The 56,265-nt window shown below is 72.7% G+C and carries 53 protein-coding genes (2 of these 53 only partly in view); 12 read left to right on the top strand and 41 right to left on the bottom strand.

Features of this window, described 5'->3' with window-relative positions:
* A protein-coding gene (locus E0L36_RS13245) for a glycerophosphodiester phosphodiesterase (protein WP_180929222.1) crosses the window boundary here: on the top strand, positions 1-37 show its final stretch. The gene continues 641 nt to the left of window position 1, outside the view; only the last 37 of its 678 coding nucleotides appear in the window; its start codon lies beyond the left edge, outside the window; its stop codon occupies positions 35-37.
* A gap of 31 nt (positions 38-68) precedes the next feature.
* On the opposite strand, the gene E0L36_RS13240 is transcribed toward E0L36_RS13245, so the two are convergent.
* Positions 69-431, bottom strand: a complete 363-nt coding sequence (locus E0L36_RS13240; RefSeq protein ID WP_180929221.1) for a zinc-ribbon domain-containing protein — start codon at positions 429-431, stop codon at positions 69-71.
* Positions 432-718: 287 nt separating this feature from the next.
* Entirely contained in the window at positions 719-2,152 is a 1,434-nt protein-coding gene (locus E0L36_RS13235) for a gamma-aminobutyraldehyde dehydrogenase (protein ID WP_180929220.1), read from the bottom strand.
* A 416-nt stretch (positions 2,153-2,568) separates the two neighbouring features.
* Between E0L36_RS13235 and E0L36_RS13230 the strand changes: the two genes are divergently transcribed.
* Both E0L36_RS13230 and E0L36_RS13225 read left to right on the top strand, forming a co-directional pair.
* The gene (locus tag E0L36_RS13230) at positions 2,569-3,324 is read left to right on the top strand and encodes an ABC transporter ATP-binding protein (protein WP_180929219.1); all 756 of its coding nucleotides are present in this window, start codon (positions 2,569-2,571) and stop codon (positions 3,322-3,324) included.
* Positions 3,306-4,469, top strand: a complete 1,164-nt coding sequence (locus E0L36_RS13225) for a hypothetical protein (RefSeq protein ID WP_180929218.1) — start codon at positions 3,306-3,308, stop codon at positions 4,467-4,469. Before E0L36_RS13230 ends, E0L36_RS13225 begins: the two co-directional genes overlap by 19 nt.
* 26 nt (positions 4,470-4,495) lie before the next feature.
* Here E0L36_RS13225 and E0L36_RS13220 read toward each other — a convergent pair whose 3' ends face one another.
* The 9 genes from E0L36_RS13220 to rpsB all read right to left on the bottom strand — a co-directional run bounded on the left by E0L36_RS13220 (position 4,496) and on the right by rpsB (position 14,388).
* Positions 4,496-5,533, bottom strand: a complete 1,038-nt coding sequence (locus tag E0L36_RS13220) for an ABC transporter ATP-binding protein (RefSeq protein WP_180929217.1) — start codon at positions 5,531-5,533, stop codon at positions 4,496-4,498.
* Entirely contained in the window at positions 5,533-7,143 is a 1,611-nt protein-coding gene (locus E0L36_RS13215) for an iron ABC transporter permease (protein WP_180929979.1), read from the bottom strand. The genes E0L36_RS13220 and E0L36_RS13215 overlap by 1 nt, the downstream gene beginning before the upstream one ends.
* Before the next feature lie 53 nt (positions 7,144-7,196).
* Complete coding sequence (locus E0L36_RS13210; RefSeq protein ID WP_180929216.1) at positions 7,197-8,267, bottom strand: thiamine ABC transporter substrate binding subunit; 1,071 nt, start codon at positions 8,265-8,267, stop codon at positions 7,197-7,199.
* Between the two features lie 158 nt (positions 8,268-8,425).
* Entirely contained in the window at positions 8,426-9,538 is a 1,113-nt protein-coding gene (gene rlmN, locus E0L36_RS13205) for a 23S rRNA (adenine(2503)-C(2))-methyltransferase RlmN (RefSeq protein ID WP_180929215.1), read from the bottom strand.
* A gap of 153 nt (positions 9,539-9,691) precedes the next feature.
* Entirely contained in the window at positions 9,692-10,744 is a 1,053-nt protein-coding gene (locus E0L36_RS13200; protein ID WP_180929214.1) for a phosphatidate cytidylyltransferase, read from the bottom strand.
* A gap of 55 nt (positions 10,745-10,799) precedes the next feature.
* The gene (gene frr / locus E0L36_RS13195; protein ID WP_180929213.1) at positions 10,800-11,357 is read right to left on the bottom strand and encodes a ribosome recycling factor; all 558 of its coding nucleotides are present in this window, start codon (positions 11,355-11,357) and stop codon (positions 10,800-10,802) included.
* 176 nt (positions 11,358-11,533) lie between these two features.
* On the bottom strand, positions 11,534-12,292 hold the full coding sequence (gene pyrH, locus E0L36_RS13190) for a UMP kinase (protein ID WP_180929212.1): 759 nt from the start codon (positions 12,290-12,292) through the stop codon (positions 11,534-11,536).
* Positions 12,293-12,459: 167 nt separating this feature from the next.
* Entirely contained in the window at positions 12,460-13,296 is an 837-nt protein-coding gene (gene tsf / locus E0L36_RS13185) for a translation elongation factor Ts (protein ID WP_180929211.1), read from the bottom strand.
* Positions 13,297-13,491: 195 nt separating this feature from the next.
* Complete coding sequence (gene rpsB, locus E0L36_RS13180; RefSeq protein WP_180929210.1) at positions 13,492-14,388, bottom strand: 30S ribosomal protein S2; 897 nt, start codon at positions 14,386-14,388, stop codon at positions 13,492-13,494.
* A 368-nt stretch (positions 14,389-14,756) separates the two neighbouring features.
* On the opposite strand from rpsB, the gene E0L36_RS13175 reads away from it, so the two are divergent.
* The gene (locus tag E0L36_RS13175) at positions 14,757-15,431 is read left to right on the top strand and encodes a M23 family metallopeptidase (protein WP_180929209.1); all 675 of its coding nucleotides are present in this window, start codon (positions 14,757-14,759) and stop codon (positions 15,429-15,431) included.
* A gap of 570 nt (positions 15,432-16,001) precedes the next feature.
* On the opposite strand, the gene E0L36_RS13170 is transcribed toward E0L36_RS13175, so the two are convergent.
* From E0L36_RS13170 to E0L36_RS13095, 16 genes are all read right to left on the bottom strand, one after another.
* The gene (locus E0L36_RS13170; protein ID WP_180929978.1) at positions 16,002-16,574 is read right to left on the bottom strand and encodes a TetR/AcrR family transcriptional regulator; all 573 of its coding nucleotides are present in this window, start codon (positions 16,572-16,574) and stop codon (positions 16,002-16,004) included.
* A 98-nt stretch (positions 16,575-16,672) separates the two neighbouring features.
* Positions 16,673-17,515, bottom strand: a complete 843-nt coding sequence (gene whiG, locus E0L36_RS13165) for an RNA polymerase sigma factor WhiG (RefSeq protein WP_180929208.1) — start codon at positions 17,513-17,515, stop codon at positions 16,673-16,675.
* 267 nt (positions 17,516-17,782) lie between these two features.
* Positions 17,783-18,913, bottom strand: coding sequence for a DNA-processing protein DprA (dprA, locus tag E0L36_RS13160; RefSeq protein ID WP_180929207.1), 1,131 nt, complete (start codon positions 18,911-18,913; stop codon positions 17,783-17,785).
* Positions 18,910-20,526: a YifB family Mg chelatase-like AAA ATPase gene (locus E0L36_RS13155; protein ID WP_180929206.1), complete on the bottom strand. Its 1,617-nt coding sequence runs from the start codon at positions 20,524-20,526 to the stop codon at positions 18,910-18,912. Before E0L36_RS13155 ends, dprA begins: the two co-directional genes overlap by 4 nt.
* Positions 20,526-20,900, bottom strand: a complete 375-nt coding sequence (locus E0L36_RS13150) for a YraN family protein (protein WP_180929205.1) — start codon at positions 20,898-20,900, stop codon at positions 20,526-20,528. The genes E0L36_RS13155 and E0L36_RS13150 overlap by 1 nt, the downstream gene beginning before the upstream one ends.
* Positions 20,901-21,779: 879 nt before the next feature.
* Positions 21,780-22,103, bottom strand: a complete 324-nt coding sequence (locus E0L36_RS13145; RefSeq protein ID WP_180929204.1) for a DUF2469 domain-containing protein — start codon at positions 22,101-22,103, stop codon at positions 21,780-21,782.
* A gap of 56 nt (positions 22,104-22,159) precedes the next feature.
* A complete protein-coding gene (lepB, locus tag E0L36_RS13140; RefSeq protein WP_180929203.1) occupies positions 22,160-22,903 on the bottom strand; it encodes a signal peptidase I in 744 nt (247 codons plus the stop codon).
* A gap of 106 nt (positions 22,904-23,009) precedes the next feature.
* Entirely contained in the window at positions 23,010-23,918 is a 909-nt protein-coding gene (lepB, locus tag E0L36_RS13135; protein ID WP_180929202.1) for a signal peptidase I, read from the bottom strand.
* Complete coding sequence (gene lepB / locus E0L36_RS27645) at positions 23,866-24,939, bottom strand: signal peptidase I (RefSeq protein ID WP_180929977.1); 1,074 nt, start codon at positions 24,937-24,939, stop codon at positions 23,866-23,868. Before lepB (E0L36_RS27645) ends, lepB (E0L36_RS13135) begins: the two co-directional genes overlap by 53 nt.
* 484 nt (positions 24,940-25,423) lie before the next feature.
* Positions 25,424-26,140 (bottom strand): signal peptidase I, encoded by a 717-nt coding sequence (gene lepB, locus E0L36_RS13125; RefSeq protein ID WP_180929201.1) that lies wholly within the window; start codon positions 26,138-26,140, stop codon positions 25,424-25,426.
* A 47-nt stretch (positions 26,141-26,187) separates the two neighbouring features.
* Complete coding sequence (rplS, locus tag E0L36_RS13120; RefSeq protein WP_180929200.1) at positions 26,188-26,538, bottom strand: 50S ribosomal protein L19; 351 nt, start codon at positions 26,536-26,538, stop codon at positions 26,188-26,190.
* A gap of 127 nt (positions 26,539-26,665) precedes the next feature.
* The gene (gene trmD, locus E0L36_RS13115; protein WP_180929199.1) at positions 26,666-27,490 is read right to left on the bottom strand and encodes a tRNA (guanosine(37)-N1)-methyltransferase TrmD; all 825 of its coding nucleotides are present in this window, start codon (positions 27,488-27,490) and stop codon (positions 26,666-26,668) included.
* Between the two features lie 4 nt (positions 27,491-27,494).
* A complete protein-coding gene (rimM, locus tag E0L36_RS13110) occupies positions 27,495-28,007 on the bottom strand; it encodes a ribosome maturation factor RimM (RefSeq protein WP_180929198.1) in 513 nt (170 codons plus the stop codon).
* A 148-nt stretch (positions 28,008-28,155) separates the two neighbouring features.
* Entirely contained in the window at positions 28,156-28,395 is a 240-nt protein-coding gene (locus E0L36_RS13105; protein WP_180929197.1) for an RNA-binding protein, read from the bottom strand.
* A gap of 2 nt (positions 28,396-28,397) precedes the next feature.
* Positions 28,398-28,841, bottom strand: coding sequence for a 30S ribosomal protein S16 (rpsP, locus tag E0L36_RS13100; RefSeq protein WP_180929196.1), 444 nt, complete (start codon positions 28,839-28,841; stop codon positions 28,398-28,400).
* Between the two features lie 285 nt (positions 28,842-29,126).
* The gene (locus tag E0L36_RS13095) at positions 29,127-29,780 is read right to left on the bottom strand and encodes a hypothetical protein (RefSeq protein ID WP_180929195.1); all 654 of its coding nucleotides are present in this window, start codon (positions 29,778-29,780) and stop codon (positions 29,127-29,129) included.
* Between the two features lie 867 nt (positions 29,781-30,647).
* Between E0L36_RS13095 and E0L36_RS13090 the strand changes: the two genes are divergently transcribed.
* From E0L36_RS13090 to E0L36_RS13060, 6 genes are all read left to right on the top strand, one after another.
* A complete protein-coding gene (locus E0L36_RS13090) occupies positions 30,648-31,055 on the top strand; it encodes a PRD domain-containing protein (RefSeq protein ID WP_180929194.1) in 408 nt (135 codons plus the stop codon).
* A gap of 407 nt (positions 31,056-31,462) precedes the next feature.
* The gene (locus E0L36_RS13085) at positions 31,463-31,822 is read left to right on the top strand and encodes a DUF2620 family protein (RefSeq protein ID WP_180929193.1); all 360 of its coding nucleotides are present in this window, start codon (positions 31,463-31,465) and stop codon (positions 31,820-31,822) included.
* Positions 31,823-31,863: 41 nt separating this feature from the next.
* The gene (locus tag E0L36_RS26990; RefSeq protein WP_219636551.1) at positions 31,864-33,378 is read left to right on the top strand and encodes a YhfT family protein; all 1,515 of its coding nucleotides are present in this window, start codon (positions 31,864-31,866) and stop codon (positions 33,376-33,378) included.
* Positions 33,379-33,385: 7 nt separating this feature from the next.
* Positions 33,386-34,345: a phosphotriesterase gene (locus tag E0L36_RS13070; protein WP_180929192.1), complete on the top strand. Its 960-nt coding sequence runs from the start codon at positions 33,386-33,388 to the stop codon at positions 34,343-34,345.
* A 112-nt stretch (positions 34,346-34,457) separates the two neighbouring features.
* Entirely contained in the window at positions 34,458-35,588 is a 1,131-nt protein-coding gene (locus E0L36_RS13065) for an aminotransferase class V-fold PLP-dependent enzyme (RefSeq protein ID WP_180929976.1), read from the top strand.
* 1 nt (position 35,589) lies between these two features.
* Positions 35,590-36,756, top strand: a complete 1,167-nt coding sequence (locus E0L36_RS13060; protein WP_180929191.1) for an alanine racemase — start codon at positions 35,590-35,592, stop codon at positions 36,754-36,756.
* A gap of 91 nt (positions 36,757-36,847) precedes the next feature.
* On the opposite strand, the gene E0L36_RS13055 is transcribed toward E0L36_RS13060, so the two are convergent.
* From E0L36_RS13055 to E0L36_RS13040, 4 genes are all read right to left on the bottom strand, one after another.
* Positions 36,848-37,396, bottom strand: coding sequence for a GNAT family N-acetyltransferase (locus E0L36_RS13055; protein WP_180929190.1), 549 nt, complete (start codon positions 37,394-37,396; stop codon positions 36,848-36,850).
* A 32-nt stretch (positions 37,397-37,428) separates the two neighbouring features.
* Positions 37,429-38,988 (bottom strand): signal recognition particle protein, encoded by a 1,560-nt coding sequence (gene ffh / locus E0L36_RS13050; RefSeq protein ID WP_180929189.1) that lies wholly within the window; start codon positions 38,986-38,988, stop codon positions 37,429-37,431.
* A gap of 123 nt (positions 38,989-39,111) precedes the next feature.
* Entirely contained in the window at positions 39,112-40,344 is a 1,233-nt protein-coding gene (locus tag E0L36_RS13045; protein ID WP_374705544.1) for an ammonium transporter, read from the bottom strand.
* A 333-nt stretch (positions 40,345-40,677) separates the two neighbouring features.
* Positions 40,678-42,222 (bottom strand): hypothetical protein, encoded by a 1,545-nt coding sequence (locus E0L36_RS13040; RefSeq protein WP_180929187.1) that lies wholly within the window; start codon positions 42,220-42,222, stop codon positions 40,678-40,680.
* Positions 42,223-42,531: 309 nt separating this feature from the next.
* On the opposite strand from E0L36_RS13040, the gene E0L36_RS13035 reads away from it, so the two are divergent.
* Positions 42,532-43,248, top strand: coding sequence for a bifunctional DNA primase/polymerase (locus tag E0L36_RS13035; protein WP_180929186.1), 717 nt, complete (start codon positions 42,532-42,534; stop codon positions 43,246-43,248).
* Between the two features lie 134 nt (positions 43,249-43,382).
* Here E0L36_RS13035 and ftsY read toward each other — a convergent pair whose 3' ends face one another.
* The 4 genes from ftsY to E0L36_RS13015 all read right to left on the bottom strand — a co-directional run bounded on the left by ftsY (position 43,383) and on the right by E0L36_RS13015 (position 49,947).
* The gene (gene ftsY / locus E0L36_RS13030; protein WP_180929185.1) at positions 43,383-44,591 is read right to left on the bottom strand and encodes a signal recognition particle-docking protein FtsY; all 1,209 of its coding nucleotides are present in this window, start codon (positions 44,589-44,591) and stop codon (positions 43,383-43,385) included.
* 664 nt (positions 44,592-45,255) lie between these two features.
* Entirely contained in the window at positions 45,256-48,855 is a 3,600-nt protein-coding gene (smc, locus tag E0L36_RS13025; protein ID WP_180929184.1) for a chromosome segregation protein SMC, read from the bottom strand.
* Positions 48,856-49,115: 260 nt separating this feature from the next.
* On the bottom strand, positions 49,116-49,322 hold the full coding sequence (locus E0L36_RS13020) for a hypothetical protein (RefSeq protein WP_180929183.1): 207 nt from the start codon (positions 49,320-49,322) through the stop codon (positions 49,116-49,118).
* Between the two features lie 319 nt (positions 49,323-49,641).
* Entirely contained in the window at positions 49,642-49,947 is a 306-nt protein-coding gene (locus tag E0L36_RS13015; RefSeq protein WP_180929182.1) for an acylphosphatase, read from the bottom strand.
* A gap of 142 nt (positions 49,948-50,089) precedes the next feature.
* On the opposite strand from E0L36_RS13015, the gene E0L36_RS13010 reads away from it, so the two are divergent.
* The gene (locus E0L36_RS13010; protein ID WP_180929181.1) at positions 50,090-51,031 is read left to right on the top strand and encodes a CAP domain-containing protein; all 942 of its coding nucleotides are present in this window, start codon (positions 50,090-50,092) and stop codon (positions 51,029-51,031) included.
* Positions 51,032-51,337: 306 nt separating this feature from the next.
* Here E0L36_RS13010 and mutM read toward each other — a convergent pair whose 3' ends face one another.
* The 6 genes from mutM to coaD all read right to left on the bottom strand — a co-directional run.
* Positions 51,338-52,408, bottom strand: coding sequence for a bifunctional DNA-formamidopyrimidine glycosylase/DNA-(apurinic or apyrimidinic site) lyase (mutM, locus tag E0L36_RS13005; RefSeq protein ID WP_180929180.1), 1,071 nt, complete (start codon positions 52,406-52,408; stop codon positions 51,338-51,340).
* A gap of 447 nt (positions 52,409-52,855) precedes the next feature.
* Positions 52,856-53,692, bottom strand: coding sequence for a ribonuclease III (gene rnc, locus E0L36_RS13000; RefSeq protein ID WP_180929179.1), 837 nt, complete (start codon positions 53,690-53,692; stop codon positions 52,856-52,858).
* 19 nt (positions 53,693-53,711) lie between these two features.
* Positions 53,712-53,885, bottom strand: coding sequence for a 50S ribosomal protein L32 (gene rpmF, locus E0L36_RS12995; protein WP_180929178.1), 174 nt, complete (start codon positions 53,883-53,885; stop codon positions 53,712-53,714).
* 2 nt (positions 53,886-53,887) lie between these two features.
* On the bottom strand, positions 53,888-54,547 hold the full coding sequence (locus E0L36_RS12990) for a DUF177 domain-containing protein (RefSeq protein WP_258016155.1): 660 nt from the start codon (positions 54,545-54,547) through the stop codon (positions 53,888-53,890).
* A 289-nt stretch (positions 54,548-54,836) separates the two neighbouring features.
* Positions 54,837-56,045 carry a cell division initiation protein gene (locus tag E0L36_RS12985; RefSeq protein WP_180929177.1) on the bottom strand — a complete coding sequence of 403 codons (1,209 nt, stop codon included), beginning with the start codon at positions 56,043-56,045 and terminating at the stop codon, positions 54,837-54,839.
* 116 nt (positions 56,046-56,161) lie between these two features.
* Positions 56,162-56,265 carry the end of a pantetheine-phosphate adenylyltransferase gene (coaD, locus tag E0L36_RS12980; RefSeq protein ID WP_308416802.1) on the bottom strand. 376 nt of this gene lie beyond the right edge of the window, so 104 of the gene's 480 nt are visible here — the last part of the coding sequence; its start codon lies off the right edge, out of view; its stop codon occupies positions 56,162-56,164.

The following is a 56,265-nucleotide window of genomic DNA, read 5'->3' as shown; positions in this document are numbered from 1 at the left end:
CCGGGTCGCGGCGCTGCGCCGGACGCTGCCCGGCTGACCGGCGGCGCGGCGCGGCCCGGCCGGCCGCCTCACTGCCGGTAGGGGTTGCCCTGCGGGGGGACGCCGCCGTCCTGGCGGGGGATGCCGCCCTGCGGCTGCTGACCGCCGAACGGGTTGCCAGTCGCCGCTCCGGGGAAGCCGCCCTGCGGCTGTCCACCGGCCGACGCGAGCAGCTGCTCGGCGTTCTCCTTGGATATCTCGCTTTCCGCGCCGCAGAAAGTGCACTGGGTGGAGTGCTTCGCGGGCATGATCGGAAAGAGCGGGATGAAGAACAGCGTGAACTTGGTGACGCGTTTGCGCAGTCCGTGGGCGGCGGGGTTGCCGCAGAACCCACAGAGCAGATTCAGCATCGCCAGCTGAATCGTCTTGCCCGAGGTACCGAAGATAATCATTTCCGGGCTCCGTTCCCGACCGGATGACGTGTGAGGGTTCAGCCAACCACCGATGCCACCAGGGCCGTCAAGCAATTCCTGTAACGGCGGCGCCCCAGAAAGGCAACACCACCGCACGGTCAACTCCCCTACCCCTGGGGCCGGTTGAGTCTCCGGGCGGGTCGGCGCCCACCGCCCGCCGAGCCCGGTCACCGCTCCGCCGGGAGATACGGAGACGACGCGGGCCCCCGCACACGCGGTGCGGGGGCCCGGGGTCCGGAGGGGACCGGAGTGGCGTCGGAGCGGTGTCAGAGCGCGGTCATGACGTGCTTGACGCGCGTGTAGTCCTCCAGCCCGTACATCGACAGGTCCTTGCCGTACCCGGACTTCTTGAAGCCGCCGTGCGGCATTTCCGCGACCAGCGGGATATGCGTGTTGATCCACACACAGCCGAAGTCGAGCGCCTTCGACAGCCGCATCGCCCGCTGGTGGTCGGTCGTCCACACGGAGGAGGCCAGCGCGTACTCGACGCCGTTGGCGAAGCGCACGGCCTCGTCCTCGGTGCCGAACCGCTGCACGGTGATGACCGGGCCGAACACCTCGTTCTGGATGACCTCGTCGTCCTGCCGCAGTCCGGAGATGACGGTGGGCGCGTAGAAGTACCCCTTGCCGCCCACGCGTTCACCGCCCGCCTCGACCTTGGCGTGCGCCGGGAGCCGGTCGACGAACCCGGCGACCTTCGCCAGGTGGTCGGCGTTGTTCAGCGGGCCGTAGAAGCAGTCCGGGTCGGTGACGTCGCCCGTGCGCACCTCAGCGGCGGCCTTCGCCAGCGCCGTCACGAACCGCTCGTACACGCCGTCCTGGACGAGCACCCGGGTGGCCGCCGTGCAGTCCTGACCCGCGTTGAAGAAGCCGCCGTCCCGGATGCCCTCGACGGCCGCGGCGACGTCCGCGTCGTCGAACACCACGCAGGGGGCCTTGCCGCCCAGCTCCAGGTGCACCCGCTTGAGGTCCCGCGAGGCGCTGCCCGCGACCTCGATACCGGCGCGCACCGAACCGGTGATGGACGCCATCGCGGGCACCTGGTGCTCGACCATCAGCCGCCCGGTGTCCCGGTCCCCGCAGACCACGTTGAACACGCCCGCCGGCAGGATCTCCCCCATCACCTCGGCGAGGAACACAGCCGACGCGGGGGTGGTGTCGGACGGCTTCAGCACCACCGTGTTCCCCGCGGCGAGCGCCGGGGCGAACTTCCACACCGCCATCATCGCCGGGTAGTTCCACGGCGCGACCTGCGCGCACACCCCCACCGGCTCGCGGCGCGTGAAGGAGGTCAGCCCCGCCATGTACTCCCCGGCCGACCGGCCCTCCAGCACCCGGGCCGCTCCCGCGAAGAAGCGGATCTGGTCGAGCATCATCGGCAGCTCCTCCTGCCGGGTCAGCTCCAGCGGCTTGCCGCAGTTCTCGCACTCGACGGCGAGGAACTCGTCCGCCCGCGCCTCCAGCGCGTCCGCGATCCTGAGGAGGGCGGTCTGCCGGGTGCCCGGAGTGGCGTCCCGCCAGGCGGGGAAGGCGGCCTCCGCCGCGGCCATGGCCGCGTCGACGTCCGCCGTGCCGGAGAGCGGCGCGACCGCGTACACCTCCTCCGTCACCGGGTTGATCACCCCGGTGGTCCGGCCGTCGGCGGCGTCCCGGAACTCGCCGTCGATGTAGTTGCGCAGCCGACGCAGCTCGGTGGTCACGTGGCGCCCTCCCGCTCCGTTGTCCGATGGGTGAGACGACACCTTAACCAGGCCACCTGCGCTCGCGACATACCCCGCGGCACCGGACCCGGGGCACCAGCCGATCCCGCCACGGCGCCCGCCGGGCTCCGCGGTCCCCGAGCCGCCTCACCCGATCGAGTCCGCCCGGGGCGGCGCCGTTTCCGCTCCCCCCGGCCGCTCGTTGACCCGCCCGAGTGAGCGACCGGCCCCGCCGCCCCCCGGCGCCACGGGCCACTCACCACCGGCCCCGCGCCGCCCCGGCGGAAGCCCGGCGCGCGGCCCCCACCCCAACACGGGACGTACCCGCGGGTGCCGGTGACCGGTCGCGTCACGTGTTAGGTTCCCCCCGTCCTGGGGGGAATTGACCCGTTCCCGGCCGATCCGAGGTGTGTGCCATGGCAGCCCCACCGGACAACGACGTGCTCTGGGCACGCGGACTGCACCACAGCTATGACGGCTCCCCCGCCCTGCGAGGCGTCACCCTCGCCCTCCGCGAAGGGGAGATCGTCACCCTCACCGGAACCCGGGGCAGCGGGAAGACGACCCTCCTCGACCTCCTCTCCGGGCGGCGGCTACCGCAGCACGGCGAGGTCTGGTTCAACAGCGTCCCCGTCCACACCCTCGGCCGCCCGGCCCGCGAACGCCTCCGCCGGGAACGCTTCGGGTGGATCGGCGGCACCCCCCACCTCGTCCCCGAACTCACCGTCTGGGAGAACACCGCCCTCCCGCTGCTGCTGGCCGGCGCCCGCCCCCGCGCCGCCCGCGGCAGCGCCCGCGAGTGGCTCGACCGCCTCGACGCCGGGGACTGCGCCGACCTGCGGCCCGAGAAACTGCCACGGCACCTGCGGCAGCGCGTCGCCATCGCCCGCGCCCTGGTCCACACCCCCACCGTGCTGTTCGCCGACGAACCCACCGCGCCCCTGCACCAGGCCGACCGGGCCCACGTCCTGCGCACCCTCACCGCCGCCGCCCGCTCCCACGGCATCACCGTGCTCCTCGCCACCCACGACCCGGGGCCCGGACTGACCGGCCCCCGCGACCCGGCGGGCACCACGCTCGCCGACCGGAGCGTCACCCTCGTCGACGGGCGGAGCGGCGAACCCGCCCCACACCCGGAGGAAGGCAGAACCGAGTGCTCGCTCTCCGGCTAGCCCGCGGCTCCCGCGCCCCCGTCCTCCTCAGCCGCCTCCTCCTCGCGGCCGCGACAGCCGCCGCCGGGTTCCTGCTGCTGACCGCGCTCTGCCACGCCCTCGCTCACCCGGGGCGAACCGGCGAGTCCCTCCTCCGGCTGCTGTGGTGCCTGCCGCCCGCCGCCTCCGTCGTGCACCTCGCCGCGGCCCTCGCCAGCGGCCACCCCGAACCGGCCACCCGGGACGGGCTGGACGCGGCGGGCCTCGGACCGGCCCGCCTCCCCGTCGTCGCCGCCACCACCACCGCCATCGCCTGCCTGCTGGGCAGCGTCCTCGCCCTCCTCGTCTTCCTGCACCTCCGCGGCGACCTCACCGGGCTCCCCTTCGACGGCGCGGCGCGCGACCTGCTCGCCGCCGACCGCCCCCTGCCGCTGGCCGCCACCCTGACCCTGCTCGCCGCGACCCCCGTCGCCGCCGCCCTCGCCGCCGCCCTCACCCTCCGCGACCACGCCCCGGACGGCACACCCCCCGCGGGCGGCGGACCGGGAGCCAGCGCCCTGCCCTGGGGGGTCGCCCTCGTCGCCGCGGGCATCGCCCTGACCGCCCTCGCGGGCGGCGCCGCGCACGCCACCGGCGACGCGCCGCTCCACGCGGCGCCCGGCGTCGTCGGCGGCTGGCTGCTCGGCGCCACCGGCCTGGCCCTCGCCGGTCCCGGCCTCGTCCACCGCTGCGGGCGGCTGCTGTCCACCGGCCGACCCGGGGTGCTCCGGCTCCTCGCCGGACGCGGCCTCCAGGCCGAGGCTCCCGCACTCGGGCAGCCGCTCGGCGTGCTCTGCGCCGTCGGCGCGGGCACCCTCACCACCGCGCGGCTGCACGAGGCCCCGCCCTGGTCCGACGGCCCCGGAGCGCTCAGCCCCCTCGCCGCCCTCGGCTGCGCGGTCGTCCTGGGCTGCGCGCTCCTCGGCACCCTCACCGCCCTCACCCGCGCCACAACGCCCCGCGCCACAACCCGCGCGGTACTGCGCCGACTCGGCGCGCCCCGGCGGCTGCTGCGCGGGGCGCTCGCGCTGCGCGCCACCGCCCTGCTCCTCGGACTGGCCGCGCTCAGCTGGGCACTCGGCACCGCCGCCGCCCTGCCGCTGAGCCACCTCACCCCCGGCGGCTGACCCGCGCCGGACAGCGCCCGACCGGCTCAGGCGTCCGGCCCCGGCAGGCACACGGTCTCCTCCGCGTCGAACACCACCCCGACCACCTCGCCCTCCGCCGGAGCGTCCCGCACCGCGCACGTCGCCTCCAGCGGCGGCCCACTCTCCGGCCGCAGCAGCAACGTCATCGACGAGCCCACCCCGCCCCGGAAGGTACGGGCCTCGACGACACAGCGCAGCCCCGCCTCCGGACCGGTCAGCCGCACGCCCGTCGGCCGCACCAGCAGCCGGTACCGGCCCGGCGAACTCCCCCGCGGCACCGGGACCTTCCCCCACTCCGTGTCCGCCGACTCCCCCTCCACCACCGCCGGGACGATGTTCCCGAAGCCCAGGAACCGGGCGACGAACTCCGACACCGGACGCCGCCACACCTCCAGCGGCGCACCGCTCTGCGCGACGCGCCCCTCGTCCATCACCACCACCCGGTCGGCCAGCGCGAACGCCTCCGCCTGATCGTGCGTCACCGCCAGCACCGAGGTGCCCAGCCGCCGGAACAGGCCCCGCAACTCGACCACCAGCCGCTCCCGCAGCGCCCGGTCGAGCTGCCCCAGCGGCTCGTCCAGCATCAGCAGGCGCGGCCCCGGGGCCAGCGCCCGCGCCAGCGCCACCCGCTGCTGCTCCCCACCGGACAGCGTCGCCACGGCCCGCCCGCCCGCGCCCGGCAGACCCACCAGCTCCAGCAGCTCCGCCACCCGCTCCGCGGCCTCCCGCCGCCCCGCCCGGCGCATCCGCGGCCCGAACGCCACGTTCCCCGCCACGTCCCGCTGCGGGAACAGCTGGTGGTCCTGGAACATCAGGCCCACCTGCCGCCGGTGCGGAGGCACCCCCTCCTGGTCCCGGCCGGACAGGAACACCCGCCCCGCGTCCGGCCGGTGCAGCCCCGCCACCACCCGCAGCAGCGTCGACTTGCCGCTGCCGCTAGGCCCCAGCACGCACACCGTCTCGTGCTCACCGACCTCCAGCGTCACCCCGTCGAGCGCCGCACGGTCACCGAACCGTACGGTCACCTCCTCGGCACGCAGCATCAGAACTCCCCCGTACGGTCGGTGCGGACACGTTCCAGCGCGAGCAGCGTCCCCGCGCACACCAGCATCAGGATGGTGCTCAGCGCCATCGCCTGCCCGTAGTGGACCTCCCCGGCGCGCCCCAGGAACCGCGCGACGGCGACCGGCAGCGTCGGATGGTCCGGGCGGGCGATGAACACCGTCGCCCCGAACTCACCCAGCGACACGGCGAACGCGAACCCCGCCGCGACCAGCAGCGCCCGCCGCACCAGCGGCACCTCCACCTCCCACCAGGACCGCAGCGGCGACGCCCCCAGCACCGCCGCCGCCTCCCGAAGCCGCACGTCGACCGCCCGCAGCACCGGCAGCATCGTCCGCACCACGAACGGCACCCCCACCAGCGCCTGCGCCAGCGGCACCAGGATCCACGCGGCCCGCAGATCCAGCGGCGGCTCGTCCAGCGCCACCAGGAACCCGAACCCCACCGTCACCGCCGAGGTGCCCAGTGGCAGCATCAGCAGCGCGTCGAACCCGCGCACCAGCCGCCCGGCGCGGCGCGTCAGCGCCGCCGCGGCCAGCCCACCCACCAGCAGCGCGATCAGCGTCGCCACCCCCGCGTAGGCCAGCGAGTTCCCGATCGCCTCGGCGGGCGCCACCAGGAACGTGCCACTGTCCGACTGCGAGCCCAGCGCCCGGTAGAAGCCCAGCCCGTACCCGTCGGGGGTGTTCAGCGACCGTTCCACCAGCACCAGCAGCGGCAGCAGGACCAGCAGCCCGCTGCCGCCCAGCACCGCGCACAGCAGCGTCCACTCACCCCGTCCCCGCGGCCGCCGGTCCGCGCTGCCCGCCGGCACCAGGCTCAGCGCCGACTCCCGCCGCCGCACCGACCAGGCGTGCGCCGCCAGCAGCGCCGCCACCGCCGCGAACTGGAGCAGCGTCAGCACCGCCGCCACCGGCAGCTGCAACAGGTCAGCCGTCTGCCGGTAGATCTCCACCTCCAGCGTCGTCTGCCGCGGACCGCCCAGCACCTGGATCACCCCGAACGAGGTGAAGGTGAACAGGAACACGATGAGCGCCGCCGCGCCCACCGAGGGCGCCAGCGCCGGAAGCACCACCCGCCGCCACGCCGCGAACCGGCCCGCGCCCAGCACCCGCGCCGCGTCCTCCTGCCGTGGGTCCAGCTGCGACCAGAACCCGCCGACGGTCCGCACCACGACCGCGAAGTTCAGGAACACGTGCGCCAGCAGGATCGCCCACACCCCGTTGTCCAGCCGCAGCCCGAACCACTCGTCCAGCAGCCCACCGCGTCCCGCCAGCGCCAGGAACGCCGAGCCGACCACCACCGTGGGCAGCACGAACGGGACGGTCACCACCGCCCGCAGCAGCCGCTTCCCCGGAAACGCGAACCGGGCGAACACGTACGCGGCGGGCAGCGCCAGAGCCAGCGTCAGCGCCGTCGAGGCCGCCGCCTGCCAGCAGGTGAACCACAGGACCCCCAGCACCTCGGGGTCACCGAGTACCTCCCCCGCCCGGTCGAACCGCCACCGGCCGCCGTCCCGCAGCCCCCGCCCGACGATCGCCGCCACCGGATAGGCGAAGAACACCGCGAAGAACGCGCAGGGCACCACCATCAGCCCGACCCGCGCCAGCGTCCCCCTGGCCCGGCCGGAGCGCCGGACGCCGTTCACTTCACCACGAGCGAGGTCCACGTCTTGATCCACCGCTCCCGGTGCTCCGCGATCCGCTCCGGGGGCAGCGTCGCCGCGTCCCGGGGAGACGGCCCGTACTTCTCGAACACCTCGGGCCGCTTCGCGTCCTCACGCACCGGACTGACGAACATCTGGAGCGGCAGGTCCTCCTGGAACCGCTTGCTCAGCAGGAAGTCCAGCAGCCGCTTCCCGCCGCGCTCGTTGCCCGCGCCCTCCAGCAGCCCCGCGAACTCGATCTGCCGGAAACAGGTGCCCTCGGCCACCCCGGTCGGCGCCCGGTCCCGCCCGGGATCGTCCTCGCCCACCTCGGCGACCGGGCTGGAGGCGTACGAGACGACCAGCGGCCGGTCCCCCTTGCCCTTGCCGCCCCGGGAGCCCGAGAACCGGTCGTTGTACGCCTGCTCCCAGCCGTCGACCACCTCGACGCCGTTGCCCCGCAGCTTCTTCCAGTACCCCTGCCAGCCCTTCCCGCCGTACTCCGCGACGGTCGCCAGCAGGAAGCCCAGCCCCGGCGAGGACGTCGCCGGGTTCGGGGTGACCAGCAGGTTCCGGTACGCGGGCCGCGCCAGATCGTCGAGGGTGCGGGGCGGATCGACCCGCTTCCGCTCGAAGTACCGGCGGTCGTAGTTGACGCAGACGTCGCCGGTGTCCACCGGCGTCACCCGGTTCCTCTCCCGGTCCGGCTGGAGTCTCCGCGGTACCCGGTCCAGCCCCTTCGCCCGGTACGGGGCGAACACGCCCTCGTCCAGCGCCCGGGACAGCAGCGTGTTGTCCACTCCGAAGAACACGTCGCCCTGCGGGTTGCCCTTGTTCAGCACCGCCTGGTTCACCGCGGCCCCGGCGTCCCCGCCCCGCAGCACCTTCACCCGGTACCCGGACTCGGCCTCGAAGTCCTTCAGCACCTCCTTGGAGGCCGCGAAGGAGTTGTGCGTCACCAGGGTGACGGTCTTGCCGTCCTCCTCCTGCCCACCACAGGCGGCGAGGAGAAGCCCCAGCACGACGGTCCCGGTCACAGCGGCAGTACGGTGCCGCGCCCAGCTCTTCATGGCGTCTTCGACTTCCTACCCGGCATGACCCGGGCGAGGTTCGAGGGTCTGCCACCCGGGTGTCCGCCCCATCGGACGGTACGCACACGGGCCGCACTCTCAGCGCGCGACGCGCTCCCCTGTCGGCTTCGATCTGTCAGGCGAACCGTATCAGCCGGTCAGCGCTCCGCACCCGCCAGCTGCCCGCAGGCTCCGTCGATCTCCTGGCCCCGGGTGTCCCGCACCGTGACCGGCACCCCGTGCGACTCCAGCACCCGCACGAACTCCGCCTCGTCCTCCGGACGGGACGCCGTCCACTTCGAACCGGGCGTCGGGTTCAGCGGGATCAGGTTCACGTGCGCCCGCTTGCCACGCAGCAGCCGGCCCAGCAGATCGGCACGGAACGGCTGGTCGTTGATGTCCCGGATCAGCGCGTACTCGATCGACACCCGCCGACCGGACGCCGCCGCGTACTCCCACGCCGCGTCCAGCACCTCCCGCACCTTCCAGCGGGTGTTCACCGGCACCAGGGTGTCCCGCAGCTCGTCGTCCGGCGCGTGCAGCGACACCGCCAGACGGCAGGCGAAACCCTCGTCGGCGAACCGCAGCATCGCCGGCACCAGACCCACCGTCGACACCGTGATACCGCGCTGCGACAGCCCCAGACCGTCCGGCTCCGGATCGGTCAGCCGCCGGATCGCCCCGACCACCCGCCGGTAGTTCGCCAGCGGCTCCCCCATGCCCATGAAGACGATGTTCGACAGCCGCGCCGGGCCGCCGGGCACCTCACCGTCCCGCAGCGACCGCATCCCCTCCACGATCTGGTGCACGATCTCCGCCGTCGACAGGTTCCGGTCCAGCCCCGCCTGCCCCGTCGCGCAGAACGGGCAGTTCATCCCGCACCCCGCCTGCGAACTGACGCACATCGTCACCCGGCCCGGATACCGCATCAGCACCGACTCGACGAGCGTCCCGTCCCGCAACCGCCACAGCGTCTTCCGGGTCTGCTCGTCGTCGCAGCTGACCTGCCGCACCGTGGACATCAGCCCCGGCAGCAGCTCCTCCGCCAGCCGCTCCCGCGCCGCCGCCGGAATGTCCGTCCACTCCGCCGGATCGTGCGCCAGCCGCGCGAAGTAGTGCCGCGACAGCTGCCGCGCGCGGAAAGGCTTCTCTCCCAGCTCCTCGACCGCCCCACGCCGCTCCTCCGGCGTCAGGTCCGCCAGGTGCCGCGGCGGCTTCTTCGCGCCCCGGGGCGCGGCGAACGTCAGCTCTCCGGGTGCGGGCGCTGCCATGGCGAGACTCCTGGGTCCTGCGGGGTCGGGACGGCCCCGCGACCGCGGGGCCCGCGGCGGAAACGGGGGCCACGCGGGCCACACTCACCACCGGAAGGGGACGGGTCCGCGGCACGATCGTCCGACGGACCCCGTCCAGCGTACCCGGAGCGCTCAGCCGTGCCCGACGAAGACCACCAGCAGCAGCCACACCACGGGCGCCGTCGGCAGCAGGGAGTCCAGCCGGTCCATGATCCCGCCGTGCCCCGGCAGCAGCGTGCCCATGTCCTTGATGCCGAGGTCCCGCTTCATCATCGACTCCCCCAGATCCCCCAGGGTGGCGCTGACCGCGACCGCCAGCCCCAGCAGCAGCCCCTGCCACCAGGTGCCGCCGTCCACCAGGAGCAGGAGACACAGCACACCGGCGGCCATCGAGAAGGCCACCGCCCCGAGCAGTCCCTCCCGCGTCTTCCCCGGGCTGATCCGCGGCGCCAGCTTGGTACGGCCGAAGCGCCAGCCCACCGCGTAGGCGCCGGTGTCGCTCACCACCGTCAGCACCAGGAACGTCACCACCCGCTGCGGACCGTCGTCGGCGGCCAGCATCAGCGCCACGAACGTCGCCAGGAACGGCACGTAGAACGCGGCGAACACGCCCGCCGTCACATCCCGCAGGTACTCCTGCGGCGGCTCCGTCATCCGCCAGACGAACACCGCCAGCGCCGTCAGCGCCATCGCGGCCCAGGCACCCTCCGCGCCCCGCAGATACCCGGCGACGACCATCGCGGCGCCACCCACCGCCAGCGGCGGCAGCGGCGCGCGGATGCCCTTCCGCTCCGACAGCCTGCTGGTCAGCTCCCACAGCCCGACCACGACCGCCGCGACGATCACCCCGACGAACACGTGCTTGTACAGGAAGAGCGAGGCGAGGATGACCGCACCCAGCCCGAGGCCCACCGCCACGGCGGCGCGCAGGTCGCGCCCCGCCCGTTTCCTGCCTGCCGCCCCCGTCGCTCCGGCACGCGGCGCGCCGCCGGCCGATCCCCGCGGGCCGGGGCCGCTGTGGCCGTCCGGACCGCCGTCACCTGGTTCCGACACGGTGGGCATAGGCCGAGTCTGCGACGCGTCGCCGCCCTCGCGTGCGGGACCCGCCGGAGCGAGCGCACCCTGGTCGGGGAGGCTCCGATGCCCGGCGGTGGACCGCGGCGCTCCCCACGATGAGTCGTTCACTGATTGCAGCCTTAGACCTCGGACAGTGGACCTGTGGACCGTCGACCCACCAACCTCAGACCTCCAGCAGCTCGGCTTCCTTGTGCTTCAGCAGCTCGTCCACCTGAGCCACGTACTTCGCCGTGGTGTCGTCGAGCTCCTTCTCGCCCCGGCGGCCCTCGTCCTCGCCGACGTCGCCGTCCTTGACGGCCTTGTCCATCGACTCCTTGGCCTTACGCCGGATGCTGCGAATCGAGATCTTCGCGTCCTCGCTCTTGGTCTTGGCGACCTTGATGAACTCCCGGCGCCGCTCCTCGGTGAGTTCCGGCAGGACAACCCGGATGATGTGCCCGTCGTTTGACGGGTTGACACCCAGGTCCGAGTCCCGGATGGCCTGTTCGACGTTGCGCAGCGCGCTCTTGTCGAACGGCGTCACCACCGCCATCCTCGGTTCCGGTACCGAGAAGGACGCCAGCTGGTTGATCGGCGTCATCGTCCCGTAGTACTCGGCGACGATCTTGTTGAACATCGCCGGGTGCGCACGGCCGGTGCGAATCGCGGCGAAGTCCTCCTTGGCGACAACGACCGCCTTCTCCATCTTCTCCTCGGCTTCGAGGAGGGTCTCTTCGATCACCACGTGCTCCTGGTTCGATGAATGAGCTTGCCTGCTTCTTCGGGGAAACCCGACCCCCGCAGTGCCCTGATTCCTGCACGGTGTCCGACCGCCGGACTCTTGTCCATCCCCGTATCGGGCCGTTCGTACACCGTGGAGCCGTCGGCGGGCCCACCCGGCCACCGGGGACGGACCGCTCAGTTCCGGGTGCCCTGGTTGCTCACCAGCGTGCCGATCTTCTCACCCTTGACCGCCCGCGCGATATTGCCCTCGGCCAGCAACTCGAAGACCAGGATGGGCAACTTGTTGTCCCGGCAGAGCGTGATCGCCGTCATGTCCGCGACCTTGAGGTCCCGCGTGATGACCTCGCCGTACTCCAGCGCGTCGAACTTCACCGCGGCCGGGTTCCGCGCCGGGTCCGAGTCGTAGACGCCGTCCACACCGTTCTTCCCCATCAGCATGGCCTCGGCGTCGATCTCCAACGCGCGCTGGGCCGCGGTGGTGTCGGTGGAGAAGTACGGCATGCCCATCCCGGCGCCGAAGATGACGACCCGTCCCTTCTCCAGGTGCCGCACCGCGCGCAGCGGAATGTACGGTTCGGCCACCTGTCCCATGGTGATCGCGGTCTGCACCCGCGAGTCGATGCCCTCCTTCTCCAGGAAGTCCTGGAGGGCCAGGCAGTTCATCACCGTGCCCAGCATGCCCATGTAGTCCGACCGGGCCCGGTCCATCCCGCGCTGCTGGAGTTCCGCGCCACGGAAGAAGTTGCCCCCACCGATGACCACGGCGATCTCCGCGCCGTCCCGCACCACCGAGGCGATCTCCCGCGCCACCTTGTGCACCACGTCGGGGTCGACACCGAGCCCCCCTCCGCCGGCGAACGCCTCACCGGAGAGTTTCAGCAGAAAGCGGCGCCGCCCGCCGCTCCGGCCGGAATTATCGGTGTCATTGCTCATGGAGATCTCCTCGTGCACATACGAAGAAGGCCACTGCCCGGATCCTCTCGGTCCCTGTGCGGCAATGGCCTCCTCGTCACAACTGCCCTACCCGACCCTATCGGGCCCGCACCGGCCCGGGCGAAGCGCCCGGACCGGCGTCCGGCGACCGTCCGCCGACCGGCCTGTCAGGCCCCGACGCGGAAGCGGGCGAAGCGCCGCACCTCGACACCGGCCTCCTGTAGCACCTTCTCGACGGACTTCTTGTTGTCCTTCGCGAACGGCTGGTCCAGCAGGGCGTTCTCCTTGAAGAAGCCCGTGACCCGGCCCTCGACGATCTTCGGCAGGGCCTGCTCCGGCTTGCCCTCCTCGCGCGCCGTCTCCTCGGCGATCCGGCGCTCGTTCTCCACCGTCTCGGCCGGGACGTCCTCGCGGGACAGGTAGCCGGGCGCAAACGCCGCGATGTGCTGCGCCACGTCCTTCGCCACCTCGGCGTTCGCCTGGTCCAGCTCCACCAGCACGCCCACCTGCGGCGGCAGGTCCGGGCTGGTGCGGTGCAGGTACGACGCCACGTAGGCGCCGGAGAACTGCGCGAAGCGGTCCAGCACGATCTTCTCGCCCAGCGTGGCGTTCGCCTCGTCGACGTACGCCTGCACGGTCTTGCCCGGCTCGATCTCCGAAGCCCGGAGCGCCTCGATGTCCGCCGGGGACGTGGCCGCCACGTGCGCGGCGATCGCGTTCGCCACGGCCACGAACTTCTCGCCCTTGGCCACGAAGTCCGTCTCGCACTTCAGCTCGACGAGCACGCCGGAGGTGCTGTCGTCAGCGATCAGCACGACGACGGCACCGTTCTCGGCCGTGCGGCTCTCGCGCTTGGCGACGCCCTTCTGGCCCTTCACACGGAGGACCTCCACGGCCTTGTCGACGTTGCCCTCGGCCTCGTCCAGCGCCTTCTTGCAGTCCATCATGCCGGCGCCGGTCAGCTCCCGGAGCTTCTTGACGTCGGCGGCGGTGTAGTTCGCCATGGTCGGTGAATCTCTTCTCGGAAAGTCGGTGAGGTTGGATCGGCCCCCATGGTTCGGCCGCCACGCACTCGCCGGGAAGGCGATCCGCGGGCCGGGGGACCGGACGCACGTCGAGCCCACGGAGCTACGGCGGGGGCACCGGGCCCCCGCCGTAGCTGCCGTCACCACACGTGCTGTGGCCTGCTACTCAGCGCGTCAGCTCTGCTCGACCTGCGGCGCCTCGGCGACAGGCTGCGGCGCCTCGGCGGCGGGCTGCTCGCCCTCGGGCGCGCTCGCCGCGGCGGCCTCGGCGGGCTGCGACTCCTTCGCCTCGCCCGCCTTCTCGCCCTCAAGAAGCTCGCGCTCCCACTCGGCCAGCGGCTCGCTCGCGGGCTTCTCGCCCTTGCCCTCGGAGGAACCGGACGAGCGAGCGATCAGCCCCTCGGCCGCGGCGTCCGCGATCACCCGGGTGAGCAGGGTGACGGACCGGATCGCGTCGTCGTTACCCGGGATCTTGTAGTCGACCTCGTCCGGGTCACAGTTGGTGTCGAGGATGGCGACCACGGGGATGTTCAGCTTCCGCGCCTCGCCAACCGCGATGTGCTCCTTCTTGGTGTCCACGATCCAGACGGCGCTGGGCACCTTCTGCATGTCGCGGATACCACCGAGGGTCTTCTCCAGCTTGGCCTTCTCGCGGGAGAGGACCAGCAGCTCCTTCTTGGTGAGGCCGGATGCCGCCACGTCGTCGAAGTCGATCTGCTCCAGCTCCTTCAGCCGCTGGAGCCGCTTGTGGACGGTGGAGAAGTTGGTCAGCATGCCGCCCAGCCACCGCTGGTTCACGAAGGGCATACCCACCCGGGTCGCCTGCTCGGCGATGGCCTCCTGGGCCTGCTTCTTCGTACCCACGAACATGATCGTTCCGCCGTGGGCGACGGTCTCCTTGACGAACTCGTAGGCGCGGTCGATGTACGACAGCGACTGGAGCAGGTCGATGATGTAGATGCCGTTGCGCTCGGTGAAGATGAAGCGCTTCATCTTCGGGTTCCAGCGCCGGGTCTGGTGCCCGAAGTGGACGCCGCTCTCCAGCAGCTCCCGCATCGTGACGACGGCCATGGCCGTTCTCCTTGGGGTACTCGGTTGTCGTCAGCGGCGGCCGGATGGCCACCGCTTGCCTGACGCCCCTGACGCGTAGAGCCTGGGAACTCCCTCACGGGACCCTTCCGAGGACCGAGGTACGCGGCCACCTGAGTCGGCGGCGGGGCGTGCGAAGTCAGCCCGGTCTCCCGGGCCGCTCATGCAGTGTACGGGACCGGTACAGCCCCCCGCTCCCCCACGTCATCCCCCGGGAACGCCCCCTGAACCCCACCACCCCGCGACGCCTCTCATCCCTTCCAGCGACGCCCCTTTCCACAACTCCCCAGTAATCCACCGTTTCACCTCCACACCCCCACACCACACCCCACCCCCACAAGAATCCCCCCATGACCCCGCACCTCCCCGTCCTCCCCGCCCTCACCACCCTCGCGACCGCCGCGCTTCTCCTCATCCCCATCTCCACCCCCGTCCCCGCCACCCCCACCTCCGGCCAGTCACCCCGCACCACCTCCGACAGCACCCCCGACACCCGACGACCCCCCACCCGCGCCTGGCCCGTACGCGGACCGACCACCCCACGCCCGAACCTCCTCCGCGGCTGGGCACCCCCGCCCACCCCCTGGGCCGCCGGCCACCGCGGCGTGGACCTCGCCGCCACCCCCGGCCAGCCCGTACGCGCCGCCGCCCCCGGCCGCGTCACCTTCGCCGGCCGCGTGGCAGGCCGCGGCGTCGTCACCGTGGAACTCCGCAACAGCGGCCACCCGCCCCTCCGCACCACCCACGAACCCCTCCGCCCCACCGTCCGCACCGGCGACCGCGTACGCACCGGCACCACCATCGGCACCCTCGCCCCACAAAGCACCGCGCACTGCCCCACCACCTGCCTGCACTGGGGCCTGCGCAGAACAGAGCGCTACCTCAACCCCCTCTCCCTCCTACCACCCGGCATGCTCCACACCCCCACCCGCCTCCTCCCCCTGACCCCGTCCCGAACACCCCAACCCCCCGCCCACCCCGACACCCACACCCACACCCACACCCACACCCCCGAGCACACCTGACCACCACCACAAACCACACTCGACACCACGGCTACGGCTACGGCTACGGCTACGGCTACGGCTACGGCTACGGCTACGGCTACGGCTACGGCTACGGCTACGGCTACGGCTACGGCTACGGCTACGGCTACGGCTACGGCTACGGCTACGGCTACGGACGCGTGCGCGCGCCGCACAACTCGTAAACAGGCCGCGCATCACATGAGGGGGGGGCGGGGGGGGGAGGGGGCGGGGCCCCAGAGGGAGGCAGACGCAAGCGCAGCCCGACGCTTCAGATCCTTCACACCCTCGCCCCTGAAGCATCCGGACCCGGGATCGCGGCGACCCGCCCTTTGGGAACCCTGTCCCCCGTGAGCAACGGGTCCTCCCCTTCGTGACGCCGACCCGGAGGCCTTTCCCTGGCACCTTCGGCGTCGACGGTGCGGCGGGCGTCTCGATGGGGTACGGCTGGATGTCGTCGTCACCAGGAATTGGGCGGGCGACCGCGAGGATGCTCGGCCTGCCGACGCAACCGACCGCAGGCGGGGTCGCGCGGCATGAGACTCGGGCACGGGGCGTCCCGGCGGTGGGTCAGCGGATGTCGCGGGAGCCTTCGGCGCCATGCAGCGCCATCATCACCGCAGCCCGCGTGATCTGCTCTGGGTGTTCGGCGGCGCCGAGTTCGATACGGCGGACGGCCGCGTCCACAACGCCCTGGAGCAGCACCGCGGAGAGGCGGGGCTGGTGGTGCCCGAGGTCGGCGAGGGCGTCGACCACCATGGCGATCAGGCCGCCATGCGCGGCGCGGATCTTCTCACGGGCACCGGCGTCGAGTTCCCCGGCCGAGATCGCGACGACGGCTCGGTGTTGACGGTTCGCGACGAGGTCGAGTTGGCGGCGTACGTACGCCTCGATCTTGGCGTCGGGGGTGCTGGCCTGGCACATGGCTGTTTCGACTTCCGCGGCCCAGACGGGGAAGTCGATAGCGCAGAGTTCCTCGACGACCGCGGCACGGGAGCGGAAGTACTCGTACACGGAGGAGCGAGCGAGGCCGGTGCGGCGTGCCAGTGCCGGGAAGGTGAGGGCCTCGGTTCCCCCTTCGGAGAGGAGGGCGCGGGCGGCGTCCAGCAGGGCGGCACGTTGCATGGTCCGGTGCTCGGCCACTGAGGCCGCTCGAATTCTGGGCACGCGTCTACTTTACGTATGGGAGCGGTTCCGTCCCACCCGTGGTGGTTGATTCTGGGGCTGGCCGGTGACCCGGTTCAGCTGTCGCCGCGCCCCAGGTCGGCGAGCTTCGCGCGCAGTTGCAGGACCGATTTGGTGTGGATCTGACTGACTCTGCTTTCGGTGACTCCCAGTACCTGTCCGATCTCGGCCAGTGTGAGCTGCTCGTAGTAGTAGAGGGTCACCACGGTCTTTTCCCTGCTGGGGAGGGTGTTGATGGCGCGTGCGAGGAGTCGCTTCAGCTCCCGGTCCTCGGCGATCTCGACGGGGTTGTCGGCGGCGGTGTCTTCCAGGGTGTCCATCAGGCTGAGACGGTCACCGCTCTCACCGCCGGCGTGAAGCAGTTCTTCCAGTGCGACCACGTTGGCCAGGGACAGCTGGCTGAAGACGGCGTGCAGTTCCTCGACGGGGATCCCCATCTCCGTGGCGACCTCGACCTCTGAGGGGCTGCGCCGGAGAGTGGCTTCCAGGGTGGAGTAGGCCCGTTCGACGGCGCGGGCCTTCTGCCGTACGGAGCGCGGGATCCAGTCGAGGGCGCGGAGTTCGTCGATCATCGCGCCGCGGATCCGGGTGATGGCGTAGGTCTCGAACTTGATGGACCGGCCGGGATCGAACTTCTCGATGGCGTCGATGAGGCCGAACACCCCGGAGGAGACGAAGTCGGCCTGTTCGACGTTGGAGGGCAGCCCCACGCTGACGCGTCCGGCCACGTACTTGACGAGCGGTGAGTAGTGGAGGATCAGCTGTTCCCGCAGCCGGTCATCGCCGGTGACCTTGTAGGACCGCCAGAGCTCTTCGAGTGAGCTGGGTGCGGTGGTGTCCACTGCCGCTGACGTCACGGTGGTGGACGCGCGGTCAGGCCCGGGGAGGTGCTGGGGCATGCGTCGCCTTGAGCCGTTCTGCTGGTTGATGGCCGGTTTCCGGAATGCTTGGACGCGTCTCATGAAGAGACGACGTGAGCGTAGCGTGACTACTCAGTCGCGTTGTGCACAGGTAACTCGTACTGGACGGCGAAGATACGTTCCGCTGACCCCACTTGTACGAGGACCGGCGCACGGTTCGCGCGGCACGGCGTGGCTGGTATGGGGCTGGAGAAACGCACATGAATCACCCTTCCACTCCATAGACCCAGGTCAAGAACCGCCTCATCACCCGATGGGGTGTCCGGTGGTGGGTCCGGTGAGCTTCCAGAAGGCGCCTTCCGGCTTGACGAAGCCGAGTGCACGGAGTTCGTGAAGCCGCGCCAGCGCGACGTTTGGTGGGACGGCCGCGGCGTGCGCGAGCGTGGACAGCGCGATCGGCTCGGCCACGGGGAGCGCTTCCAGGACTCGCGCGGCTTCCGGCGGCAACGCGTCCCGGGGCAGCGTGGGGCCGCGCCGTTCCGGCGCCAGTTCCCCTATCTCGCCGACCAGTTCGATGACCTCGTCGGCGTCGGTGACGAGCGTCGCCTCGCCGCGCAGCAGCCCGTGGACGCCCGCGGAGAGGCTGGAGGACACCGGTCCGGGGACCCCCATGGTGTGCCGGTCCAACTCGCGGGCGTGCCGGGCGGTGGCCAGCGATCCGCTGCGGAGTGCCGCCTCGACGACGATCGTCCCGCGGGTCAACGCGGCGATGACGCGGTTACGCAGGACGAAGCGGCTGCGGGTGGGGTGGTCGCCTGGGGCCAACTCCGCGAGGAGCAGCCCCTCGTGGGCCAGGCGCTGGACGAGTTGGGCATGCCCTTTCGGGTAGGCCACGTCGACCCCACTGGCAAGTACTCCCACGGTGGGGCCTCCCGCGGCGAGGGCGCCTCGGTGGGCGGCCCCGTCGATGCCGGAGGCGACGCCGGAGACCACCGTCCAGCCACGTTCGGCCAGTTCGGCACCGAGGAGGGAGGCGGTACGGGCTCCGTAGTCAGTGCAGGCGCGGGCCCCGACAAGGGCGACGGAACGCAGTGCCCAGAGGCGGAGTGAGGGGGTACCGCGGATCCAGAGGCCGATGGGTCGCGTGTTTCCGAGGTCGTCGAGTTGGCGTGGCCATTCGGTGTCACCGGGGCAGACGAAGCGGCCGTTCAGCGCCTCGATCGAGGCCAGGTCGGCTTCGGGGCGGGCGGTTTCGGCACGGAGTCGGAGTCCCGCCCAGCGCCGTGTGGTGGCGCCGGGCAGCGGGGTGTGACGGTGGGTGAGGGCGTGCAGGACGGCTTCGGCGCCGCGCTCGGTGAGCCAGCGACCGACGAGTGCGTCGCCGGGCTCGGTGATCCTGGTGAGGGCGGCGCGGGCGAGGTGTTCGGGTTCTGTCACGCGCGGGCTCCGGTGGCGGTTCCCCGGGTGATGCCGGTGCGGAGTTCCAGCGCGGTGTCGACGTCCCGGCTGGTGGGGCGATCGTGCCCGGCGAGGTCGGCGATCGTCCAGGCGACGCGGAGTACGCGGTCGAGACCGCGTGCGGTGAGGAAACCGCGTTCCATGTCCTCTTCAGCGGTGTTGAGCGCGCCGGGCTCGGGTGGGTAGCGGGTGCGCAGTTCGTGCCCTGGGACTTCGCTGTTGGTAGCCCAGGGGGCTTCGGCGTAGCGTCCGGCGGCTCGTTCGCGTGCGGCGAGGACGCGGGCGGCGACCTCGGCACTGGTTTCGGTGTGACCCCGATGTGCGGCGAGTTCGGCACGGGTGACGGGTTCGACGGTGACTCGCAGGTCGACGCGGTCGAGGAGGGGGCCGGAGAGCCGGGCGCGGTAGCGGCGGATGGAGGAGGGTCGGCACTCACAGCCGCCAGCGGGTGCTCCGTGTCGTCCGCAGGGGCAGGGGTTGGCGGCGAGGACGAGGAGGAAGCGTGCGGGCATCCTCGTCATTCCGGATGATCTGGCGACCACGACGTGGCCGCACTCCAGGGGCTGACGGAGGGCGTCAAGGACGCGGGAACTGCATTCGGCGGCTTCGTCGAGGAAGAGAACTCCGCGGTGGGCGAGAGAAACAGCTCCGGGGCGGGGGAGGCCGGTTCCGCCTCCGACGAGGGCCGCCATGGTGGCGGAGTGGTGGGGCGCGCAGTACGGGGGACGGTTGGCGAGTGGCCTGCCGGGCGGGAGGGCTCCGGCCACGGAGTGGACGGCGGTGACTTCCAGGGCTTCCTTGGTGCCGAGGGCGGGCAGCAGGCCGGGGAGCCGTTCGGCGAGCATGGTTTTCCCCGCGCCGGGTGGGCCTTTGAGGAAGAGGTGGTGGTGTCCGGCGGCGGCTACTTCGAGTGCTCTGCGAGCGGTGACCTGGCCCGCGACGTCGGCCAGGTCCGGAGGGTGGTGCTGGTGTTCGGCCGAGGTGTCGGCGGGGTTGACGGGAAGGGCGAGTTCGGCGAGGTAGGGACTGTTCCACGGGGATTCGGGATCGCCGCCGGGTGACTGCTCTTCGGGAAGAGGCTCGTCGGCCAGGAGGGCGATGAGCTGGCGGAGGGTGCGGACGCCACGAACGGTGACGCCGGGGACGAGTTCGGCTTCGGGTGCCGTTTGTTCGGGGACGACGACGTGTTGGTATCCGGCCTCGGCGGCGGCGAGGACGGCGGGGAGGACTCCGCGGACGGGGAGGACCCTGCCGTCCAGGCCGAGTTCACCGATCATCATGAGTCCGGCGATCTCCCGGGGGTCGATGCGTTCGGCGGCGGCCAGGACCGCGCAGGCGACGGCGAGGTCGAAGCCGCTGCCTGATTTGGGGACGGATGCCGGGCTGAGGCCGACGGTGAGTTTCTTCTGTGGCCATTCGGCTCCGGAGTTGACGACCGCGGCCCGGACTCTGTCCCGGGCCTCGCTGAGGCTCTTGTCGGGGAGTCCGACGAGGGTGAAGGCGGCCACGCCGGGTTCGAGGTCCGCCTGGACCTCGACGAGGACGCCTTCGACGCCGGTGGGGGCGACGGCGCAGGTGCGTGCGAAACCCATCAGGCCACTCCCCGGACGTGTTCGACCCTGGGTGCGCCGCGACGGGGCAGCGTGATGCCGACGAGGTCGATGCGGATACCGCCGGTGGGGGGCGTGTGGTGCCGGGTGAGCCAGCGTTCGGTGAGCCAGCGGTTGGCGAGGGTGTGAAGTCGGGCGGCCTTGAGGGGACTGACGCCGGCTGAGGGGGATCCGTACGGTCCTGGCCGCCTGGTTTTGACCTCGCAGACGACCACGGCGTCGGCGTCCCGGGCGACGATGTCGATCTCGCCTTCGACGCAGTGCCAGTTGCGGTCGAGGATGGTCATTCCGGTCTGGCGGAGCCAGCGTTCGGCGAGCTGTTCTCCGTACCGACCGAGTGCTCTCTGGGTGTTCATGCCTCACCTCCGGTCATCGACTGTGCGGTCTCCGGAGGCAGTTGGGGGATCTTGGAAGGGGTTGGGGGATAACTCCTGAGTTGTGGAGGGAGCCGCCACCCTTGCGGGTGAGACAGGGTGCTGGGTGTGCGTGGGCGGAGGGCGCTCGGGTAACTGTGCTGGCTGTGACGTGGGAACCTCAACCGGCACAGTCAGCACAGCCAACTCGGTCTGCACGACCGACCGGAGGGTCTGACCGGTGGGCGGGCTTGTTGGTCCGACCGGGGGCGGTTCAGTGCGGGTGTGGGCCCGGGGGGAGGTGTGGTTGCGATGTGGGGCGGCCGAGTCCGGATGACGGGAAGGGTTCGCGCGGTGGCCCTCCGCGCGGATGGCGATCCCTCGGGAGGTTCCGTGTTCGGGAAGGAGTCCCGGGGTGGTCCTGGACGGGGCCACCGCGGTCGGTGGCGGTGCGGCCCGGAGCGCGGGGCGGTCGCGGCCATCGCGTCGCGGGGCGGGCGTCGCTCGTGCCGGAGTGGCGGCGCCGCCGGTGCGGGCTCGGTGGGCTCGTACGGGCGCTCGGCTGTCCGGCGCTGTTTTCGGGTCTGGCGCACGCCGGCCACCGTTGTCAGTGAGTCGGCTCGATGGCCGTGCCCTGAGAGGTGGTTGAGCCGTTGGTGGTGTCGGGGGTATGACGATTGAGCCGCAGCGGCGGGTTGCCATCGCGGTGTGCTGGGGAACGAGCGAGAGGGGCGGCGTGCCAGTTCGTTGGTTGAGGCGCGGCGCGGGTGTTGTCGCACGCCGGGGGTGCGCGGGCTCGGTGGGGCCAGACCCGTGTGGTGGCTCGCGCGATGGGCTGCCGGAGGTGGGATGCCGGGATCGGCGGTTCGCCGTGGGTGGAGGTCAGCTCTTGAAGTCGGAGTCCTCGGGGAGGGCCAGGTCGCTCTTGTTGAGTTCCTCGATGTTGACGTCCTTGAAGGTGAGGACGCGGACCTGTTTGACGAAGCGGGCGGGTCTGTACATGTCCCAGACCCAGGCGTCCGCCATGGAGACCTCGAAGAAGACCTCGCCCTGGACGGAGTGGACCTGCATCTCGTAGTCGTTCGTGAGATAGAAGCGCCGGTCAGTCTCGATCACGTAGGTGAACAGGCCGACGACGTCCCGGTACTCCCGGTAGAGCTTTAGCTCCATTTCGGTCTCGTACTTTTCGAGATCCTCGGCGCTCATGACGTGTCCCCTTCAGCCGTCGTCCCCTTATCAGCCGTGCGTCCCCCTATTGTGCGTCACCCTTGTCGAGTGCGGGCTGAAAGCGCGGCCCGTCGCGCGAGTGGCCCATAGGCGGCTCCGCCCAGCACGAGGGCGGCTCCCGCGACGATGGCGGCCACCGCCCAGGGCAGAGGACCGGGCTCGGAGGTTCCGCCGGGCAGCGCCGCGAACCCCTCGGAGCCCGGTTCCGGCAGCATTCCGAGGCTTCCGAGCGGCCAGGCGACGGCGTCGACGCGTCCGGTCACGGCGGAGCGGGACACCGCGCCGTGGTCGCCGTCCTCCAGACGCGTCCGGGAGTCGAGGGAGTCCTGTCGGTTGTCACCGAGGAGGAAGAGTTTCTTCCCGGGGACGACGGTGGTGCTGAATTCGCGCTGGGCCTGGGGGTCCTGGCGCTGGACGTAGGGCTCCTCGACGGGTCTCCCGTTCACCGTCAGGTGGCCTCGGGCGTCGCAGCAGGCGACCTTGTCCCCTCCGACGCCGATGACCCGCTTGATCATGGGGCTGGATCCCCAGACGGAGTCCTGGAAGACCACCACGTCACCACGGCGCACCTCGTCACCGTCGACGCGTTCAGCGAGTACCCGGTCGCCCGCCTTGACGGTCGGGTCCATGGAGTCGGTGGGGACGGTGTAGGGCTGGTAGAGGACGGCTGCCCACACGAAGCCGCCGAGGAAGAGGACACAGCCGAGGGCGACGGCGATGCTGGAGATCCGGTGGCCGAGTCGGCTGCCGCCGGCCTCGCCACGTGAGCCGTCCGCCATCTGAACGCTCCCGGGTCGGTGGTCCGGCCTCGGAGATCCCCTCCGAGGCCAGAGCGCACCTTACCCGGGAGTACGGGCGAGCGTCAGCCCGTGCTCGCTTCGCTGTTCACTTCTGGCGGCGACGCCAGAGGACGAGCGGGACGGCCGCCATGAGGCCGAGCCCGGCGGGGGCGACCGCGGCGGCTCCGGCCGCCAGGCCCTGCTGGTCGTAGGTGCCCGGCACGGGCAGGGTGGACCAGCGGTTGATCGGCCAGGCGACGACGACGGCCCGGCCGACGACGTTGTCCACCGGGACGAAGCCGTCGGAGGGCTGGTCCTGGTGGTAGCGGGAGTCCAGGCTGTTCTGCCGGTGGTCGCCCATGACCCACAGCTTGCCGTCCGGCACCTTGACCGGCTTGAAGGCGTTGTCGTCACACGGGCTGTTGCCGGGGAAGAGGTACGAGGTCTCGTCCAGCGCCTTGCCGTTGACCTTGACGGGTCCGCCCTTGGTGCACTCGACAGTGTCGCCGCCGACCGCGATGACCCGCTTGATGAGGTCCTTCTCGTTGGCCGAGGGCATCAGGCCGACGAAGCTCAGCACCTTCTGTACCGGGTTCTCCTCGACCTGCATCTCGGGGAGCCAGCCGCCCGGGTCCTCGAAGACGACGACTTCGCCCCGCTTGGGTTCGGCTCCGAACCACGGGGTGAACTTGTCGACCAGCACGCGGTCCCCGCGTTGCAGGGTGTTCTGCATGGAGTCCGACGGGATGGAGAACGCCTGGAGAAGGAACGTCTTGATCAGCAAGGCGAGGACCAGTGCGACGCCCAGGAGGATCGGGAGTTCCTTCCAGAAGGAGCGCTGTTTGTTCTTCCGCGCGGGCCGCCGCCCTGCTCCGTCAGCGGGTGGACTCACCCTGCCGTCACTTCCTTCCTCCGGGACCGGCGGTGGTGGACTGGCCGTCCCGTGCGCCGCGTCAGGGCGCTCACCTTCTGGGTCTTCCGAACCAGTTCGAGCGCCGACCGCTACGTCCCCCACACTCACTCCTCACACTGCGCTGCCGTCTCCACGACAGTCGGTACAGACCCACCACTCCCATAACGAGCGGGAGTTCCGCAGGGATCGGGAGTTGCCCAACTCGATTGTCCCCGTGGCCCAGCGCGGAGGTGTCGACGGCACGTGCGTCCGGCACGGACGCGTAGGTCCCCGGCTCCTCCAGCCGTCGCCAGTGGTCGAATGGCCAGGCGATGACGACCGCCCGTCCAACGACCAGGTCTTCGGGAATAGTTCCCTTGTCGGGCTCTCTCCGGTGGTAGCGGGAGTCAGCGGAGTTCGAGCGGTGGTCACCCATCACGAACACCCTGCCGACCGGCACGGTGACCTTGAACTTCATCTCGGAGGGCTTGTTCCCCGGGTGGAGGTACGGCTCGTCGAGCGGGGTCCCGTTGACCGTGACGCGTCCCTGCTTGTTGCAGCACCTGACGGTGTCCCCGCCGACCCCCACCACGCGTTTGATCAGGTCCTGCTCCTGGTCGGAGGGGAGGAGCCCGATGAAGGTGAGCAGTTCCTTGCCCTGCTTGATGCCTATCGGGTCGTCCGGCGGGTCGGCCTGTTCGTGTTCGAGCCAGCCCCCGGGGTCCTTGAAGACCACGACGTCGCCGCGTTCGGGTTTGGAGCCGAACCAGGGCGTGAGCTTGTCGACCAGCACCCGGTCGCCGATCTTGATGGTCTGTTCCATCGATCCGGACGGGATCACGAACGCCTGTACCAGGAAGGTCTTGAGGACCAGCGCGATGAGCAGGGCGACCCCGATGAGGATGGGTATCTCCTTGGTGGCCGAGAGCCGCCTGCGCCGCTGGATACGTTTGGCCTCCCGGCGCCGCTCGGCCCGCCCGCCGAGGGCACGCGGCGTCTCGTCGGAGCTGTCCTCCGCTCCGGACGTCGCACCGTCCTCCCCACCCCGGTGCCCCGGGCCGGAGGGTGGGACGGCGGGTTCGCCGGGCGGGCGGGGGGCGGTACCGGGCGGGGGGCCGCCGGGCCTCTCCGGCGGAACTGTCAGCGGGCGTCCGGCAGCGGGACGGACCGGACCGGGCGGAGGGCCGGGCGGCGGTTCGGCGTAGTCGAAGGGCTCGGTGTACTGGTAGCCGGAAGTGGGCTGGGGCAGCGGACCACCGGACCCGCCCACGGGGGACGGCCCGGTGGGCCGGTAGCCCGGGTGTCCGCCATTGCCGCCGTATCCGTTGGCCCCGCCGTGGCCGTTGGCCCCGCCCCGTCCGTCGTAGCCGCCCGGGCTGTCCTGGGCCTGGGGGCTGTAGGGCCGTGGGGCGCCGACGGGATACGCGGTGGCGCCGGGGTACTCCGGACCGCCGCCCGGGGAGTGGGGCGAGGGGTTCCCGGGCCAGCGGGGCGCGGTGTTCCCGGAGGGGGCTCCCGGCGGTGGGGCGTCCGGCTCGCCGTCGTACTCGCTGGGGACGCCGTAGTCGTAGGGGCGCTGCCGGGGGGTGGGGGGCCAGTGGTGTTCGTCGTGCCGCGCGCCGCCACGGTCAGCCATCGCCGCCCGCCCCGGCTCCGGGGACGGTGCCCCAGCGGTCGAAGGGCCAGCTGATCCACTCGGCACGGCCGATCACGCGCTCGACAGGGACGGTGCCGCCGCCCGGTGATCCCAGGTGGTCCCTGGAGTCGCTGGACTCCGAGCGGTGATCGCCCATCACCCAGAGGCGTCCGGGTGGCACCCGGGTGTCGAACGGAACGGCCGAGGGCGCGTCTCCCGGATGGAGATACGCCTCGGCGACAGGCTCGCCGTTCACCTCGATCCTCCCCCGCTTGTCGCAGCAGCTGACCCGGTCTCCCCCAACGCCGACGACGCGCTTGACGTAGTCGCTGCCGGACGGCTGTGTCAGGCCGACCAGCGTGCCGGCCTTCCGCAACAAGGCGATCACCCGGTTCCCAGCCGGGGCCTCCTCGTCGGCGAACGAGCCGGTGCCGTCGAACACCACAACGTCTCCGCGCCCCGGATGGTTGCCGAATCGGTAGGCGAGCTTGTTCACCATGATCCGGTCGCCGGTTTCCAGGGTGGGCGCCATGGACGAACTCGGGATCCGGAAAGGCTGCACCACGACCGCGCTGACCAGCAAGAGGGCCATGGTCACGATCAGTGCACCGAGTCCGAAACGAACGGAGCGCGGCCGGCGCTTCCGTGCCTTGTCGGGGCCGGAAGAGCGGTCGCGCTCCGATGTGTCGTGCTCGTTGTCGGTGCCCATCGAACCGACAGCTTAGCGGCGGCGGAGCCGCGCGGAGGGGCGGGAGATCAGTTCTCCCGCTTCTCCTTGATCTTGGCGGCCTTGCCACGCAGCTCGCGCAGGTAATAGAGCTTGGCGCGGCGGACGTCACCGCGGGTCACGACCTCGATCTTCTCGACGATCGGGGTGTGCACCGGGAAGGTGCGCTCGACGCCGACGCTGAAGCTGACCTTGCGGACCGTGAAGGTCTCGCGGACGCCGGCGCCCTGGCGGCGGATGCAGACGCCCTTGAACTGCTGCACACGCGAGCGGTTGCCCTCGATCACGCGGACGTGCACGTTGACCGTGTCGCCCGGGCGGAACTTGGGGATGTCGCTACGCAGGGAGGCGGCGTCGACGCCGTCCAGAAGGTGGGACATGTTCGTCTGCTTTCCTCGCCCATGCCACAGGTCATCGGCGGAATCCTCGTGAGTTGACTGGGGCCCGCACGTCGTGCGGCGTTCGTCCCCCTGTGGCAGGGTCGCGCGCTGGACGTGGAGCGGGCGCCTATTCTTCCACGTCCTGCTCAGGCGGCCAAAATCGGCCGTCCGCCCCCGCCCGCCAGCCCAGGTGTTCCAGGGTCGCCCGGTCGTGCTTGTCCAGCGCGTCGGGCGGTGTGGTCTCGATCAGCTCGGGGCGGAGCGCCGCGGTCCGGGTGAGCGCCTGGTCCCTGCGCCAGCGGGCGATGTTGCCGTGGTGGCCGCTGAGCAGGACCTCGGGGATGCCCTGTCCGCGCCACTCGGGCGGTTTGGTGTAGACGGGGCCTTCGAGCAGGTTGGCCATGGCGCCTGGGGCGAAGGAGTCGTCGCGGTGTGAGGCGGCGTTCCCGAGGACTCCGGGGAGGAGCCGGGCGATGGCCTCGACCATGACGAGGACCGGGGCCTCTCCCCCGGCGAGTACGTAGTCCCCGATGGAGATCTCGTGGACGGCCGCCACGTCGGGGCGGTGTGCGTACTCGTCGATGACGCGCCGGTCGATGCCCTCGTAGCGGGCGGGGGTGAAGACCAGCCAGGGAGCGGCGGCCAGTTCCTCGGCCAGTTCCTGGGTGAAGGGGCTGCCGCTGGGGGTGGGGACGAGGATCCGGGGGGTGTGGCCGGGGGCGCCGGAGGCGAGGACGGTGTCCAGGGCCTCGCCCCAGGGCTCGGGTTTCATGACCATGCCGGGGCCGCCGCCGTAGGGGGTGTCGTCCACGGTGTGGTGCCGGTCGTGGGTCCAGTGGCGCAGGTCGTGTACCCGCACGTCCAGCAGGCCGCGGGCGCGGGCCTTGCCGACCAGGGAGACGTTCAGTGGCTCCAGGTACTCGGGGAAGATCGTGACGACGTCCAGCCGCATGGGGTCACTCCTCGCCGAGCAGGCCGGGCGGGGGGTCGATGACCAGGCGCTGCCGGTCCAGGTCGATCTCGGGGACGATCTCCGTGACGAAGGGGATGAGGGCCTCCCCGCCCTCGGGGCGGGCGACGACGATCAGGTCCTGACCGGGAAGGTGGGAGATCTCCGCGACGCGGCCGACGGCACCGCCGTCCCGGGTGACGACGTCGAGGTCGATGAGCTGGTGGTCGTAGAACTCCTCGGGGTCCTCGGGCTGTACGTCGGGGTCGACCTCGGCGACGAGGAGGGTGTTGCGGAGCGCCTCGGCGGCGCTCCGGTCGGCCACCCCGGCGAAGCGGAGCAGGAGCCGCCCGCTGTGGACGCGGCCGGTCTCGATGGTGAGGGGGCCGGTGGCGGGGGGGTCGGTGGCGAGGACGGCGCCGGGGGCGAGCCGCAGTTCGGGTTCGTCTGTGCGGACCTCGACCGTGACCTCGCCCTTGATGCCGTGGGCGCGGCCGATGCGTGCGACTACCAGCTGCACTGTTCTTCTCCGTGCTCGTTCGGGCGCGTGTCGGCCCGGCGGTGGTGGTGCGGTCCCGGCGGCCGCTGGGGGTGGGGCGGGTGTGACAACGGGCCGGGGACGGCGAGCTGCCGTTCCCCGGCCCGTGCCGGTGTTGCGTGCCGCGTGGTCAGCGGACCTGGTCCACGTCGACGAGGTCGACGCGGATACCCCGGCCGCCGAGTGCGCCCACGACGGTGCGGAGGGCGCGCGCGGTGCGGCCGTTGCGGCCGATCACCTTGCCGAGGTCGTCGGGGTGGACCCGGACCTCGAGGACCCGGCCACGGCGCAGATTCCGGTTGGTGATCTGCACCTCGTCCGGGTGGTCGACGATGCCCTTCACCAGGTGCTCGAGGGCCTCCTCGAGCATCCTCAGACCTCGGTCGACTCGTCGGTGGACTCGGCCTTACCGGCTTCGTCCGCCTTCTTCTCGGCCTTCTTGGCCTTCGGGGTGATCGCCTCACCCGTCGGCTCGTTCGCGGACGCCTTGGCGGCGGCCTCGAAGAGTGCGCGCTTGTCGGCCTTCGGCGCGGGGACCTTCATCGGCGCCGGGGCGGGCAGCCCCTTGAACTTCTGCCAGTCTCCGGTGACCTTGAGGATGGCCTGCACGGGCTCGGTCGGCTGCGCGCCGACACCCAGCCAGTACTGGACACGCTCCGAGTCGACCTGGATGAGCGAGGGGTTCTGCATCGGCTGGTACAGGCCGATCTCCTCGATCGCCCGGCCGTCCCGGCGGGTGCGGGAGTCAGCGATGACGATGCGGTAGTGCGGCGAGCGGATCTTGCCCAGTCGCTTCAGCTTGATCTTGACGGCCACGGGTGTGGTGTCTCCTGGTCTTGACGTGGTTGGGCACGGCGAATCGCCACGTGGGGTTGTGGTGCTCGACGTGTCCGATGGACGCGTCAGCCGGAGGAGAGAGGGGTCCTGTGCGGCTGTCGAGTACAGCCGACCATGATGCCACATCCGGGAGGTGGGCCGTACCCGTTCCCGGGGGCTGTGGGCGGTGCCACGCGGCACCGCCCGCCGCGGCCGGCGTCCCGGGCTGGGGCGCCGGCGGATGACGTCACTGGGTGACAGCGTCTGGTGACGCCGGTGGACGGGTCAGCCGACGGCACCGACCGGTTCCGGCTTGTCGACGGGGATACGGAAGGGCTTGCCGCAGGCTCCGCACATGATGGGCGCCTGGGCGAGGACGGACGGGACGACGCGGACGTTCCGCCCGCAGTCACAGACCGCCTTGACGCGGACGCCTCCTCCGGAGGAGCCGTGCCGGGCGGCGGGGCCGCGGAAACTCTTGCCGCCGTCGGTCTCGGTCGCCGCGCTGTACGCCTTGAGGGCGCGCTGGAGGCGGTCGATGGTCGCGCGGTAGCGGCGTCTGGTGTCGGGGGTGAGGAGGACGAGGGAGAAGCCGCTGCTGGGATGCGCCTCGTCCGGGTGGTCGAGGCCCAGCTCTTCGGCGATGGCGAGGAACCGGCGGTTGTGGTAGCGGCCCGCGCGCGAGGTGTCGCGGATACCGCGGGCGGCGGCGAGTCCGTGGACGGCCTCGTGCAGTAGCCGTTCGAAGGAGAGTCCGACGCCACAGGCGGACGAGGACTCCCCGATGAGTGATTCGGGCGCGGCCAGGTCTGGCAGCTCGGAGTGGTGCCGTTGAATGTCGGCCCACGCGGCTGCCAGTTCGGCGGCGAGAACTGGTGGTGTCGTGCTCACGTCGTGCCCAACGAGCCAGGGCGGCTTGGTGTTCCGATTCCGGGGCATCCCCAATAATTTGCACGTACCGGTCAGTTCGCGCCGATGACGACGACGCGGTCGGGGCGTGGGATTCGGCGCAAGCCGCGCGTGGCTGCGCCAACTCCGCCCAGCCGTGGCAACTGGGGTGTATCCGCCGAACGTCCCGCCCGGCGGCTGGTGGGCCGCTTCGGTGGCCTGGTCCGGCCCGCCGTTTCCGGTGAACGCCCGCCGCGTCGTTGACTGTTGGGCATGGCGGGCGGTGGGGCGCGATCCCGCGGATCCGCCGTGGCGTCGATGGTACGCAGTTTCGTGGTCTAGTCCACCCGTCTCACGAGGGCACGGAACCGCGTCCGCCCCACCGGCGTTCCCGCCGGGGTGTTCCGCCGGGGTCGGCGGACGGCCCATCCGGCTTCGCGCCCTAGCGCCCCGGCCGGTCCGTGGCGGTGCCCGGCGGTGGACGACGCCCCTGCTCGTACCGCCCGGCCCGGGGCGCGGCGACCGGGGTGGGGCGGGGTCACGGCGCGGCGGGGGGCCCGGTCCGGCGGACGGGGCACCGGTGGGGACGCGCGGCGGGCCTTCCGGAGAACCGGTGGCGCACCCGGGGCCTGGGCCGGGGTCCGGGCGCGCCACCGCTCCGTCCCGCGGGTTCCCGGGAAACGGCGCCCCACCGCTCGTCATACCGCTCCCCCACCGGTGCTGGCATGGTGCTGGCACGGGGGGGTGCTGGCGCGGGCTGAGGGGTGTGGGGCGCGCGGTGAAGGCGTGCCGCGCGCCGGGCGCACGGGGTGCTCCGGTCGCCGCCCGGGTGCGGCGGGTTTCGGTGACGCGGGGGGTCCTCAGCCGGCGGAACCCCGGTTATCGTCACCGACGTCCGACGGCCGGGAGGGGACGCGGGTGGAGGAGCGGCTGGCACAGCGGATCCGGTTGTTCCAGGAGACCGGGCAGGTCAGCGCGGAGGTGGCCGAGTTCGTCTCGGGGGAGCTGGACGCGCTGTCCGCCGAGGGGCTCCGGGTCTCCGAGGAGACGGCGGGCATGCTGACCAGCCATCTGCTGCTGGCCCTCACCAGACTCCTGGAGGGTGGGGCGCTCGCGGCGTCGCCGCTGGAGGGGCGGGTGACCGCCGAGTTGGCGGACGAGCCGGAGGCGCTGGCCCGGGCGGGGGCGCTGGCGGAGCGGGCGGAGGCGGTGCTCGGCGCCGCGCTGCCGGACCCGGAGGTGGGATTCCTGGCGCTGCATCTGGCCGTCCTGCGGCGGCGATCACCGCCCGTGGCCGAGGGGCCCGAGGCCCGGCCCGCGCGGTGAACCGGCGTGCCGCGCTTCCTCGGACGGTTCCGGGGCCCGCGTTCGGCGGCGGCCCCCCGCGAGGCGGTGTCCGGGACGGCGGCGCGGCCGGCGGGCGGGACCGGTCGCGGGTGCCCCGCGTCGCCGCCGTCCCGCGCGGCCTCGCCGTCCCGTGTGCCCAGGTGCTCCGCCGTCCGCCGAGCGGCGGTGGCGGAACCCCGGGCGGACGGGGGGGGTGGGCGTCTGGTGTTTCCAGCGGCGCCCCCGCGGCGCCCCGTGTGGCGAGGGTCCGGACGCGGCACGCGTCGCGGCGAACCGGCGAGCGGGCGAACCGGCGAAGCGACGGAGCGCCCGAAGCGACGGACCGGTGGAGTGACAGAGCAGCGGTGCGGCGGACCGGCGGAGCGACGACAGGGAGCTGACGGCGGATGACCAGGATTCTGACGGGTGGCCTCGCGAAGGACGAGGTCGCGGGGGCGCTGCGGGCGCTCGACCTCGACGGGTTCGATGTGGAGGTCTCGAACGACATGGACGCGGCGGTCCTGCTCCGCGGTGGGCGGGCCGACTACTACCTGGGCACCTGCCACACGGGGGCGGGCGCCTCGCTGGGGCTGCTGCTCGGTCTGCTGGGCGGCGCGGTGTGTCACACCTTCGGCCGGAGTGTGCCGCGCGAGGACGAGGTGGCCGCGCTTCTGCGGGGCGGCACGCGGGTGTTCGGCTTCGGCCTGGACCAGATCCCCGGCACCGTCCCGGTGCTCGCCCGCGCTATCGCGGCGCACCGCCCCTGACCTGATCCGGCGGCGTCCGGTCCCCCACTGAGGAGCTGCCCGTGCGTACCTCTCTGGTCACTCTCGCGAGCGGGGGCGGTGACGAACTGGGCTTCTCGCTGGCCCAGCAGGTCCTCGTGATCGCGCTGTGCGCGCTCACCGCCCTGATCTCCCATCTGGCGCTGGCGGTCTTCAACGACGGGGTACGTCCCTTCCTGCTGGACTTCGTCCAGGGGCGCTCCACCCGGAACGCCACGACGGCGGTGGCGTTCGGGCTGTCCGCCGGGTTCGTGTTCGGGCTGGGGGCGCCGATGGCGCTGTCGACGGGGGTGCTCAACCCCTGGTTGCTGTTCCTGCCGACGGATGTGCTGGGTTTGCTGGCGCCGCGGAGGTGGCTGGCGCCGCTGCTGGGCGGGGCGTGGGGCGCGGTGGTGGTGTTCGGCCTGAAGGGGGCGAACGATCTGGCGGGCGATCTGCCGGTGGACTTCCTGACGGCGATGCGGGAGATGTCGACGCCGATCCTGTTCCTCTTCACGCTGTTCCCGGTGCTGGCGATCGCCCGGCAGTTCGGCCGGTCGCGCGGCGGGGTGGCGGGGGTCGTCGAGTTGGCGCTGGTGGTGCTGACGATGAAGCTCTGGCCGGACATGTTCGCGGGGGCGCTGGCGATGGCCGTCGGGGTGCTGTTGCTGATCGGTTTCGCGGTCGCCCGGGATCTGGGGCGGCGCCGGGCGGAGCGGCTCGCGGCCACGTCGGCGGACGGTGGGGGCGGCGGCGCGGGGGCGGCGGGGGCGGCCGGGATATCGGGTGCCGGTGGGGAGGGCGGGGAGCGGGACGTGGTGGGGAGGGCGCCGTCGGGTGGGGTGGCGGGGGGCGCGGCAGCGGGTTCGGGCGGGGGTTCGGTGGGGGGTGGGCTGGGGTCGGGGGGCGTCGGGGAGGATCCGGCGGCCTCGCTGTTCGGGGCGAGCGCGGCCCGGCTGCGGCGGCATCTGCCGCTGTTCATGCTGCTGGGCGCGGGGGTGTGTGTGCTGGCGCAGGCGCACGTCTTCGGTGGCGGGGAGGCGACGAGCTTCCTGATCGCGGATGGTGACCACACCGGGGCGGCGCAGGTGGACTTCTACCGGGTGTTCGGCTTCGTGCCGCTGATCGCGACGACGGCGCTGGCTTCGGGGGCGTACGCGATCGCGGGGTTCACGCTGGTGTATCCGATCGGCTACCTGCTGCCGAGTCCGTGGCTGGCGCTGCTGGCGGGGGCGCTGGTGTTCGCCGTCGAGGTGCTGGCCCTGTCGTACGTGGGGCGGCTGTTGGGGAGGCTGCCCTCGGTGCGGGAGTCCTCGGAGTACCTGCGGGGCGCGATCTCGGAGAGTCTGGGGCTGGCGATCCTGTTCGGTTCGCTGATGGCGGCCCACACGATGGGCGGTGGGCTGGGGATTCTGCTGGTGGGTGGGTTGTATCTGCTGAACGAGGCGATGGGGCGGGTCGTGGTGCGGATGGCGGCGGCTCCGGCCGCGGTGCTGGTGGGTGGGGTGCTGCTGAACCTGCTGTACGCGCTGGATCTGTTCACCCCGGTCGCGGGCTGAGTCCGGGATGGCGTTCGGAGGTGTGGTGGAGTCCCTGCGCACCGTCACCGGGGAGCTGCCGGTGTCCGCCGTGGTGGGTCCGGTGCTCCCGCACGAGCATCTCGCGCTGGACCTGAGCCGGGGTGGGGATCCGGCGGCGGTGCTGCGCCCGGAGCCGCACGCGCCGCTGGTGGCGGCCGAACTGTCCGGGCTGGCCGAGGAGTTCGGGCTGGATCTGGTGGTGGAGCTGACCTGTCGTGGGATGGGCCGGTCGGTGCGGGCGCTGGAGTGGATCTCCCGAGTCTCGGGGGTCGCGGTGGTCGCGGCGACCGGCTGGTACTACGAGGCGTTCCACCCGTGGGAGGTCGCGGCGTGGGATGAGGAGGCGCTGGTGGAGACGCTGGTGCGGGAGGCGGCCGGAGGGCTGGACGGCAGCGGGGTCCGGCCGGGGGTGCTGGGGGAGATCGGCAGCCACGGGGAGCGGCCGAGTGGGGCGGAGTCCCGGGTGTTGCGGGCGGCGGCGCGGGCGGCGCGGGTGACGGGGCTGTCGGTGGTGACGCACGCGCAGTTGGGGCGGGGTGGGCTGGCTCAGCTGGAGGTGCTGACGGGGGCGGGGCTGGCGCCGCACCGGGTGTGTGTGGGGCACCAGGATCTGCTGGACGATCCGGCGACGCACCGGGAGTTGGCGGCGTCCGGCGCGTACGTGGCCTTCGACACCGTCGGCAAGGAGCGGTACCAGAGTGACGCGGTGCGGCTGCGGTTGCTGCTGGGTCTGCTGGAGGCGGGGCACGCGGGGCGGGTGCTGCTGAGTTGCGACGTGTCCCGGCACGGCTATCTGCGCGCCTCGGGGGGTGGGGGTTACGGCTGGCTCTTTCGCTCCTTCCTTCCGGCGGCGCGGCGGGCGGGGGTGGACGACGATCTGGTCGATCTGCTGGTGCGGCGTAATCCGCTGCGTTTCCTGTCGGGTGGCGCGGTGGACGGGGACTGAGCGCGGCGGGCGTGCGGCCTGGCGGACGGGCGGGGCGCGGGACGCGCCGGGATGTGCGGAGTGCGGGGCGGGAGAGCCCGGGACCTGGGAGGAGGTGGGGAGGGTGACGGGGGTGGAGGGGGTGCGGCTGCCGGAGACGTTCCCACTGCCGGTGGTGGGGCTGGAGGGCGCGGTGGAGCGGCAGTTCCGGCTGCTGGAGTGTGTGGCGCGGCGGTTCGAGGGGTGGCAGCTGTTCTCCGCCGACGTGGGGGTGGTGCCGGGGCTGGGCCGCCCCTGGAGTACGGCGCGGGTGGAGGAGGTGCTGGCGGACTTCTTCGGCGCGGAGGCGGCCGCCCTGGTGCAGGGGGCTGGTACGGGGGCGATCCGGGCGGCGCTGGGCGCGGTGCTCGGTGCGGGCGATCCGCTGCTGACGCACCGTGCGCCGGTCTACCGCAGTACGGCGGTGACGCTGCGGGGGCTGGGCGTCGCGGTGACCGAGGTCGACTTCAACGACGGGGCGGCGCTGGGCGCGGCGCTCGCCTCGGGCCGGTTCCGGTTCGCGTACGCGCAGCACACGCGGCAGCGGCTGGGGGACTCCTACGAGCTGGGGGCGGTGCTGGCGGCGTGCCGGGCGGCGGGGGTCGCGGTGCTGGTGGACGACAACTACGCGGTGCTGCGGGTGCCGTCCTGCGGTGTGGAGCTGGGCGCCGAGGCATCCTGTTTCTCGCTGTTCAAGCTGCACGGGCCGGAGGGGGTGGGCGCGGTGGTGGGGTCGCGGGAGCTGGTCGGGCGGGTGCGGGCGGACAACTACTCGGGGGGTGGGCAGGTGCAGGGGCCGCAGGCGCTGGACGCGCTGCGGGCGCTGGCGCACGTTCCGGTGCTGTGGGCCGTGCAGTCGCGTACGGGGGCGGAGGTGGCGCGGCGGCTGGCGGCGGGCGAGCTGCCGGGGGTGGCGGATGTGCGGATCGCCAACGCGCAGGACCGCTGTGTGCTGGTGCTGTTGGAGCGGCCGGTGGCGCGGGCGCTGCCGGAGGCGGCGGCGCGGTACGGCGCGGCGCCGTATCCGGTGGGGTCCAACTCCCGGTACGAGGTGGCGCCGCTGGTGTACCGGTTGTCCGGTTCCTCGCTGGAGGACGCGCCGGAGCTGGCGGACTGGGTGGTGCGGGTCAATCCGATGCGGGCGGGTCCCGATCTGGTGCTGGGGATTCTGCGCCGGGCGCTGGAGGACGTGCTGGCGGGTCCGGAGTACGGGACGGGGGGCTGAGGTGTTTCTGGACGCGGTGCTGGCCCGTAATCCGGGGCTGGTGGAGATGGCGGCGGCGCTGCACGCGCGGGGGGTGGTTCCGCCGGACACCTATGTGGTGGACCGGGACGCGGTGGCGGGGAACGCGGAGCTGCTGGCGGCCGGGGCGCGGCGGTGGGGGCTGCGGCTGTGGTGTGTGGTGAAGCAGGTGGGCCGTTGTCCGGAGCTGGTCGGGGTGATCGCGCGGCATCTGCCGCGGTTCGCGGCGATCGATGTGGCGGAGGCGCGGGCGCTGCGCGCGGTGGGTGCTCAGGCGGGGAATGTGGGGCATCTGGCGCAGTTGCCGCGGCGGGCGCTGGACGAGGTGCTGCCGTGGCGTCCGGAGGTGGTGACCGTCTTCGACGTGGAGAACGCGCGGGCGGTGTCGGCCGCGGCGCGGCGGCTGGGGTTTCGGCAGGACGTGTTGCTGCGGTTGGAGAGCGCGGCGGGGGTGGGGTTTCCGGGGCAGGAGGGTGGGGTCGCGCCGGAGTCGCTGGCGGAGGTCGCGGAGCGGGTGGAGGAGTTGCCGGGGGTGCGGATCGCGGGCGTCACGGCGTTTCCGTGTGTGCGGTGTGTGGTGGGGCCGGGGGGTGGGCCGCGGGCCACGGCGAACGTGGGGCGGCTGCTGCGGGCGCGGGCTCTGCTGGAGTCGCGGGGGCACACGGGGTTGTGGCTGAGCGCGCCGGGGGCCACCTCGGTGGCGTCGCTGGGGTTGCTGGCCGGGCTGGGCGCGACGCACGGGGAGCCGGGGCACGCGCTGACGGGGACGACGCCGTTGCACGCGGCCGATCTGGGGCAGCCGGAGCGTCCGGCCTACGTGTACGTCACGGAGGTGGCGCACACGCTGGCCGATGGGCGTCCGGCGGTGTTCGGTGGCGGTTTCTACCCGCGGTCGGGGCCGATGGAGGCGTTGCTGCCACGGTCCGGGGTGCGGCTGCCGGTGCTGCCCTGCCCGCCGGGGAACATCGACTACTACCGGCTGCTGGGGGCGCCGGGCGCGCGGGGGGCGGTGCGGGTCGGGGACACGGCGCTGCTGGCGTTCCGTACGCAGATGTTCGTGACGCGCAGCACGGTGGCGGTGGTGGCGGGGCTCTCGGTGGGGCGTCCCCGGGTGACGGGGTGGTACGACGCGCTGGGCCGGGCGCGCTGAACGGGGTGCGGGAGGCCGGGGGTTGAGCGGGTCCGGGTGCCCGGGCCGGAGGGGTCGGGCCGGTCGCGGGGCCGGGCGGCCCGGTGGTCGGTCAGGGGGTGGCGGGGGTGGTGGCCGCGACGGGTGGGATGGGCGGCCACTCCTCCGACGTGAGGGCGAAGCGTTCGTGGTCGCGCCAGGCGTCGTTGATGAACAGCATCCGGGGGGAGAAGCCCTCGTGGCGGAAGCCGAGTCGCTTCGCCAGGGCGACGGAGCGGCTGTTGTCCGGCTGTACGTTGATCTCCAGCCGGTGCAGTCCGAGGCCGTCCGGGCCGGGCTGGAAGCAGCGGTCGATGATCAGCCGCATGCCCTCGGTCATCCGGCCGGTGCCCGCGTAGGGCACGTAGCTGTCGTAGCCGAGGGAGCCGTTGCGGAACCTGGCCCGCACGATGTTGGCGACGTTGACCCGGCCGACCAGGCCGTGGTCCTCCGCGTCGAAGATCATGAAGGAGCGGAGCGCGGGGCCCTGGCGCCGGAGGAGGTCGGGGAGACCGTCGGGCTCCACCGGGTTCCACGGCCGCAGGTGCTCGGCGGAGCGCACCACGGCCTCGCTGTAGGTGCGCTCGTCCTCGGGCCGGGGAGGGCGGATGTAGACGTTCATGCCGTCATCATCCGCCCCGGGGCGTCTCCGGCTCACTTCGGGGGCAGCATGTCCCGGAACTCCTTGGGCAGTTCGAAGTCGCCCGCGTCCTGACCCGCGCCGGGCAGGCCGAACGCGCCGCTCTGGTTCCCGGTCTTGCGCTGGGCCGCCGCCTCGGCTTCCTGCTTGCGCTTCATGGGGTTGCCCGACTGCCGCTTGCCCTTGGCCTTCTTCTGCTGCTTGGCCTTCTTCTTGCCGCCGCCCGCGCCGGGCATGCCCGGCATTCCCGGCATTCCGGGGACGCCGCCGCCCTGGGCCATCTTGGACATCATCTTGCGGGCCTCGAAGAACCGCTCGACGAGGTTCTTCACGGCGCTGACGTCCACGCCGGAGCCGCGGGCGATGCGGGCGCGGCGGGAGCCGTTGATGAGGGTGGGCTCGGCCCGCTCGGCGGGCGTCATGGACTTGATGATCGCGGCCGTGCGGTCCACGTCTCGCTCGTCCAGGTTGTCGATCTGGTCCTTCATCTGGCCCATGCCGGGCATCATGCCGAGCAGTTTGGAGATGGAGCCCATCTTGCGGACCTGTTCCATCTGGGCCAGGAAGTCGTCGAGCGTGAACTCCTTGGGGCCCTTCTGGAGCTTGGCCGCCATCTTCTCGGCCTCTTGCTGGCTGAAGGTCTGTTCGGCCTTCTCGATCAGCGTGAGCATGTCGCCCATGCCGAGGATGCGGGACGCCATGCGGTCCGGGTGGAAGGCGTCGAAGTCGTCCAGCTTCTCGCCGTTGGAGGCGAACATGACCTGCTTGCCGGTGACCTGGGCGACGGACAGCGCCGCACCGCCCCGGGCGTCGCCGTCGAGCTTGGAGAGGACCACGCCGTCGAAGCCGACGCCGTCGCGGAAGGCCTCGGCGGTGGCGACGGCGTCCTGGCCGATCATCGCGTCGACGACGAAGAGGATCTCGTCCGGGCTGACCGCGTCCCGGATGTCGGCGGCCTGCCGCATCAGGTCCTCGTCGATGCCGAGGCGGCCCGCGGTGTCGACGAGGACCACGTCGTGCTGCTTGTCCCGGGCGTAGGTGATGGAGTCCTTCGCGACCCGCACGGGGTCGCCGACCCCGTTGCCGGGCTCGGGCGCGTAGACGGCGACGCCGGCGCGCTCGGCGACCACCGAGAGCTGGTTGACCGCGTTGGGCCGCTGTAGGTCGCAGGCGACGAGCAGCGGGGTGTGCCCCTGCTGCTGTAGCCAGCGGCCGAGCTTGCCCGCGAGGGTGGTCTTACCCGCGCCCTGGAGACCGGCGAGCATGATGACGGTCGGCGGATGCTTGGCGAAGCGGAGGCGCCGGGTCTCGCCACCGAGGATGTTGATCAGTTCCTCGTTGACGATCTTGATGACCTGCTGGGCGGGGTTGAGGGCCTGCGAGACCTCGGCTCCCAGTGCCCGCTCCTTGACCTGCTTGATGAAGGCCCGGACGACGGGGAGCGCGACGTCCGCCTCCAGCAGGGCGACCCGGATGTCCCGTGCCGTGCTGTCGATGTCCGCCTCGGTCAGGCGGCCTCGGCTCCGGAGATTCTTGAACGTACTCGCCAAGCGGTCGGAAAGAGTATCGAACACGGCGCTCGTCGGTCCTCAGAGTCGGGGGAAGCGGTCAACCGTCCCCAGGGTATCTGGCCGGGGCGCGGAACGGTCCCGCCCGCTTCCCCCGGCTCCCGGGGCCCCGGCCGAGGGCGCGCCCCGCTACCGCGCGCGCTCCGCCGGCACCGGCGACGGGACGGGGGCGGCGGCCGACGGCGGCGGTGACGCGGCCGGGGTTCCGCCGGGGGCGCCGGCGAAGGTGCCGAGGTCGTAGGCGGACTCCGCGTGGTAGGCCCGGTCGACGCCGCTGACCTCCTCGCTCTCGGTGGCGCGGAAGCCCATCGTGGCCTGGACGAGCCGGGCCAGCAGCCAGGAGGCCACGAAGGAGAAGGCCAGCACGGCGAGGGCGCCGAGCGCCTGCTTCCCGAACTGCTCCACACCGGCCACGCCTCCGGTGGCCAGGAAGCCGACCATGAGCGTGCCGATGAGCCCACCCACCAGGTGGACCCCGACCACGTCGAGGGAGTCGTCGTATCCCAGCCGGAACTTGAGACCGGCGGCCCAGGAGCAGACGGCTCCGGAGACGACACCGATGGCGAGCGCGCCCAGCGCGTTGACGTGGGCGCCGGACGGGGTGATCGCCACCAGCCCGGCGACGGCGCCGGAGGCCGCGCCGACGGTGGTGAACGCGCCGTGCCGGACCCGTTCGCGGGCCAGCCAGCCGAGGACGGCGGCGCCGGTGGCGAGCTGGGTGTTGAGCGCCATCGTCGCGGAGCCGCCGTTGGCGGCCAGTTCCGAACCAGCGTTGAAGCCGAACCAGCCGAACCAGAGCAGCGCGGCACCCAGCATGACCAGCGGCAGGCTGTGGGGCCGCATCGGGTCCCGGGTGAGGCCGATCCGCTTGCCGACCACCAGCACCGCGGCCAGCGCGCCCGCCCCCGCGTTGATGTGCACCGCGGTGCCTCCCGCGAAGTCGATGACCTCCATCTCGTAGAGCCAGCCGCCCTCGGCCCACACCCAGTGCGCGACGGGGAAGTAGACGACGGTGAGCCACAGCGCGATGAACACCGCCCAGGCGCCGAACCGGACCCGGTCGGCGAGCGCCCCGCTCATCAGGGCCGGGGTGATGACGGCGAACATCATCTGGAACACGGCGAAGGCGAGGACGGGGATACCGCCCTCCTCGGTCAGCGTCTCCCCGGTGACGCCCCGGAGGCCGACGAGGTCCAGGTTGCCGATGACGCCGCCGATGTCCGGGCCGAACGCCAGCGAGTAGCCGTACAGCACCCAGAGGACGCTCGCGACGCCGAGCGAGATGAAGCACATCATCAGCATGTTGAGCGCGCTCTTGACCCGGACCATGCCGCCGTAGAAGAAGGCGAGGCCGGGGGTCATCAGCATGACCAGGAACGCGCAGATCAGTACGAATGCGGTGTCCGCGCTGTTCAACGGGGGTCTCCTCGGGGTGCGGCCGCCGGGGGCGGGTTCGGGAGCGGGGTCGCCCGACAGGCTGCCGAACCCGCGTTTCCCCGGGCCTCGCACGACATTTCCCCGCGGTGACGAGGACACCCGGGGCGTTACGGCCGCGTGACGGCCCGGCGGGGCCAGCGAGCGGTGGGCGGCGAAAGCCGGGAGCGACCGGGCAGAGGAGGAGAGAAGGAGGGAAGGGGGACAGGGGGAGATGGAACGGGAGAAGGGGAAACGAGGCGGGGTGGGCGGGCGGAAGGGTCAGCAGGCGAGCACGGGTTCACCCGAGGGCAGCACCGCCGAGACCCGTTCGCTGAGCTGGACCACCTCGGCCAGGTCGCCGTAGTCCCGCACGGCCGAGGCGGCCGTCTTCCGCAGCCGGTTGTTAACCCGCTCCGACCGCAGCCGCCGCGCCAGCTCGGTGGCCTCCGCCGCGCAGGAGACGCAGTGCTCGGGCTCGGCCTGCAACAGGTGCACGCTGGCCATCCCGATCAGGTTCAGCGCGTACGACCTGCGGTGACCGCCGTGCTCCGTCTCCCGCGACTCCCGTCGGAACAGCTCCACGGCCCGCTCCATCGCGGGCCGGGCCAGCGAGGCGTAGGTGGGGCTGCGCCCGGAGGCGTACCCCAGGTCGCGGTACGAGTGGGCGATCTCGGCGCAGAGTTCGGCCTCCGAGAAGAACCGGATCCAGTCCGGGTCGCCGTCCGTCGGCGTGGCCTCCTCGAAGGTCTCCTCCGCCATCCGCACGGCCCGCTTGCACTTCCCCGGCTGGCCCAGGTTCGCGCAAGCGCGGGCCTCCATCGCGTACAGCATCGACTGGACGCGGGGGGTGGCGCCCTCCCGGCCGCCGTACTGGGCGAGGTGGATCAGCTCCAGCGCGTCCTCCGCGCGGCCGAGGTGGATCATCTGGCGGGCCATGTCGCTCAGCACGTACGAGCCGAGGGGCCGGTCCCCCGCCTCCTTCGCCGCGTGCAGCGCGAGGACGAAGTACTTCTGCGCGGTGGGCTGGAGCCCGACGTCGTAGCTCATCCAGCCGGCCAGTTCGGCCAGTTCGGCGGTGACGGTGAACAGGCGGCGGGTCATCTCGGCCGGGTGGGATTCCTGGAGCAGCTCCGTGACCTCGTGCAGCTGGCCGACGACCGCCTTACGGCGCAGCCCGCCGCCGCACTGCGCGTCCCACTCGCGGAACATCACGGTGGTCTGCTCCAGCAGTTCCAGCTCGGGCGGCGAGAGGCGCACGCCGCGCCGGGCGCCGCCCGCGCCCCCGCCCGGCGTCGGCACGGAGGCGGGCACCCCACCGGGGACCGGTGGCGCGACCTGGCCGGGGGGGCTCGGCACCAGCCACCGCTGCATCGGCTCGACGAGCTGCGGTCCGGCCGACATCGCCAGCGAGGTGCCGAGGAATCCGCGTCTGCCGAGCATCAGATCGCCGCGGGTGAACTCGCTGATCATGGCGATGGTCTGCGGCGCGGCCCAGGGCAGGTCGACGCCGGAGGCGGCGGGCGACTGCCGGGGAGGCCGCAGGCCGAGGTCCTCGGCGGCCACGACGCAGCCGAAGCGTTCGGAGAACAGCTCGGAGAGGATGCGCGGGATCGGCTCCCTGGGCTGCTCCCCCACCAGCCAGCGGCGGACCCGCGAGGTGTCGGTGGAGATGTGGTGGGCGCCGAGCTGGCGGGCTCTTCGGTTGACCTGCCGGGCGAGTTCCCCCTTGGACCAGCCGCTCCGCACGAACCAGGAACTGAGTCGCTCGTTCGGGCACTTACCGGACTGGGCCTGCCCACCCTCGGTCACTGACGACGCCCCCATCCGGCCTCTTCGCAAGCCAAGCCGTCCGGCACCGCCACGCCCCGGGCGGGGGCGAGTTCCGCCGTGCCTCCGGCATACCCACATACAGCCGAGTCCCGCTCCCGTATGTGCACCGAAAGTAATCCTACGGTCACGGCGACGGGAGGGCGAAATCGTAAACGCCACCATTCGCCACCCCTCCTCGTGAGCGACCCCCCGTCGCGTCGCGCTTGACTGGTACCCCGGGTGGGGGGCCGTGCGCGCACGGTGCCGGGCTCACGGACCGCCCGCCCTCGTCACTGCGGGAACGGACGTTCCGTTGGAGGGAGCATGGGCTTCACGATCGGCGGCCTCGGCGGTCCGCGGGAGGTTCGTGACCTGCGCCCCGGCGCGCGCCGCCGGAATCTGGCCTCCGTCCACACGGCGGTCGCCGAGTACGCGGGGCTGTGGGGCTGGGCCGTCGTTCCGGGGACCCGGGCGGTGCGCGGCGCGGGCGGGCGCACCGACTGCTCCTGCGGGGTCGCGGAGTGCGCCGCCCCGGGGGCGCACCCACTGGACCCGGAGCTGGAGGTACCTCCCGGCGCCACCTGGGACGAGGCGGTGCGCGTCTGGCGGCGGGCGCCGGGCGCCGCGATGCTCCTCCCCCTCGGCCGCGCCTTCGACGTCCTGGAGGTCGCCGAACGGGCCGGGCGCCGCGCGCTGGACCGGCTGGAGCGGATGGGGCTGCCGCTCGGCCCGGTGGCCGTCACCCCGCACGGGCGGGCGTGGTTCCTCGTCCGCCCCGGTGCCGCGGCCGAACTGCCCGGTCTGCTCTACCGCATGGGGTGGGACGACGCGGAGCTGGACCTCACGGTCCGGGGCGCGGGTGAGTACGTCACCGCTCCCCCGTCGGACCTCGGCGGCCTCGGCCCGGTGCGCTGGCTGCGGGCGCCCGCTCTGGAGACGGCGGGCCGGACGCCACACGCGCGGCAGGTGCTGGGCACCCTCGCCTACGTCTGTCACCGCTGCGCCCCCGGGCGGCGGCACCCCCGCGGCGGCCACGGCTAGCGCGTCGCCTCCACGGCCGGTCGCCCCCGGGCCGGTCCGCCCCGCGCCCCGCCGCCCGGTACCGTCCGCTCCACGCGAGCGGGCCGGGCCGGTGCGGCAACGAGGGGCGCGGGGGCGCGTCGCGGATCGCTCCGTCAGTCTCCGTCGATCAGCGCGTCGACGAAGGCGGCGGGCTCGAAGGGCGCCAGGTCGTCCGGCCCCTCGCCCAGCCCGACCAGCTTGACCGGCACGCCGAGTTCCCGCTGCACCGCGACGACGATGCCGCCCTTGGCGGTGCCGTCCAGCTTGGTCAGGACGATGCCGGTGATGTCGACGACCTCGGCGAAGACCCGGGCCTGGACCAGGCCGTTCTGCCCGGTGGTGGCGTCGAGCACCAGCAGCACCTCGTCCACCGGGCCCTGCTTCTCCACGACCCGCTTGACCTTCCCGAGCTCGTCCATCAGCCCGGTCTTGGTGTGCAGCCGTCCCGCGGTGTCGATGAGCACCACGTCGGCTCCCGCCTCGGTGCCCTCCTTGACGGCGTCGAAGGCGACGGACGCGGGGTCCCCGCCCTCGGGTCCGCGGACGGTCCGGGCCCCGACCCGGCGGCCCCAGGTCTCCAGCTGGTCGGCGGCGGCGGCGCGGAAGGTGTCGGCGGCGCCCAGCACCACCGACCGGCCGTCGGCCACCAGGACCCGGCCGAGCTTCCCGGTCGTGGTGGTCTTGCCGGTGCCGTTGACCCCGACGACGAGCACCACTCCGGGGCGGTCGACGGCGCCCTGGGTCTCGGTGCGCACGGCGCGGTCCAGCTCCGGGCCGACCAGTTCCAGCAGCTCCTCGCGGAGCAGGGCCCGCAGTTCCTCGGGGGAGCGGGTGCCGAGCACCTTCACCCTCTCCCGGAGGCGTTCCACCAGCTCCTGGGTGGGGGCGACCCCGACGTCCGCGGTGAGGAGGGTGTCCTCGACCTCCTCCCAGGTGTCCTCGTCGAGGCGGTCCCGGGACAGGAGCGTCAGCAGGCCCTTGCCCAGCGAGTTCTGCGAGCGGGAGAGCCGCTCGCGAAGGCGCACGAGCCGCCCGGCGGTCGGCTCCGGGGTCTCGATCTCGGGCTCGGCCGGGGTCTCGGGGGCCTCGGCGGCCGGTGCCTCCGGCTCGGGTAGCTCGGCCTCCTCGACGGTGGCCCCGGGTTTCTCGGGGGCTCCCTCCGCCTCTTCCCCGACATGGGGTTCGGCGGGAGGCGCGGTGGTGCCGGTGGCTTCGGGCTTCGGCTGTTCGCGGGCCTTCTTCTTCCGCCCGCTGACGACGAGGCCGCTGATCGCGGCGATCGCGATCAGGGCGATGACTACGACAAGGATGACGATTTCCATAGCCCGTCCAGTATCCGCCACCCACCGGGCGGGAGGGGGCTGCCCCGGCTCTCCGCGCCGGGCGGCAGGTCACGGCCATCCCGGCGGGCGGCTGGACTCGGGCGCGACGGGGAGCGCGCCCCGGCGCTGCCCCGGCACCTGACCGGGGCAGCGTCTCGGTACGGAGTGGGCGGCGGGGTGTGAGCCCATCTCCTCCCCCGGTTCCCCCGCGCGCGGCCCCGCCGTTGGCGGGAGCCGGTCCGCGTGGGGAGCGGGGCCGTCTGGCGGACGGACGTGCCGGGGGCTTCCTTCCGGGGCGCGCGGATCCGGCGGATCCGGAATCGCCGGTGGACGATCTCCGCGCGGCCCGGCGGGCGAAACCCTGCCGTGTGGTCCATCGATTGATGTACGCCACCATCTGAAGGTGAACGCGACACCCAGGAGCCTATGAGTTCAGGTGTCAAAGTCAATACGCCGAACTGGCAGGCGTGCGCCATGAGATGACGCTCGGGAGTTTCAGTACCTGAACGTGATGCGATCTGCCGCCTCCCCCTCCCCACCCGCCCCGCACACCCCCGCGACCAGCCGGGGACGCCCGGCGTGATCGCCTGACGCGGGCCGGGTGGCCAGGGCGGTGACCGGCGGGCGACCGCGGTGGGCGCGGGTCACCGTGGGACGCGCGGGCTCAGCCCAGCCGCTGGCTGATGACCTTGGAGACGCCGTCGCCCTGCATGGAGACGCCGTAGAGGGCGTCCGCGACCTCCATGGTCCGCTTCTGGTGGGTGATCACGATGAGCTGGGAGCTGTCCTTGAGCTCCTTCATGATCCGGATCAGCCGCTGGAGGTTGGTGTCGTCCAGCGCCGCCTCCACCTCGTCCATGACGTAGAACGGGCTGGGGCGCGCCTTGAAGATGGAGACCAGCAGCGCGACGGCGGTGAGTGAGCGCTCGCCGCCGGACAGCAGCGACAGCCGCTTGACCTTCTTCCCCGGTGGCCTGGCCTCCACGTCCACCCCGGTGGTCAGCATGTTCTCCGGGTCGGTGAGCACCAGACGGCCCTCCCCGCCGGGGAAGAGCCGGGAGAAGACGCCCTCGAACTGCCGGGCGGTGTCGTGGTACGCCTCGGTGAAGACCTGCTCGACCCGCTCGTCGACCTCCTTCACCACCTGGAGCAGGTCGGCGCGGGTCTTCTTGAGGTCCTCCAGCTGCTCGCTGAGGAACTGGTGCCGCTCCTCCAGCGCCGCGAACTCCTCCAGCGCCAGCGGGTTGATCTTCCCGAGCTTCTGGTAGGCGCGCTCGGCCGCCCGGAGCCGCTTCTCCTGCTCCGCCCGGACGAACGGCACCGGTTCGGCGGGCTCCTCCGCCCGCCCGTCGCCGGGCGTCTCCCCGGCGGCCTCCTCGCCCTCCGCCGGCGACGGCGGCGGCACCGGCTGGTCCGGCCCGTAGTCGCGGACGAGCCCGGCGGGCTCCACCCCCAGCTCCTCCAGCGCCCGGGCCTCCAACTGCTCGATCCGCAACCGCTTCTCGGCGCCCAGCACCTCGCCCTTGTGGACCGAGTCGGTGAGCTTGTCAAGCTCCTCCTTGAGTTCCCGGCCCTGCTTGCGCTCCTCGGTCAGCGCCTGTTCCCGCTCGGCCTTGGCACGCCCCGCCGCCTCGCGCTCCTCGGCGGCGCGCACCAGGGAGACCTCGACGTGTGCGAGGAGCTGCCGGGCACCCGCGGCCACCGCCCCGGCGACCTCGGCCTCCCGGCGCATCCGGGCCCGGCGCCGCTCGGCCCGCTCGCGCGCCTCGCGCTCGGCCCGCGCCGCCCGGTCCAGCGAATCCGCCCGCCCGGCCAGGGACTTGACCCGCTCCTCGTGGGTGCGCACCTGGAGGCGCGCCTCCATCTCGGTCTGCCGCGCGTTGGCTCCGTCGGCCGCCAGCCGGTCCCGTTCGGAGGTGTCCGGGTCCTCGGCGTCCTCCTCGTGCGCCTCCTCCGCGACCAGCAGGCGTTCCGCGAGTTCCTCCGCCTCTCGACGGGCCTGGTCGAGCGCCTCCTCTGCCTTGGCCACGGCGGCTTCGGCCCGCTCCGCCTCGCCGGTGGCGCCGCGCGCCTGCCCGCCGAGCCGGCCGAGCTGGCCCGCCGTGCGGGACTTCTCCTTCTCGGCCGCGCTCCGGCGCGCGCCCAGCTCGTCCACGAGCGCGGCGCAGTCGGCGCGGTGCGCGGTGGCCGCCTCCAGGGCCCCGCCCAGCTCCTTGCGCCGGACCTCCAGCTCCGCGAGTTCCGCGACCGCCTCGTCCACCGCGGCCTGGACCTCCAGCAGGCTGGGTGCCCCCGCCGCGCCTCCCTGCGCGAGGTGGACACCGAGCAGGTCGCCCTCGCTGGTGACGGCGGTGAGCTCCGGCCGCTGGAGGACTAGCCGTTCGGCCTCCTCCAGCGTGTCGACGACGACCACGCCGCGCAGCAGGGCGGCCAGCGCGGGCCGCAGGCCCTCGGGGGCGCTGACCAGCGTCTCGGCCCAGCGCGGCCCCTCGTCCGCGGCGTCCTGACGGAGGGGGGCGGGTTGCGGTGCCCCGGGCGGCGGGCCCTGCCCGGCGAGCAGGACCGCCGCGCGGCCCGCGTCCCGCTCCCGGAGCAGCCGCAGCGCCTCCGCCGCCGTGGCCGGTCCGTCCACCGCGACGGCGTCGGCGGCGGCGCCCAGCGCGGCGGCGAGGGGCACCTCGAAGCCCGGGGTGACCGTGAGGAGTTCGGCGGCCGGGCCGAGCAGCCCGCTCAGCGCGTCCCCCGCGCTCAGCAGGGCGCCGGTGCCGTCCTTCCGGCGCAGGCCCAGCGCGAGCGCGTCCCGCCGGGCCGAGGTGGCGGCGGTCTCCCGTTCGACGGTGGCGACCGCCTCGCGGGCGGCGGTGAGCCGTTGCTCGGCCTCCTCGGCGGCGTGGCGGGCCGCCTCGTGGCGGTGGGACAGTTCCTCGTCGCCCGCCTCCAGGCCCTCGGCCTCGGCGCGCAGTTCCTCGTACTCGCGCTGGGCGGCCTCCGCGCGCTCCCGCGCCCCGTCCCGTGCCGAGCTGAGCCGGTCGATCTCCGCCTGGGCGGAGGCGACCCGGCCGCGCGCGGCGCCGGACTGGCCGCGCAGCCGCTCCAGTCCCTCGCGGCGGTCGGCGAGGGCGCGGGCGGCGTCGCGCAGGCGCCGCTCCTCCTCCGCCAGCCGCCGTTCCAGCTCGGTGCGGTGCGCGACGGTGTCGTCGAGCGCGCCGGACGCGGCCTCCAGGGCGGCCTCCAGCTCCGCCTCCTGTTCCCGCACCCGGGCCGCCTCGCTCTCCAGCTCCTCTGGCTCCCGTCCGCGCCGTTCCTCCGGGGGCGCGGACACGGCGTGCTGGTGCCGCTGATCGGCGAGGCCGACGGTGCCGCGCACCCGCTCGGCGAGCTGCGACAGCTCCTGCCAGGTGCGCTGGGCGCGGTCCAATCGGGGGGCCAGTGTGCGCACCCGCTGTTCGAGTTCGGCCTCGCGGCGCAGGGCGCTCTTCAGCTCCGCCTCCGCCGCGCTCTTGCGTTCCTTCAGCGCGGCCTCGTCGGCGACCTCGTGGCTGAGGGCCCGGCGGAGGGTCACCAGGTCGTCCGCGAGGAGGCGCAGCCGCGCGTCCCGCAGTTCGGCCTGGATCACCTGCGCCTTGCGCGCGGCGGCGGCCTGCCGTCCGAGGGGTTTGAGCTGGCGGCGCAGCTCGTCGGTGAGGTCCTGGACGCGGGAGAGGTTGGCCTGCATCGCGTCCAGCTTGCGCAATGCCTTCTCCTTGCGCTTGCGGTGCTTGAGGACTCCGGCGGCCTCCTCGATGAAGGCGCGGCGGCCGGTCGGATCGGCGTGCAGGACGCCGTCGAGCTGGCCCTGCCCGACGATCACGTGCATCTCGCGGCCGATGCCGGAGTCGGAGAGGAGTTCCTGGATGTCGAGGAGGCGGCAGGTGTCGCCGTTGAGCTGGTACTCGCTGCCGCCGTTGCGGAACATGATCCGCGTGATGGTGACCTCGGAGTAGTCGATGGGGAGGGCGCCGTCCGAGTTGTCGATCGTCAGGGAGACCTCGGCGCGGCCCAGCGGGGGGCGGCCGGTCGTCCCGGCGAAGATGACGTCCTCCATCTTGCCGCCGCGCAGGGACTTGGCGCCCTGCTCGCCCATCACCCAGGACAGGCCGTCGACCACGTTGGACTTGCCCGAGCCGTTGGGGCCCACGACACAGGTGATGCCGGGCTCGAAGCGCAGTGTGGTGGCGGAGGCGAAGGACTTGAAGCCCCGCATCGAAAGGCTCTTGAGGTGCACGCGTGTGGACTCTACTGAGGTCGGCCGGGCGGTGTCGCGCCGACGGCGCGGTCATCGCCCGGGCATTGGGTTTTCGCGGGGTCCGGCGGGTTTCACCGGGAAGTGAGCAGGGCACATCAGTCGGTAACGAAGCGACTGGGGGCGCACGGGCGTGGCGTATCGGGGTGGTGCGCGACCGTGCCGAAACGACGAAGGGACGCCGAAGCGTCCCTTACACGTTTCTGTACGGCTGACGGTGCTCTGACCGGCCCGGGTGCGGGTCAGGTCAGCGCGGGCTCCGCCGAGGGTACGTCGATGCCGTCGAGCACCGAGTCGTGATGCCGTGCGGCGGCGGCCAGAGCGTCGTTCTCGGCCTGAATCCGGACCAGCTCGGATTCGAGGTCCTGGACACGCTGCTGAAGCCGTCGCATCTCGGCGAGGACTCGGGGGTCGGAGCCGCCGACGTAACCGAGAAGCGCCTTTGCCATGATGGATGGTCCTCCACACTGAGTGACCGACCGAAGCGGTGGTGGGTCGTGAGGGATTCGCACCCGCAGTGTCTGCTCTGGACTTTTAGCTCGTTCTCAGGATCAAACAGCTCAGGTGCGCGGGGCTTCAAGAGTCTCACCAAAAGGATTGACGGTCAACACGATCACACCCCGCGCCCCGGGCCTGCCCTGTCTCGACGGCGATGGACGCCGGAGCTGACTGCCCGCCGGGGGTACGCAAGATCGTTCTCTGGTTTGCCCGAGGCTGCCTTGTGGCCGCAGCCTTCCACGGCGGAGCGGGATTGGCAACAGTTGTGGATCACCGGATCGCGAACCCGTCATAGCCTCCCCGTGGCTCGTCCCAGATCTCGGTGACGCCCTCCACGCTTCCCGGTGTGTCGCCGGCGCGGAGCCACTCCAGCAGCTCCGCGCACCGGTCCCCGGCGCCCTCGGCCACCACCTGCACCCGCCCGTCGGACAGGTTGCTGACGAAGCCGGAGAGTCCGCCGATCCGGAGCGCGCTGGCGCGGGTGAACCAGCGGAAACCAACTCCCTGCACCTGACCGCGCACCCAGGCCGTCATCCGGACGCCTTCGTCCCGCTTGGGGTCACATGTGGCTGACATGGCGGGAACGGTATCCGGACATTTCTTCGGCAACCACAACCACCCCTCGCGTCATGCCGTACAGTCCGCGTGAACTCGTCTCACACATACGTGTGGAACTGGTGACCGCCTAGCCACATCGAGCCAAGTGAGGTCAGCAGAGATGGGACGCCATCGACGCGCCACCCCAGCTCCGGCCCCCGCGGCCCCCGCGGGCGCCCCGCACACCGCTCGCCCCGAGGTCGGTGGCCGGCACCGCGCCGGTCAGCGGCGGCGGGAGACGGTCCCCGTACGCACCGGTCTGCTGAGCGCCTCCGCGGCGATGGCCATGGGGGCCGTCGCCGTCGCCTCCGGCCTGGTCCCGGGCGTGGGCGGGCAGTTCGGCAGCGCGCCGGGCAGCGGCCGTGTGCAGGCGGACGGCATGGGCGACCCCGAGACGGGCGGCGGTCTGCCCGATCCCTCCCCCACCGCCGACCGGGAGCTGCCGGATGACGGCGAGCGGGGTGAGCGGGCCAGCGAGCGCCCTGGCACCCCCTCGGCGGAACCCTCCCGCACTGAGGGGCGGCCCTCGGCGAAGCCGGAGCCGTCCCGGAACGACGGAGAGAAGCCGGAGACCTCCCGCCCCTCGGAGGAGGCCGGATCCGGCACGGGCTCGGGCCCCGGGAAGGACACCGGGCGTCAGCCGAGCCCGAAGCCCGAGGAGTCCACCGCGCCCGAGCGGAGTGGCGAGAGCGCCGCCGAGGCCGAGGTCCTCCGGCTGGTCAACGACGAGCGGGCCAAGGCGGGTTGCCCCCGGGTGACGGCCGACCCCGAACTCGCGGAGCTCGCCGGGGACTTCAGCCAGGACATGGCGCGCCGGGGCTTCTTCTCCCACACCACCCCGGACGGCAAGAGCCCCTGGGACCGCGCCGAGGAGAGCGGGATAACCGGCCTCGGTGGCGAGAACATAGCCCGCGGCCAGGCCAACGCCCGGTCCGTGATGGACTCCTGGATGAACAGCCCGGGCCACCGGGCCAACATCCTCAACTGCGACTACCGCACCCTCGGGGTCGGCACGCACTTCGCCGAGGGCGGCCCCTGGTGGACGCAGGACTTCGGCTTCTAGCCCGCGGCCCCGCGAGCGGGGCCCGGGCCACGCGGCCCGGGTCCGCCGCTGAGCCGTCGCACCCACCGGAGCATGCCCCCGGACGCGCGTGTCCTCCGGGGTGCCCTCCCATCGGGCTCGCGGCCTTCCCCCCTTCTGGCTCCTCCGGCTCCCGGGGCGGGCGGACTCCGTCCGGCCGCGCACGCCCACCCGGCGCCCCGGCTGAGCCGGGGGTCACCGAACGCGCGGAGGAGGCGGGTCCTCGGTTCCCGGGGACGCTGGTATCGCCCGAAGCGGGGAGGCCCAGCCGGAAAAGACCGGGGCGGCTCAGTTCGGCCGGGACGGGCCGGAGCGCCTGCCCGGCTGGGGCGGGCGCGGCGGTACGGGCTGGCGGACGGCCGTGCCCCTGGGTCGCGCTCCGGCGGGCCGGGCGGGGGCACCGCCGCGCGCGGCGGCGGGAACGCCGGGCGGGACGCCCTGCCGGGCGCGAGTCCGCGTCACCGGCCGTGGGGTGCGCTGGCAGCGCGGGCAGAAATAGCTGGAGCGGTTCATCCACGAGCTGCGGCGCAGCGGGGTGCCGCAGCGGCGGCAGGGCTCGTCCTCCCGGCCGTAGGCGTCGAGGGAGCGGCCGAAGTAACCGGACTCGCCGTTGACGTTGACGTAGAGGCTGTCGAAGCTCGTGCCGCCGACGGCGAGGGCCGCGTTCATCACGTCCCGGGTGTGGGCGAGCAGTTCCCTGGTCAGGGTGCGGGTGAGGGTCGCCGTGGGCCGGTCGTAGTGCAGCCGGGCGCGCCACAGCGCCTCGTCCGCGTAGATGTTGCCGACGCCGCTGATGACGGACTGGTCGAGCAGCGCCCGCTTGATGGTGGTGCGGCGGCGGCGCAGCGCGGTGTGGAAGGCGGCCTCGTCGAAGTCCGGGTCCAGCGGGTCGCGGGCGATGTGCGCGATGACGTCCGGGAGGCCCTCCTCGGTTCCCTGGTGCAGGGAGAGTCCGCCGAAGGTGCGCTGGTCGACGAAGCGCAGTTCGCCGTTGTCCGGGTCGGTGAAGGTGATGCGGACGCGCAGGTGCTTCTCGTCGGGCGCGTCGGTGGGCTGGATGAGGAGCTGCCCGCTCATGCCGAGGTGGGCGAGGACGGAGTCGCCCGGTGGTCCGTCGTCCCCGGCCTCGCCCGGGGGCGCGGCCCCGGGCGGGGGACCGAGTGGCAGCCAGAGGTACTTTCCGCGGCGGCGGGCCGGTCCGATCCGGCTTCCCCGGAGCCGTGCGACGAAGTCGTGGGGACCGGCGGTGTGACGGCGCGTGGCGCGGGGGTGGAGCACTTCGACGCTCGCGACGGTTCGGCCGCTGGCCCAGCGTTCCAGGCCGCGACGTACCACTTCGACTTCGGGCAGCTCGGGCACGGGGGTCTCCTCCGGTGGGGGTCGCCGACAGGGGGGCGCCGGCCCCGGCGGCCCGGCGCTCTTGGCTGAGTATGGCCCCTCACCGGCGATGACGGGGTGGTCGAGGTCTCAACGGGGCCGGTCCTCTTCCCTATCGGGGCTGGTACGGAACCGGTGCGCGCTCTGTGTGGTGGACGCACGGGGCGGATGTGACGCCCGGGGCGGTGGGTGACCCGTGGGGCATACGGGCCGGGTGGGGTTGCTGAGGCGCGAGGTGCCCGGCGCCCCCGGGCGCGGGCCGGGTGGGCGGGGGGGGAATCGCCGGACGGGCTCCGCGGGGCGGCGTGGCGTGCGCGGACGGGGAGGCGGGCGGCGGCAGCGCCCCGGGGTGGGCGGTCGGATCCGCCGCCTGGGCGTGGACACGCGGACGCCCCCGCGGCGGTCGACCGACGGGGGCGAGGGGGCGCGTCAGCCGGGGGTGGGGGCGTCGTCCGTCCGGGGCTGCTGTGCCCCGGCGCGGTCACCGCCGTCCGCCGTCTCGGCGTTCTCGTTCCGCTGGGCGGAGATGGCCCGCCAGGCGGTCTCCGCCGCCTGCTGCTCCGCTTCCTTCTTGCTGCGTCCCGTGCCGGTGCCGTACGCGACACCACCGACGCGGGCAGCAGCCGTGAAGACCTTCTCGTGGTCGGGTCCGGTCTCGGTGACCACGTACTCCGGGACGCCGAGGCCCTCGGCCGCGGTGAGTTCCTGGAGGCTGGTCTTCCAGTCGAGTCCGGCGCCGAGGTTGGAGGACCGCTCGATCAGCGGGTCGAACAACCGGTGCACGAGTTCACCCGCGGCCTTCAGCCCCTGGTCCAGGTAGACCGCGCCGATGACGGCTTCCAGGGTGTCCGCGAGGATGGACGCCTTGTCGCGGCCGCCGGTGCCTTCCTCTCCGCGTCCGAGGCGGATGAAGGTACCGAGTTCGAGGCCGCGTGCCACTCCGGCGAGCGCGCGGGAGTTGACCACGGCGGCGCGCAGCTTGGCGAGCTGTCCCTCCGGGAGATCGGGGTGCGCGCGGTAGAGGGTGTCGGTGACGACGAGCCCGAGGACGGAGTCGCCGAGGAATTCGAGGCGCTCGTTGGTGGGGAGCCCACCGTTCTCGTACGCGTACGAGCGGTGTGTCAGCGCACGCACCAGAAGGGCGGGCTCAAGTGTGTACCCGAGCCGCCCTTCCAGGAGCGTGAGGGACGAGGCCGCATCCACCAGGTCCGCCGATGTGCCCCCGCCGTCGGGCTGGGGCTCTCCGGGCGTGCCGGCGTCTGTCATATAGCCCGTCACCCGCCGATCAGACCTCTAGGACCTGACGCTTGTTGTAGGTGCCGCAGCTGGGGCACGCGATGTGCTGCTGACGGGGTTCCCGGCAGCGCTCGCACGTGATCAGCTGCGGGACCGCAGCCTTCCACTGCGACCGGCGGTGGCGCGTGTTGCTGCGCGACATCTTCCGCTTCGGAACGGCCACGGCTACTTCTCCTGTGATCCGTCCCCGCCGGGGCGGGGATCGTTGTCCTGCTCGCCGTCCCTCATGGAACTGGCGAGTCCCTGTAGCGCCGCCCACCGGATGTCGACGGCGTTGTCGTGCTCGTGTTCCGGGTCGTCCGCCAGCCGCGCCCCACAGACGGAGCACAGGCCGGGGCAGTCCTCCCGGCACACCGGCTGAAGGGGCAGTGAGAGCACCACCGCGTCCCGCAGCACGGGTTCGAGGTCGAAGAGATCGTCCTCAAGGAAGAGCGTGTCCTCCTCCTCGTCCGGCTCGCCGGGCTCCGCCGTCTTGCGGAGCCGCTCACCCGACTCGGGGTAGGAGAACATCTCCTGGAAGTCCGCCTCGCACTGCTGCTCAAGCGGCTCCAGACACCTTACGCACTCACCGGTGAGCGGCGCACGGGCGGTCCCCGTAACGAGGACGCCCTCCATCACCGACTCCATACGGAGATCCAGTTCCACCGAGGCGCCCTCGGCTACCCCGATGAACTCCACACCGAGGTCGGCGGGGGCTTCCACCGTGCGGCTCAGCCGCTTCATCGAACCAGGGCGCCGCTCCAGTTCGCGCGTGTCGAACACGAGCGGAGCGCGGTGGTCGAGGGGGGCGTTCAGGGTTTCCTGCTTTCTACGCGGTGGTTCCATGGTGCTGAGGTGCCGGTCGCCGTACCGCCGTCGCACGCGAGCACACGGGGTGCCCGGGTGGAACGGCCACACGGGGTGCCCGAACGGTACGGCTGGGTGACCGGCGGGCCGGTCCCGTTGGATGCCTCTCGGACGAGCCGCCCACGTGGACGCACAAGCGACCGATGAGACAGGGTACTGGACTCCCTGGCCAATGGCCCAATCCACCGGTTCCGCCCACCGTCCGGGACGCTCCGCTCCGCGCCCGCCGGGGCGGTCGCCCGCGGCCCGGCGCGGCGTGGCGCGGTGGTCAGCGGTTCCGCTCGCGGTCCTCGTACTCCCGCACCTGGCTGATGTCGATCATGCTGGTGTCGAAGAAGCTGGTCTCGTCCAGCTGCGCGGACGGTGGCTGTGGGGGCTGCTGCGGGGGGTACGGCGCGGAGCCGTACTGCGGCTCGTATCCGGTGGGCGCGTAGGGCGCGGGGTCGTACGTCCCGTAGCCGCCGGGGTCGTAGCCGGGCTGGGCGGGCTGTTCGGGCTGAGCCGTGGGCGGCGGCGGGGGCTGCGCCGCGACGAGCGGCTGGGCGCTCTGCGCGTAGTACGGGTCGTACGCCTCGCCCTGCGGGTAGTACGCGTTCTGCCCGCCGTATCCGTACGGGTCGGGCTGGGCCTGGTAGGCGGGCTCGGCGGCGGGGGCCGCCTGGTACGGGTCGGCCGCGGGGGCGACGCCCGCCATGGCCTGCCGCGGGGCGGGCTCGGCGGCGGGCTGCCCGTCGGAGAGGACGGCACCCGCGGTGGCCAGTCCCGCGTAGTAGTCCGCGTCGCTGGTGTGTGGGAGGCCCGGCGCGGCGCCGTCCTGCTGGGCCATGTGGTCGGCCAGTTCGTCGGAGGGCTGGTGGCCGAGGAGTTTCTGGCGGCCGCGGCCCACCGCCTCCAGGGTCTTGGTGAGCACCGCGGAGACCGATCCGAGCCGGGCGTCGACGTAGGCGTCGGCGCGCTGGCGCAGCTCCTGGGGGTCGGCGGTGCGCTCGGGGGCCTCGGCCGCGTACTGGTCGTTCCACTCCTCCGCTCCGGGGCCGCTGCCCAGCAGCTTCTCCCGGCCGCGGTCGACCGAGCCGATGGTCTTGCTCAGCACGACCTCGAAGTTGGCGAGTTTGCTGTCGACGTAGTCGTCGGCCTCGGAGCGGATCTGTGACGCCTCCTGGTGGGCCTCGGCCAGGATGCGGTCCGCCTCCTCCCGGGCGACCCGGGCGACCTCGGTGCCGGACACCAGCGCGCCGCGCTCGGCGCGCGCGGACTCGATGATGCGGTCGGCCTCGCGCTGCGCCTCGGCGACCACCTGCTCGCGTCCGCCCAGCACCTGCTGGGCCTGGGCGAGGGATCCGGGCAGCGCCTCGCGCACCTCATCGAGCTGGGCGAGCAGCTCCGCGCGGTTCACCACGCACGAGGCCGACATGGGCATCGAGCGGGCGCTGCCGACCGCCGCGACGATCTCGTCGAGTTTCTGCTGTACGTCCACGGAGGTGACTGTACGGCCCCGGGCCGCGCGCCCGACAGCGGATCCGGAAGCCGGTGCGGGTGAGGGTGCCGCCGGGTGGTGGGGCGAGGGGTGAGTCCCCGCCGCGCGGCGGGTGTTCAGGGGTGCTGGAGCCGGTCCCGGAGCGCGCTGAGCACGACCGGGGGAACCAGGTGCGACACGTCCCCTCCCCAGGTGGCGACCTCCTTGACCAGGCTGGAGG

Origin of the sequence: Streptomyces sp. AJS327, assembly GCF_013450295.1 — a bacterium.
GTDB lineage: Bacteria > Actinomycetota > Actinomycetes > Streptomycetales > Streptomycetaceae > Streptomyces.
This window is presented reverse-complemented; position numbering and strand designations above follow the sequence as displayed.

Excerpts from the sequence above, each read along its gene's own strand:
- E0L36_RS13055 (WP_180929190.1), bottom strand. The coding sequence starts at position 37,396 with ATGAACGTCTACATCCGCCCTCCCCGGCCCGAGGACGAGCGCACCTAC.
- rplS (WP_180929200.1), bottom strand. The coding sequence starts at position 26,538 with ATGTCCCACCTTCTGGACGGCGTCGACGCCGCCTCCCTGCGTAGCGAC.
- E0L36_RS12990 (WP_258016155.1), bottom strand. The coding sequence starts at position 54,547 with ATGGAACCACCGCGTAGAAAGCAGGAAACCCTGAACGCCCCCCTCGAC.
- E0L36_RS13045 (WP_374705544.1), bottom strand. The coding sequence starts at position 40,344 with ATGACCCCCGGCCTCGCCTTCTTCTACGGCGGCATGGTCCGGGTCAAG.
- rnc (WP_180929179.1), bottom strand. The coding sequence starts at position 53,692 with ATGACAGACGCCGGCACGCCCGGAGAGCCCCAGCCCGACGGCGGGGGC.
- E0L36_RS13040 (WP_180929187.1), bottom strand. The coding sequence starts at position 42,222 with ATGGGGGCGTCGTCAGTGACCGAGGGTGGGCAGGCCCAGTCCGGTAAG.
- E0L36_RS13020 (WP_180929183.1), bottom strand. The coding sequence starts at position 49,322 with ATGGCAAAGGCGCTTCTCGGTTACGTCGGCGGCTCCGACCCCCGAGTC.
- lepB (WP_180929201.1), bottom strand. The coding sequence starts at position 26,140 with ATGGGCACCGACAACGAGCACGACACATCGGAGCGCGACCGCTCTTCC.
- E0L36_RS13085 (WP_180929193.1), top strand. The coding sequence starts at position 31,463 with ATGACCAGGATTCTGACGGGTGGCCTCGCGAAGGACGAGGTCGCGGGG.
- rpsB (WP_180929210.1), bottom strand. The coding sequence starts at position 14,388 with ATGGCCGTCGTCACGATGCGGGAGCTGCTGGAGAGCGGCGTCCACTTC.
- E0L36_RS13070 (WP_180929192.1), top strand. The coding sequence starts at position 33,386 with ATGGCGTTCGGAGGTGTGGTGGAGTCCCTGCGCACCGTCACCGGGGAG.
- ftsY (WP_180929185.1), bottom strand. The coding sequence starts at position 44,591 with ATGGAAATCGTCATCCTTGTCGTAGTCATCGCCCTGATCGCGATCGCC.
- lepB (WP_180929203.1), bottom strand. The coding sequence starts at position 22,903 with ATGGCGGACGGCTCACGTGGCGAGGCCGGCGGCAGCCGACTCGGCCAC.
- pyrH (WP_180929212.1), bottom strand. The coding sequence starts at position 12,292 with ATGAGCAATGACACCGATAATTCCGGCCGGAGCGGCGGGCGGCGCCGC.
- E0L36_RS13015 (WP_180929182.1), bottom strand. The coding sequence starts at position 49,947 with ATGTCAGCCACATGTGACCCCAAGCGGGACGAAGGCGTCCGGATGACG.
- E0L36_RS13095 (WP_180929195.1), bottom strand. The coding sequence starts at position 29,780 with ATGCCCCGGAATCGGAACACCAAGCCGCCCTGGCTCGTTGGGCACGAC.
- tsf (WP_180929211.1), bottom strand. The coding sequence starts at position 13,296 with ATGGCGAACTACACCGCCGCCGACGTCAAGAAGCTCCGGGAGCTGACC.
- E0L36_RS13155 (WP_180929206.1), bottom strand. The coding sequence starts at position 20,526 with ATGGGTTTCGCACGCACCTGCGCCGTCGCCCCCACCGGCGTCGAAGGC.
- whiG (WP_180929208.1), bottom strand. The coding sequence starts at position 17,515 with ATGCCCCAGCACCTCCCCGGGCCTGACCGCGCGTCCACCACCGTGACG.
- E0L36_RS13230 (WP_180929219.1), top strand. The coding sequence starts at position 2,569 with ATGGCAGCCCCACCGGACAACGACGTGCTCTGGGCACGCGGACTGCAC.
- E0L36_RS13145 (WP_180929204.1), bottom strand. The coding sequence starts at position 22,103 with ATGAGCGCCGAGGATCTCGAAAAGTACGAGACCGAAATGGAGCTAAAG.
- E0L36_RS13240 (WP_180929221.1), bottom strand. The coding sequence starts at position 431 with ATGATTATCTTCGGTACCTCGGGCAAGACGATTCAGCTGGCGATGCTG.
- E0L36_RS13105 (WP_180929197.1), bottom strand. The coding sequence starts at position 28,395 with ATGCTCGAGGAGGCCCTCGAGCACCTGGTGAAGGGCATCGTCGACCAC.
- rlmN (WP_180929215.1), bottom strand. The coding sequence starts at position 9,538 with ATGGCAGCGCCCGCACCCGGAGAGCTGACGTTCGCCGCGCCCCGGGGC.
- E0L36_RS13220 (WP_180929217.1), bottom strand. The coding sequence starts at position 5,533 with ATGCTGCGTGCCGAGGAGGTGACCGTACGGTTCGGTGACCGTGCGGCG.
- E0L36_RS13010 (WP_180929181.1), top strand. The coding sequence starts at position 50,090 with ATGGGACGCCATCGACGCGCCACCCCAGCTCCGGCCCCCGCGGCCCCC.
- E0L36_RS13210 (WP_180929216.1), bottom strand. The coding sequence starts at position 8,267 with ATGAAGAGCTGGGCGCGGCACCGTACTGCCGCTGTGACCGGGACCGTC.
- trmD (WP_180929199.1), bottom strand. The coding sequence starts at position 27,490 with ATGCGGCTGGACGTCGTCACGATCTTCCCCGAGTACCTGGAGCCACTG.
- E0L36_RS13215 (WP_180929979.1), bottom strand. The coding sequence starts at position 7,143 with ATGGTGGTGCCCTGCGCGTTCTTCGCGGTGTTCTTCGCCTATCCGGTG.
- E0L36_RS13175 (WP_180929209.1), top strand. The coding sequence starts at position 14,757 with ATGACCCCGCACCTCCCCGTCCTCCCCGCCCTCACCACCCTCGCGACC.
- E0L36_RS13035 (WP_180929186.1), top strand. The coding sequence starts at position 42,532 with ATGGGCTTCACGATCGGCGGCCTCGGCGGTCCGCGGGAGGTTCGTGAC.
- E0L36_RS13150 (WP_180929205.1), bottom strand. The coding sequence starts at position 20,900 with ATGAACACCCAGAGAGCACTCGGTCGGTACGGAGAACAGCTCGCCGAA.